The organism is Saccharicrinis aurantiacus (assembly GCF_001660705.2).
GTDB classification, from domain to species: domain Bacteria; phylum Bacteroidota; class Bacteroidia; order Bacteroidales; family Marinilabiliaceae; genus Saccharicrinis; species Saccharicrinis aurantiacus.
This window is the reverse complement of sequence record NZ_LYBV02000036.1, coordinates 1-57671: the sequence shown is the minus strand read 5'-3', so window position 1 is coordinate 57671 and position 57671 is coordinate 1. Positions and strand designations below refer to the sequence as shown.

The window sequence follows — 57671 nt, the reverse complement described above, 5'->3', positions numbered from 1 at the left end:
CCATATTTGTGTACAAGATGAATGACTCACCCTCAAGTGTCATCTCAACACCACTTTTAAAATCAACACTCATCGCCTTTTCTGCTGGTGCAGCAAAGCCATTTTCATCAACCACACCCACAAAAGTGCCGTCAGCATTAGATTTATAAGTGTATTTATCCATAGTCAGAGACGAAAGAAAATCTGATTTTAAATTGATTGGATAAGTTACATAATGAGAGTTCACTATGGCAACAGTATATTTACCATCCTTCTCACCCATAATAGCGCGAACGCCTTTTTTATTCGGCAATTCAATATCGTAAATAGTTGATCCTGCAGGGAAATATCTACACAATAAAGATGAAGTATAAAAGTACGGACGAATCTCTTCGTCTTCAGGAGTACCACAAAGCTCCTCACCTAAGATATTCCAAAATCCCCAGCGCTTTAACTCCTTTGTTTGCCAATCCGGATTATCACCACTTGGGCTGTTGTACATAGCATCATCCATGCCCCAAACCAATGCTCCTGAGAAACCGGCACGCATAGACTGAATGATTCCATCAGCCATATCAATACCATAAAAGGCTTTATAAATCATCATGTTTGAATCTTCGCCAGCATATGGATCAGCAGCAATAGCAGCTTCATTTTCTGCTTTTAAATCGGCATCCACCTCAGTGTACTTAAACCCAATCTCGCCTAGTACTATTTGTTTATCAGCAGGAGTAGCATCGCGATAGGCTTGTAACATTGTTGTATAATCGCCATTACGAACAATTAATTGTTTTGGATAAACATGGATATCGTACAAACCAATATCCTCTCCTAAATCCTGAGCTGCTTTTGTTATCCAAGTTGCTTCGCTTGAACTATCGAAAATAGCCACATCTGGCCCCATTAATTTAACGGAAGAAAGCTCATAATTTTTCATCTCTGCTAGGTACAAATCTTGTACATTTTTCCATATATCGTAACTACCTTCTGTTGAAGACCAATAACCATTTGGTTCATTAATGATATTAACTGTTTTAATACATGTAAATCCTTTTTCGTTAACCAAGTGATTTAGAAACTTAACAGAATTGGCAATCCAATCCGTATCGATATTTGTAATATCACCATCAGACTCATGTCCCCATTCTCCGTAAGCAACTTCAATGCTTCTGCTTTGCGAGTAATCAAGCATTTTAATCAAAGACTCTGTCTTTGTGGTTTCGTCGTACTCACCATTATTATCATACGACCAACTTGCTCCAGTTAAAATACGCAAGAAAGGAGGTCGCATATAATCAATACGCGTAAATAATTTATTCCAATCGGCATCACTTAATGTAGTTTGGCCATCAAACCAATCTCGTACGTTATCGTACCCACCCCATTGTGCTCCATTACCTACAAAGTCAGTTGAAATCACTTTACTGGTAATGGTTATATCTCTATTTTTTACAATACTATCTGGTGTCCCTTCGTCATTCTGACAAGCCGAAACCGACAGTAACAAAGAAAATATCCCGCTTATTAAAAGTCCTGCTCTCATTGTTTTATATTTTATAACTCCACTTGCAAAGCATATTTGCAAGTGGAATATTTGTTATCTATACTTATTACTTATCGAGATTAATATCGAATTGATAAGACCAACACATATAATTGTCATAGTTATTATAATTCCATGTAGGCTCATTATCTTTATATGGAATTTCAAACTGAAGTGTAACACCTGTATCTGTTGGTACTAACTTTGCAGTAGATGTTATTTCATCCTTTGAAACACCAATAGACATTGTAAGGGTATTTAAATCTAACTCCCAGTAAGACTCCCCAGTAGGAAGTAAATGCCTAAGTTTATAGTTCATATCTACCGTGTCATCATCAGGCATATCATAATCAGCATATTGGCCATCAGCACCCGCATTATTTGTAATTTTACCAAAAGGCTTGCCATCACTTAAGCCCTCTTCAACAATCACCACCTCGTTGTCATATTCCTTAGAAGCATTAACAAAGTCCACGCTAATATCCTTAGTATATTTATCACCCCATTCTTGTTCAACATAAATAATCTGAGAAGGAAGCGACCAAGTGCCTGCTAAATCAGGAGCTACCATTAATTTGATAGTCCAAACCGACTCTTCACCCGCTTCTGAAGTAACGGTAACACTGCTTGTATTTTCTGATGAAAAATCGAGTGTGCTACCCACAACAACATCCGCAGAAGCACCATACGATACTTCAAGCGCTGTAATTTCTATTGCAGAGATATCTGAACCATTATCTGGGATAACCACTACAAGCTGCTTATTTTCTTCATCTACACTAGATTCACCTAGCTGATCCTTCACCATTAAGTTAAGTATAGAGTTACCCGTTTGGGGCTCATAATCCTTAGTAAGTTTGTACCACATTGGGTTAGACATGTGAGCTAATTCTTCATATACCCAATCCGTATCGTCCCAATCTACAAGCTCTGGCAAATAATCTAAAGCACCTTTTAATGCTAGTTCGCCAGTCTCTTTAAACAACTCTAAGTCTAACTCATATTCCTTATCCTTATCATCGGTAATTACAACTTTATTACGAGCAAAATCGCGTAACCAAGTTCCTTTACCCATCGGAACTCTTCTAAACCTTTCATTGAAATCCCATTCTTTACTTTCGTCAGAAAAGTCGCCATATAAGTTATCGTTACCAGCGTTATTTTCATAACTCCCAAAAGGATTCCCTTTTTCATCGGCTCCTTCAACAACAAAACTTATTTTATTATCCAACTCAGGAGATACTGCAGGTAAGTAATCAGCAATCATTACTGTTTTTTCCCACCCCCAATCTTCAGAACTCCACATATCGCAGTACATCCCTATTTCGCCAATATACCAGTCGCCTTCTAAATCAGATACAAATGGTTTCATTGAAATATTCCACTCAAGCTCAGTTCCTGAACCCGAAACTACAGTAAGCATTGATGTTGTATCTGTATTGGCAAAATTTAATATTGAACCAACTTCGTTAGGTGTTGAAGCACCATACGATAATTCAATATCTTTTATCTCTACCTTTGATAAATCTTCGATATTCTCAAACTTTGCATATAAAATTAAGTCCGCATCATCTCCATTTCTATTAATAACCGCAGTACCAATTTGCCCATCTACCAAGAGAGAAATAACATTACGTTCTTTATTCCAATCTCCTTCCTTAATCTCTTTCAAGGGATCTACTGTACATGCAGACATCAAGACTGCAAATACGAGCATACATATATAAATTGTTTTTTTCATGACTCAATAATTAATTGATGTTAGGATTTAAATCGATTTCGCGCTGCGGAATAGGATAAAAAGACAATGCTTCAGGTGTTAGACCAGCAGCCTCAACCACTTTTTCTTGTACCATATTATTTCTTCTTAAATCCCACAAACGATCTCCTTCAAAAGCAAGCTCTCTGCGACGCTCTTCAATAACTAACTTACGGAATTCCTCTTTTGATGGCATAGCATCTAACTCATCTACACCTGCTCTTTTGCGTATCTGGTTATATTGTTTCAACGCTTCACCTCCACTAGCAACAGCCTCAGCGTAAATCAACTGCACATCAGAATAACGAATCAAATAAGGCTTAACACTTGTTTTTTCTCCTTCGAAATCAGCATCTAGATATTTTAAAGTAAACTCATAAGCCACCGTTCCGTCACTTACATTACCAACCAACGTTGTATCCTTCTCGTCGTAAGCTTCTGTGGTCATTAAGTCAACCCTACGTCTATCATCAGAACCGTAACTATTTAATAAATTAGAAGTCGTTTGAAAAACACTCCATCCATCTAAGGTTTTTTCAAATGTATTATCACTATGCTTTACGAAAAATTTTGCACCTCCTAAACTCGGAATAAAATAGCGTGATATTTTTGAGAAATCTCCCTCGTTAGTACCCGTACGATCCATTGACAAAATAAATATATGCTCTGGTCCATCTGGACTATTTATGCTATAAATATTTCTCGGAACAGTATCGTGTCCGTAAACATTTTGTCCGGTTAGAACCAATGCTGAATATTCAGCTGCTTTTGCATACAGTTCATCGGCGCTAGCTTGAAGAACATCATACTTTGGCACACCACTGCTTTTGGCTGATGCGGCATACAAATAAACTTTTGCCAATAATGCTTGAGCCGCCACCTTGTCAGCTAAACCTACAACCCTATTTACATTCAGTAATTCAATGGACTTTGTTAGGTCATCTATCAAGAAAGTATAGACTTCTTGCATATCCTGCGGCAAACCTGTAGTAGTTTGCTCTAATGTATTTATAAAATTTTTCTGTAATGGAGCCAAACCAAAAGTTCGCACTATATTAAAGTGATTCCACGCACGTAAAAAGTACGCCTGTCCAACAATATCATCTACTTCTGATTGCTCAAAACCGCGATCAACTACATTGGCTATTACTGCATTTGCTCTATTAATACCGATATAGGCACTACGATAATATTCTAATAACAAAGTATTTTGTGAAGTAACCTCCCAATTTACCAAAGCCTGAGCATCAGCACCCTCATCAGGTTTTACATTACAATTATCAGTTGGCAACTCACCAAAATAATAATTTAAGGGAGCATAACTTGTTAATGTTAAAGCATCGTAGGCATAATATAAAGATGACCTTGCATCATCTATCGATTTATAAAAGTTATCTGCGGAGTAAAATGATTTAGGCTCTACATCTAAGCCCTCGCAAGAACTTAAGCCCAATACAACAGCAAATCCTAATACTATTTTATTTATTGTTTTCATAATTATCTGTTTTAATATTAGAATGTAAACTCAACACCCATTGTCCACTTTCTCAACCTTGGATATCCTCCCCAATAGATCCCATCACTTCCTACTTCAGGATCGTAACCTTCGAAATTTGTAATGGTAAATAAGTTAGTAGCATTCATAAAAACACGTCCCCTCTTTATCCATGATACTCCAAACTCTTTGATATTGTATCCTAAAGAAAGGTTTTGAAGACGAAGGAAATTTGCATTTTGGATATACCAATCAGACATATATATATTTCTACCTTCTCTTAAACTAGGGTAATCATTCGTCTGGTTATCTTGAGTCCAGCGCAGTGGCATATTATTAGGCTCGCTAAATGCTTTTGTATTTAATACATCCTGACCAAAGCTACTATTGAAGAACATTGACAGGTCGAAGTTTTTATAACTCACCTGTAAATTTAAACTGGCAATTAAATCAGGATTTGGATCACCAATTACTGTACGATCATTTTCGTCGATTACACCATCTTCATTAATATCAACATATTTAAACTCCCCGGCCTGAGCCAACTTACCATCTAAGCCTGCAGCTAAACCATCGGCTTCACTCTGTACAATGCCATCAACTTTATGTCCGTAAAATACTCCAACAGCCTCACCAATTCCTAAAATACTTGGAATTGCTCTATAAGCTTCTATTGTATTTCCATAGAACTCATATTCCATACCCGTATTTGGATCCGTGCTTAAGCCCGAAGTAGAAGCATTTCCTAAACTCATAACCTCATTTTTATTATGAGATAACATAAGTCCTCCAGATATTCTCCAGTCGTTTCTATTCATGATATCACCATCAATAGTTAACTCAACTCCTTGGTTTTTAATTTCGCCATCGTTAATCCACATCTTATCATATGATGATGATGGTGATAACCAACGCTCACGAAGCAAGTCTGTTGTATACTTATAGTAATAGTCGGCCGTTATGCGCAAGCGACGATTAAAAAAGGCTAAATCAGCACCCACATTAACCTGTTGTGTAGTTTCCCATTTAAGGTCGGCATTAGGGATACCTCCCCAAGTCTTTTTACCTGTCTGATCATCCCAATCTACAACATAACCAGGACCAATTGCAGATTGCCAGCTGCCGTTTACATGATACTGATCTTGTCCGTAACGACTATTGATTAAGTAAGGATCAACCCCTTGATTACCCGAGATACCATAACTACCTCTTAATTTAAGCTCATCAAATACACCGAGGTTTTTGATAAAATCCTCATTATGCATTTTCCAACCCAAAGCACCTGATGGGAACATAGCCCAACGATTATTGGCACCAAATTTAGATGAACCATCGGCACGCATAGTGAAAGTAGCCAAATACTTATTATTATATACGTAGTTTAATCTGCCCAACCACGAATGCATTACAGTTTCTGAAATTCCATTCTCAACTCTCTGCTGTTCAGGAGTACCAACTCCGATGTTGCCCGTTCCTAAAGACTCATTTAAAAAACCTTTTGCATAAAGGTTTGAAAATCGAGTTTCGGTATATTGATACGAAAAACCACCCATTGCACTTAAGCTATGAACCTCATTAAAGGTTTTATTATAAGTTAAAAAGGTTTCTGATACAATTTCACTATTCTCCCAATTTTTAATTTCTGCAGCACCGTTATTATTAGTACCATCAGAAGTATAAATTTTAGGATTATAAACATCGCTGATACTACGTCCGAATTTATAATTTATTTGAGATTTAAACTTTAACGATGGTAAGATTTGAGCATCAACAAAAGCAGAACTAATTAAATCGAGAAAGTCATTTGTATTGATTCTATTTTCGGTTAAAGCAACCGGATGATCAAAATCCTGAGCACCAATCATAAAATAACCTTGTTCAGGATCATCGTTATTATAAACCGGGAAAATTGGATTTCGCCAATAGGCCAAACCACCATTATTATTACGGCTACCATTTGAAAAAATAACGTTAGTACCTACAGTAATATTCTCATATAGTTTCTGAACAACATTTAAGTTCAAATTCAACTTACTATAGTCATCCTCAACATAAACTCCTTCATCTGTAAAGTAAGTAGTACTAAAGCTAAACTGCGTTTTATCAGTCTGTGTACGAATAGCCACATTTGTGTTGTTAGAGACAGGATTACGAAATACCACATCATCCCAGCGCGTATTATACTGCCAAGAGCCATCGCTTAATTCTTTTACTGATGGATAATAAATACCATTTGCATCATTCGCACCAATATAAAAAGGCACTAAACCTCCATTTAGCCTAGCCTCATTACTAAGGCCTGCCATCAATACAGGATCCCTCCATAGATTTAACTCTGATGTAAAATCAGAAATAGTGTTTTGTTGAGACACTGAAACCTCCGTTGTGTTCTTAGAGCCTTTCTTAGTAGTGATCATTATTACACCATTAGCACCTCTAGAACCATAAATAGCTGATGCTGATGCATCCTTTAATATCTCCATAGACTCAATATCCTGAGGTGATATTTGCTTAATATCCCCTGCATAACCTATTGGAAAGCCATCTACAACAACTAAAGGATCGTTACCTCCATTTAATGAACTACCCCCACGAATTCGAATAGAAGCACCAGCGCCTGGATCATCAGAAGACATATTCACCTGCACACCTGCACTTTGCCCTTGCAATAGTCCATCAATAGAGTTGGCCGGCTTTGCAGGAAGATTATCCATCTTCACAGAAGCAACTGAACCTGTTAAATCACTCTTCTTTACAGAGCCATAACCAACAACTACTACCTCATCCAAACCCAACATTTCATCTTGTAATACAATATCAATTGTTGATTGATTACCTACTACAACTTCCTGTTGTTGCATTCCAATAATTGAGAACACAACTGTAGATTCAACAGAACTAACATTTAATAAGTAATTACCATCAATGTCAGTAATAGTTCCATTGGTTGAACCTTTCTCGTAAACATTTGCACCAGGAAGTGCAAAACCACTTGCATCACTCACTACTCCTTTTATTGTTCGTTGCTGGGCTGAAGCCAACAAGGAGAACGAACAAAGAGCAAGTGACAATACAATCACCTTAACTTTTTTAAACATTCTTTTCATAAATACCGCTTTTAATAGCTGAGCTTTAGTTTTTTTAATCTTTTTTAAGACATTACAAATGTATCCAAGCTAATGAGGCTTTTATACACAAATTAAGCTATTTTATGGTATTTTGATGAATAGTAAGTCGTATAGAATTAAAAATACCGACACCAGTAAGCTATAAACATCTACCAATCAGCAGTAAGTACACTTTTTAACAACAATGGTTTTATGAATAATTTTATTACATTTGTAGCATAACTAATACTTAATGCTGATGTACCAACGTATAATTAGAGAAATTGCACCTTTATCAACAGATGATTTTTTTGTAATAATGAATCATCCAACTGCAAAATTTGATTTTCCAGTTCACTTTCATCCCGAGTATGAACTAAACTTAGTGCTTAATGCTAATGGTAAAAGAATTATTGGAGATTCCATAATGGACTTTTCATCGGCCGACCTAGTTCTTATTGGTCCTAATACTCCACATGCTTGGACAAGTGAGGATAAGAATGCACAAGTTATTACGATACAATTTAATGCTGAATTCCCGAGCGAACATTTTTTATCAAGAAAGTTAGCGCTACCCATAAAGGAGTTATTAGAAAATTCGAAGATGGGTGTTTTGTTCTCGGAACAAACTACAAAGGAGGCTACAGAAAGGATATTAAAACTATCGAACCAACAAGGTTTTGACTCTGTATTAGAAATGCTTTCATTGTTATATGACTTAGCCATATCTCGTAATAAAACGAATTTATCAAGTCCTTCTTATATAAGACAATTTGATACTTCAAAAAGTAGAAGAATAAAATTAGTTACTAAGTACTTGCACGAAAACATTCACAACTCTATAAAAATAGGCGATGTTGCAGATCTAGTAAACATGTCTCCTTCAGCCTTTAGTCACTTCTTTAAAAAGCGAACGCAACGTTCTTTTACCGACTTTTTAACTGAAATGAGAATTGGAATGGCTGCGCGTTTATTAATAGATTCGGAAAAAAATATTTCGGAGATTTGCTACGATTGCGGATTTAGTAATGTTTCGAACTTTAACCGCGCTTTTAAAACTCAAAAAGGTTGTACACCGAGTGAATTTAGAGCTCAACAGAAATTAGTTTCTATTTATTAAGAGATAGAAAACCTATAAAATAAGAAAGGGAGAAATTACAATATGAGTAATTTCTCCCTTTCTTATTTTTAGATGAGTATTATAATTTACTCATCTGATCTTTTATTAACTGGAGTGTGGATAAATCGGTATTATAAACACCATACCAACCCTGTAGCTCATGAGGAGGATCAGCTACAAAAGCATCCCCTTCGTTCCAGTACTCACCTGGTCTTGGCGGACGTGCCTCACCTGAATATCCCCAAAAGTTTATCCCTTTTATCGAACCTTTTTTATTGATATTTGAAACCATATTATTAAAAACATAGCTATAATACTTATCTCTATCAGTAACTGGGGCATCTATATCATAAGAAAACTCATCTCGAGCTAAACCATACTCTTCTAGCACAATAGGCTTATTTAACTTTGCCGAAACTGAGACATGATCATTCCAATAATCATCAAATTGATTTATCATCTTAGCATAAGCACCTTCCCCTTCACCTGGAGTAAACCAATTCCAGTTCTGAACCCAAATGTGCATAGTTATATAATCAATATCAGCGTAAGCATTATCACGCTCCGCTATCAGACCTTCTTTTACCGATGGTGTATTACCCTCTGAACCTAATGATACCAAATGGTCAGGAGCTAAAAACTTTAACTTTGCAGCTGTAGATTTAATCCAACGCTGAAATGGCTCCTCATTATCGTATCCTCGCGGCTCATTAGCTAACTGCCAAGCCATAATAGTAACATCTTCATTGTAAGATTTACCATTAATCGTATTAGTTCTGCCTAGTACTTTATCGACGTGATTATTATACCATTTAAGCGAATTCTCAGAATTAAAGAACTCCTTAGTATATTCTCCATAATCCCACCAACCAAACTCATCCATTTGTGGATAAGGAATTTCACCTGCACCATCCCACTTCAGATATTGAGAGAAACCCCCACTCCAAGTCCAGAAATTACTTAAAACCATAACAGCCTTCATATCTCGCTTGGCCATTTCGCTTAGTAAGAAATCCAAGCCTTCGAACAAAGCCTCATCATAAACCCCAGGACTAGTCTGTAAAGCCGGCTGCATACAAAATTTAGAAGTCGCATCGGCTTCACAACCTGCCATTACACGTAAATTGGTAATACCATAACTTTTAAGTTGATCTAATTCTCGCTTTAACTGCTCACGGTTCCCATACTTCTCTGAACCTAGATGCATACCCTGCCAGTAGTTGGCTCCTGCATAAACATAGGGCTTACCATTTAAATAAAACTGATCACCTTTTACGGTAACAAAATTTGTATTTTCAATATTTTGAGTACACGAACTCAACATAATTTGTACTGAAACAAGCAGCAAAACAATATAACGCATATTTATTTATTTCTAGTTAATTGCAATTTTAGCATTGAGTACAAATATTATAAATAAAGTTTTTTGTTGTTAATAGAATAAAACTAATAAATGATAACATCTTGAATTCATAGGATCTTGCCGGATAAAGACAAAAAGGGAGTAACTAAATATTCTTTGAATATTTATAAATAGTACATTAAAAGTGGGGCAGATTTTATTTGAATTTAGAGATAGCTATTTCGAAACAAGTCTCGGGGAATTAATCCCCGAGTGATGAAAAAATTTAAACGTCAGCTTCTTTCATTGATAATTGAATTCGCTTGCGCGATTTATCTACTTCTGTCACTTTAACCTTCACATGCTGATGCAGATGAACTACATCATTAGGGTCACTGATAAAACGATCAGCCATTTGCGAAATATGAACCAGTCCATCCTGTTTTACACCGATATCAACAAAAGCACCAAACTTTGTAATATTAGTGACAATACCAGGCAAGGTCATCCCTTCATATAAATCGTCAATTGAGAAAATACCTTTTTCAAACTCAAAAACCTTAATAATCTGACGCGGATCACGCCCTGGTTTTTCTAGCTCATCAATAATATCCTTCAGGGTTGGCAATCCTATTGTATCACTTATATAATCATTTAATTTAATGCTCTTTCGTTTTTCTGTATCACTTATTAATTCAGTCACAGCACAATTGTTATCCTTGGCCATTTGTTGCACTGTTGCATATGATTCTGGGTGAACAGCCGAATTATCCAATGGATTTTTAGCATCTGTAATTCTCAAAAAACCTGCAGCCTGCTCAAAGGCTTTTGCACCCAAACGAGGCACTTTTTTAAGTTGAGCACGAGATGTAAAAGCTCCATTTTCTTTTCTGAATTCCACAATATTTTTAGCCAATTGAGGACCTAATCCCGATACATAGGTAAGCAAATGCATACTTGATGTATTTAAATCTACCCCAACTTTATTAACGCACGATTCAACCACACCATCTAATGATGATTTTAAAGCATTCTGATCCACATCGTGTTGATACTGGCCTACACCAATCGATTTTGGATCTATCTTCACCAACTCGGCCAATGGATCCATTAACCTGCGTCCTATTGATACAGCACCGCGAACTGTTACATCGTACTGCGGAAACTCATCTCTAGCCACTTTACTTGCTGAATAGACTGAGGCGCCATCTTCACTTACCACAAATACTTGTATATCCCTATTGTATTTCAAATTACGAATAAAGCTTTCCGTTTCGCGCGAAGCGGTTCCATTTCCAATGGCTACTGCCTCAATTTTATAGGCATCCACCATTGAAGATATTTTTTTGGCTGCTACTTTAGTATCGCGCTGTGGCGGATGTGGATAAATATTTTCGTTATGCTGTAAATTTCCTTGCGCATCAAGACAAACTACCTTACAGCCTGATTTAAAACCTGGGTCGATAGCCAACACTCGTTTTTGCCCCAAAGGTGACGACAATAATAATTGACGCAAGTTTTTCGCAAACACATCAATGGCCTCTTCATCTGCTTTTTGCTTTGACAAATTAGAAAACTCTGTTTCTATTGAAGGAAATAACAATCGCTTACAAGCATCAGTTATTGCTAATTGAACTTGATTAGAAGCTTCGGTGTTTCCTTTCACATAAAAACGATCCAAACGCTCTTGAATTCTTTCTGCATCTGGGGTGATATTAACTTTTAATATACCCTCCTTCTCTCCGCGTCTAATAGCCAATAAGCGATGCGACGGACACTTTTTTAAGGCTTCACTAAATTCAAAGTAATCACTATACTTTGCACCTTCAACATCTTTTCCCTTAACCAATTTTGAACTTACAACCGCATCTCGTCCATAACCCGATCGAACTATATGACGAACCGTTCCATTTTCACTGATCCATTCAGCAATAATATCACGTGCACCTTGTAATGCTTCATCAATATCAGAAACATCACCTTTTACAAATTGCGCGGCCTTAGATTCCACATCGCGCTCATATTGTTTCATCAATATTTTAGCCAAGGGTTCTAAACCTTTTTCTTTGGCTTTTACAGCACGTGTTTTTCGCTTCGGTTTATAGGGTAGATAAATATCTTCAAGCTCTGTAGATGAGAATGTATTTTCGATTTGAGCTTTTAAATCTGCACTTAAATTCCCTTGCTCTTCAATGGTTTTTAAAATGGTTTCTTTACGTTTCTGTAGTTCTTGTAACTTCTCAAATCGCTCCTTTACATCTGCCACCTTCATTTCATCCATACTACCTGTCATCTCCTTACGATAACGACTAATAAACGGAACTGTGGCACCTTCTCCTAAAAGATTAACAACCTGTGAAACATGCTTCTCTTGTAGCTTTAATTCGTTTGCTATTATGGCAACAATTTGTGTAATCATATATTTTATTGATTGTACTGAATTTACTTATGAAACGCAATTATACCAATAATACATTAAATATTGCAGAGGAAGATTTATAAATAGTTTATGAAAAAAAAATGTGAATAATGATACTGTAAAACTGTTTGCATTACAAAAATCACACAGCTTTATAAAAAAGCAAAGGCTAATGCCCACCGACACTAGCCTTTATACTATCAACTAACACACACATTATTTATAAAGACACAACACTTTATAAACAAATAGAATTCTAAATTTGATAAACAAATATATGCATCACTTTTGATATTCCTTATGTTAATTGACTAACGACACTTATTCATTGAGAAAACCACTTATTTCTGTGATTCACCATAAAAATGAACCGACAAAACTTCACTTATTGATTCATGAAACCTTGTTTTTCAAGTACTGATAACAAAACTTTACTAAAGGCCTCATTATCTGATTTTTTATACCTTATATCTGTAAATACCTGAGCCAAGTGTTCTTTACTATTTTCTAATACAAATTGCTTATTCTCGGGCAACTCCTCTTTTTCTTTATAATAAGCAGCAATCTGTTCATCAGTATAATCCTTATATTTTTCATAATGAACAAGCGATTCAAGTGGCAGACGATCCGTTAACTTCGGATCCTCATCCGGGTAACCGAGAGTAATTGTGGTGATAGGAACAACTCCTTTAGGTAAATCTAAAGTATCAATAATTTTATCAGCTGTATATATTGTTGTACCAAAGTAACATATTCCCAGCCCTTTACTTTCTGCTGCAATACAAACATTCTGTGCAACCAACAAAGCGTCAATCGCACCAGTTACAAATGATAGAAAATTATTGTAACCCGGTTCTGCATTATTTAATTTGCACCATTTATTGAATCGATTATAGTCGGCACAAAAAGTTAATAAAACAGGAGCATTCTTTACTGCTGGCTGATTAAAATGTAATGGAGCAATTGCCTTGCGCATTTCAGTATCTTGACTTACAATGATACTATATACTTGCATATTTCCGGTTGTAGATGCTCTTATTCCTGCATTTAAAATCGCATCAAGAACCTCAGCCTCAACTGCCTTATCCTTATATTTTCGAATACTTTTATGATTTAGTATTGTTTCTAACATAATCCTTTATTTTAAAACAAATATAAGAACAAAAAAGGCCTTTCTAAATAAATAGAAAGACCTTCTTCAATCATCATCAACAAAATATAAATTCTTATAACAAACCTACTTTTTTCATTTCCGCTACTAATAATTCTTTATTATTAGCATCCATTTCACAAAGTGGTTGTCTGTACGTTTCTTTCAATAATCCCATTTCTGCGAGTGCTGCTTTTACAGGAATTGGATTCGACTCGATAAACAATAAATCCATTAAGTTTTGATATTTATAGAATATCTTATTGGCTTCTTTTACATTTCCTTCCATTGATAATTGCATCAATTGTGCAAACTCATTTGGAATAATATTAGCAACTACAGAAATACAACCATCTGCACCAGCATAATTAGCTGAGGTTGATAAAAAATCATCACCGCTATAAACAATAAAATCTTCAGCTGTATTTGCAATTATCTGAGTAAAGTAACTTAAGTCGCCAGCAGCCTCTTTAATTCCTACAATGTTATCAAAATCGTTCGCTAATTTAGCCACTGTATCGGGCGATAAGCCAGCTCCAGTTCTTGACGGCACATTATAAAGTACAATAGGTAGATCAACATTAGTTGCAACCGCTTGGAAGTGATTATAAATTCCTTTTTGAGTTGGCTTATTATAATAAGGCACTACAACTAAAGCAGCATCAGCACCTAAATCTTTAGCTTTTTGCGTTTTTTCAACAGCAGTATCTGTTGAGTTACTGCCTGTACCCGCTATAATAGGAATACGACCATTTATTAATTCAACAGCTCGCTTTATCAATGCTTCATCTTCTGCATCTGTTAAGGTAGGAGTTTCACTAGTTGTTCCACACACCACAATACCGTCGGTTCCATTTTTTAAATGAAACTCAACTAATTTATCATATGCATCCCAATCAATACTTCCATCCGCTAAAAACGGGGTTACAATCGCAACAATTGAGCCTTTTAAACTAAAATTCATATTCTCGAAACTTTATATAATCTGCAGTTATTCAAATCTTGTTTGCAAATATAGTATTTCCTCGATCAATACTAAAAATATGTAGTTAAATAAAACTAGTTTATAACACTTTGTTAAATTTTAAACAATTCGTAAATTTGAAGTCTTTAGAAGTATAACTGAAAACAAAACAAGTTAGATGATTACTATATCGCAAGCTGTTGAATCAATCATAAAAGTAAAGCCTTTTATTGCTGAAGCATTATCCGAAGGTTTAATAAATGTATCAGCCCTTGCCCGAAAAATAAAGCCTGATATAGAAAAAGTTATCCACAAAGAGTGCAATCAAGGTGCTATAGTGATGGCATTAAACAGATTATCTCCCAATTTGGCAAATTCATTTTCATCTGACTTAAAAAAAATGATAAATATGTTGGGCGACATTATTGTCCGTTCCGACCTTACTGATTACACTTATACCAACTCAAATACACTTGTTAAAGGGCATATGAAAGTATTTGAAACTGTAGCTTCACATTCTGATATATTCTATACAATGGTTCGGGGAGTGCATGAATCAAATCTAGTAATCAGTAGTTTATACTCCAATTTAGTTGAAGAACATTTTAAAGGGGAAGAACTTAAAGAAAAGAAGGTAAATCTGTCCGCAATAACATTAAAGTTACACGAGAGTAACAGTCAGGTCCCTGGATTCTATTATAATATATTAAAAGCAGTTGCCTGGGAGGGCATCAATATTATTGAGGTAATTTCTACTTCAAACGAATTTACTATTTTAGTAAATGATGAAGATGTAGATAGAGCATTCTCTGAGCTAAAACAATTAAGAAGAAAGCTTTAACTCACAACAACCAAATACAATTAACAATGGATAAAACAAAAATATTATTTGTATGCCTAGGCAATATCTGCCGTTCGCCAAGCGCTGAAGCCGTGATGAAAGCTAAACTAGCGGAACATAAATTATCAGATAAGTATTATATTGATTCAGCAGGAATTACAGGGTATCACGAAGGTGATTCTGCCGATTCACGAATGATGCAGCATGCAAAAAAGAGGGCATACCAATTAACTAGCATTAGCCGACCAGTAAAAGCAAAAGATGATTTTGCTAATTTCGATTTTATTATTGGAATGGATGATAGTAATATGACTGATTTATTTAATCTCGCACAAACAGATGCTGATATCTCGAAATTAAGTAAAATGACGGATTACAGTATTAAATTTTCAGAGACAAATGTACCTGATCCATATTATGGAGGTTCGCAAGGGTTTGAATTGGTACTTGATTTATTAGAGGATGCATGTGAAGGCCTTATTTCTCAGCTAGAAGAACATAAAAAAAAGGGTAGTTAAACTACCCTTAATATTATTAAATTATCCCTCTTGTTTCTGCCAGTATAATAATTAGCTCAATAATTTCATCATCCGTCATTTCTTTACAATTAAACGAAGCATCATAAAACTGAACATCTGGCACACCTCTCTCAAAATATTCTCTGAACTTCATGCGGCGCTCATCCATTGCCAAAGCTTCTCTTTCGGCCTCCCCAAGAGATATCCCTAAAGTATGACTCAAAATTTCAGCTCTCCACTGCAGTGGTGCAACCAATTTAATATGTATCGATTGCTTAAAGTTTTTAGTGATGGCTTCGGCTGCTCTTCCTACTATTACAACATTTCCTTCTTCTGCAGCATTATGAATAAAATTAGCAATTGTATTCTTTATTTTGGTTTCGCCCGGGTAATAATCTTCAGAAAAGAATAGAGCCAAATTGTCGAAGAAACCTTGTTTTTTATAATCAGACAAGTGCTTTGTTAATTCACTCGATAGTTTTAATTCTTTTGCCGATTGCTCTATGATTTCTTTACTAAGCCATTTCCAATTAGCAGTGCGATTTTCACGAGTTAATTTATCATTGATAACGCGATAAAGCTGTTCACCAATCCTTTTACCAGGGCAGCCATATTCTCTTGAAATAGTAATGACTGGACCTTGTGAAAAATCAACAGATGAAGTAGGTTTAGTTTTCCCTTCTCTTTCTTTCATATATTTTAAAAACACATTATCCATAACTAAATCATTTAAATGGTTAAACTACAAACGTTAGGTCAAATCATCATAATACTTGTCCTAAATAAATAAAATATAATATGTATAAGATAAAAAGAAAATTGAAGTAGTCCAAAAAGAAAAAGGAGAAACTACCGTTTCTCCTTCATATATATTATTGCTGTTGCATTCGCTCTTGCCGCTCAACAGTATGCACCCCTTTTATCCTCATAATATTGTATATCAAATTATTCAAATCCTCAACATTATGGATGTACAAAAAAATATTCCCTTCAAATATACCATCGTGACTTTCAAAATTAATGGATCGCATATTTACGTTCTGATCATCGGAAATTACCTTTGTAATCTTACTTACAATACCCATCTGATCAATACCTGTTAATTTAATAATGGCGAGAAATGATAGTAGCTTATGGGTTGACCATTCCGCTGAAACCAATTTATTTCCTTGGCTAGACATTAACTTTAAGGCAACCGGACATTTTCTATTATGCAGTATTACTTTTTGGTCCTCATCTACATACCCAACAACATCATCACCCGGAATTGGATTACAGCATGAGGCGATTATATAATCATTCTTATCTGTATCATCAGTTAATATTACAGATTTGCGCTTGTCTATTTTAGGTTTCGGAGTTTCCTTCTTTTTTCCGGCTCCAAAAGATAAAGTCCAATATTTTATCCACTTATTCGTGGTTTTTTTACGAAGAACTTTATCTAAATCTTTTAAAGAAATTTTATCTGATGCAATTTTAAAATAAAGCTCGTCTTTTTTCTCAATTTTATAATAGTGCAGAATCTTATCTAAAATACGTTTGTGTATGGTAAGTTTCTTTTTTGATAGTTCGCTTTGAAGCAACTGCTCTCCTTTACTAACAAGCTCCTTACGTTCTTTCTTAAAAACCGATTTAATACTGGTTTTTGCTTTGGCAGTAGTCACGGTAGATAACCATTCATACTTAGGCGTTTGCTTTTCTGAAGTGATAATCTCAACCTGATCGCCACTTTTCAAAACGTGACTGACAGGTACTAATTTGTAATTAACCTTAGCACCAATACATTTGTGTCCTAAATGCGTGTGAATATCAAAAGCAAAATCTAAAACGGTTGCTCCTTTAGGTAATACTTTCACATCACCTTTAGGTGTGAATATTGAAATTTCAGAAGAAAACAGGTTCAACTTAAAATCATCCATAAACTCAAGCGAATCTTGAGATGGATTTTCAAGCAAGTCTCTGATTCTCTGCAACCAATTTTCAAGTTCAGACTCTTTCTCACTTAAACCTTTATATTTATAATGAGCTGCAAAACCACGTTCAGCAATATCGTGCATTCGCTCACTTCTAACCTGAATTTCAACCCACTTTCCGCGAGGACCCATAACCGTAGCATGCAAAGCTTCGTAGCCATTTGCTTTTGGCGTACTAACCCAATCCCTTAATCGATCAGGTTTTGGTTTATAAATATCCGTTATAAGAGAATATATATTCCAGCATTGTGCCTTTTCTGGCAACAGTTCATTACTTCTGAAAACAATCCGAATGGCCAATAAATCGTATATCTCATCAATAGTAACATTCTGCTTCTGCATCTTTGTCCATATGGAAAATACTGATTTTGGTCGAGATTTTATTTCATAATTAATTCCCGCATCATCGAGAATACTTTTAATTGGATCAATAAATTTTTCAAGAATATCTTTATTCTGAAGTTCCTTCGATTCAATTTTGCTAGTTATATCATTATAAATAGAAGGGTGCTCGTACTTGAGACTTAAATCTTCAAGCTCAGTTTTGATGGCATGTAAACCCAAACGATGTGCTAATGGGGCAAACATAAATAATGTTTCACCCGCAATTTTAAGTCGCTTATGCTCGGGCATTGACCCAAGAGTTCGCATGTTATGAAGTCTATCTGCGAGTTTAATTAATATAACTCGGATATCTTCAATCATAGTTAGAAGCAACTTTCGAAAATTCTCAGCTTGAGCTGATTTATTTTTATCGAAAACACCATCTAATTTGGTAAGGCCATCAACAATAGAAGCTACTTTTTCGCCAAAAATATGGCTTAAGTCCTCATAGGTATAATCTGTATCTTCAATTACATCGTGCAATAAAGCTGCTGAAACTCCAGTTGCTCCAAGGCCAATCTCCTCAGAGGCAATTCGAGCAACTTCAATTGGATGAAGAATATACGGCTCACCAGACTTACGTCGAACTCCACCATGAGCTTCATTCGCCAAATCGAAAGCCTTTTTCACCATTTTATACCCATCCTTAGTTTGACACTTAGGACAGTTTTCTATTAAGGATTCAAATTCTTTACGAATTAGCTCTTTTTCATCTTTTTCAGATATACTTTCACTCATCAAATAATATGCTCTTAAAATTTAACAAAAGATAATGAATATCCTTTATAGCCTATTAAATAAAGGCTTGTAACGAATAGCAATTATAAACAAAAATAACTACTTACCTGCTATAACGGTATAAAAGTCTTGTGGATTTAGATATTTTTGAGCCAAAGTTTGTATTTCTTTAGCTGTGATGTTTTTAACCAATTCGGTAAACTTATGATAAAAACTAATATCTGATTTAAATCCCATTAAACCACGATAAGCATCTGAAACTGCAAATGGCCCATCAAGGTTACGTTGTAATTCGCCTAACATATAGTTCTTTACACGAGATAACTCCTCATCAGAAACTAAATTATTCTGCATCTTGCCCATTTCGGCAAATATTTCAGAAACAGCTAAATCACGTTTCTCGGCAACAACTTCTGTAGAAACACCAAAAATACCAGCTTCAATAAATGAAATTGTATAAGAAGAGATACCGTAAGTTAAACCTTTCTCTTCGCGGAGGTTTGTCATTAATCGAGACCCGAAATATCCTCCAAAAACGGTATTTAAAACCTGAAGTGGCAAATAATCTTCATGATCTTTAGTAACCGAGTTTCTCACTATTTTTATGGCACTTTGCTTTGCGTCAGCTTTCTCAACTAAGAAAAAACGCCTTGCTTCTCCCTTTACCTCGGGCAATTTTGGCTCTTCGGGAGCTGCAACACTCCAATCATCACCCCCAAAATATTGATTTAAGAATGACTCCAATTTATCGCCACCTCTACCTGATACAATTACTTCGCATAAGTTTGAAGCATACTGCTTTTTATAAAAATCCTTTAAATCCTCTACTCCTATCTCATCAAAATGATGAACTTTGGCAACTCTTCCATAAGGGTGGGCATTTGTAAATAAGATTTCTTGAGATTTACGGTGCGCTAGAGTTTTTACTTTCTCAGAATCAACAAGAAAATCTTGCTTCTTCTTTGCTAAATATATATCAAATTCATGCTGACTAAATACAGGTCGTTTTACAACCTCTTCTAGAACAGGCAATAGTTTATCTAAGTGTTTGGTTAAGGTATATAAAGTTACTTGAGAATGGTGGTAATTTGTTGACTGCGCAAGAAAAGCACCGTAATAATCTACTTTCTCTGCAATTTCAAAGGAAGTCATATTCTCAGTACCTTCAAGCATTAAGTTACTTGTAAATGAAGCTAATAATGGTTTATGAGATTGTACAACGCCTGCTGGAAAGATTAAATCAATTTTACAAACTTCCTGAGTTCCTCCTTCGATATACTGGACTGGAATACCATTTTGTAATTTAAATTCTTTTGCTGCCAAAATATTTAGTTTCTCTGGCTGCTTATATGTTGGTGCTTCTGCTCTATTAATCATAAATAAAAAATATTACTTACAGGTTTGATGATAATTACTAACTATTTTTCTTTGATTTTGATAGATAATGTAATTTTGAGCAATTGCTCTCAACCAAAACCTTTTTACAACAATCCTGTATTTGTTGTGCAGTAACTTTTCTGTATTTATCAACCTCAGCATTGGCATCTTCTGCTTCTCCTAATAATTCGAACTGTGCTAAATTCATAGCTTTGTTCAAGAAATTAATTTCAGAAAATGTGATGGTAGACTCTACCTTATTTTTAACTTTGTCCAACTCATAATCTGAAACCAACTCTTCTTTTATCATTTCAATTTCTTTCCAAATAGCCTTTTCTGCATCATCGATATTAACATCATCTGATACATGGCCTGAGAAAGTAAATATGCCAGGTTCAACATCGCCAGAAATATAAGCGTGTACATCGGTAAAAAGCTTTTGCTCTTTTATAAGATGTTGATTTAAACGAGAGCTAGTTCCGTTAGATAATACATCGGATAACAGATCCATAGCATAATAATCATCATCACGACGTGCGCACATGTGAAATGACATTTGAAGCATATCTGTTGGCACATCTCTTTCAACCTTAATAGATCTTAATTCTGTTTGAATAGGTTCTTCAGGTAAAGAGCGTGTGGCAACATCACGAGAAGGAATATCGCCAAACCACTTTTTTGCTAATTCATATACTTCATCAGGATCTACATTTCCAGAAACAGATAGAATGGCATTATTTGGTGCATAATGCTTATAAAAGAAACTCTTTACATCTTCTAAAGTTGCCTCTTCAATATGTTTTATATCGGCACCAATAGTCGGCCATTTATAAGGATGCGTTTTGTACATCAAAGGACGCATCAATAAAGGAACATCACCATAAGGCTGATTTAAATAACGCTGTTTGTACTCTTCAATAACAACCTTTTTTTGAACATCTAGTGAATCTTGAGAGAAATCTAACTCTAACATTCTATCAGATTCTAACCAAAACCCTGTTTCAATATTAGAAGCTGGTAAAGTAAGATAGTAATTCGTCATATCATTACTTGTCCAAGCATTATTGTCACCCCCTACATTTTGTAATGGTTCATCATACGATGGAATATTTTTACTACCTCCAAACATTAAATGCTCAAACAAATGCGCGAAACCTGTTTTAAGTTCACTCTCATCTTTAGCTCCAACATTGTACAACACATTAACCGCAGCTAAAGGTGTTGTTTTATCAGGATGAACGATTATTCTTAAACCATTATCGAGCGTATATTTCTTAATTTCTATCATTCTACTTATCTATATTTATGCGCCGACTTGGCTATAAAGCAATATCTGTTAATAGGTTCCCTTATTACTTAAACAAGTAACTACCTCATTGTATTCTTTAATCACATCAGTGATAATTTCTGATACTGATGGAATATCATTAATTAGCGAAGATACCTGTCCGATTTCTAATTCTCCTTCGTCAAGATCTCCCTCAAACATACCTTTTTTAGCACGTCCTCTTCCTAACATTTCTTTTAATTCTTCAGGAGTAGCTCCACGTTTTTGAGCAGCATCTACCTCATCTGAAAATTTATTATGAATTAATCGAACTGGTGCCAATTGCTTCAGGGTTAATACAGTTCCTCCTTCGTTAGCTTCAAGAACTTTGTTTAAAAAGTTTGGATGTGCTGAAGACTCTTTACTAACCGCAAAGCGAGAACCTATTTGAATTCCATCTGCACCCAAGGCTGTAGCAGCTGCCATTCCTCTTCCGGTTCCAATACCTCCGGCAGCTATCAATGGCAAATTTGTTACTTTTCTAATTTGAGGAATTAGAACCATTGTGGTTGTTTCTTCTCTACTGTTATGACCTCCCGCTTCAAAACCTTCAGCAACGATAGCATCAACTCCGCTATCTTCGCATTTTTTTGCAAAACGGCTATTGGCAATAACATGAACAACTGTAATACCAGCTGCTTTTAATTTTGATGTAAACTTTGCAGGATTTCCGGCACTAGTAAATACAATTTTAACCCCTTCTTCAATAATAATATCAATAAGCTCTTCAACATTTGGATATAAAAGAGGAACATTAACACCCCAAGGCTTATCAGTTGCAGTTTTCATTTTAGAAATATGCTCTTTCAACACTTCTGGATACATTGATCCAGCACCTAACAAACCTAATCCACCATTATTACTAACAGCAGATGCTAATTTCCAGCCACTAACCCAAACCATTCCACCTTGAATAATTGGATACTTAATATTAAATAGTTCTGTTATTTTATTACTCATGATTTATTCTTTTATCCAAATTTGAAAGCTAGCAAAGATACCCTTATTAATTTATAATTAATACAAATAAGAAAAGGAATCCGCTATATATTAAACCAAAAAAAAGCCACCCTTGGGTAGCTTTTCATTATATCTTTGATGTAATATTATTTCATCTTAGTTACTTGAACGGCATTAAGACCTTTTAAACCTTGCTCTAGTTCAAAAGTTACTTTATCGTTCTCTCTAACTTCATCAATAAGACCATTAACATGAAAGAAGTACTTTTCCTGAGTTCCACTTTCGCGAATAAAACCAAATCCTTTTGCATCGTTATAGAAATCAACTTTACCATTTCTAACCGAAGGCATAACTTCTTTACCACCTTTAGGTATAGAAATTTCGATTGTTGATGCATCAATTTTTGTTTTTGCTGCTGGATCCGGAGGAGTATCTGTAAGGTTTCCGTTTTCATCAACGTAAGCAATCATATCATCCAAAGTAGCACCTTTAGTTGCATTTTCTTTACGTTCTTCTTTTCTTTTAAGCTTATCTTGCTTCTTTTTTAACCTCTTTTTTTCGCGCTCTTTTTTGTTAAATGTCTCTTGTGATTTACTCATCTACTATTTATAGTTAATATTTAATACAATTCTGTTGTCTGTTGGCATCTATATTTGCTATGGTAAAGAATAGAACTACAAAAGCAAATACATCATGTCAGGAGAAAAAAACACAATTGACACAACTCGCTCTATTGCGTTTCTTTTGATCGGCACAAAGGTAATACAATTATTTGACTTTAGTTAATGATTTTGTTTACTAACATTGTACAAGTTATAAGTCCTCACAAAAAGTGGATAAATATTCCGTTAAAACTCAGCAATAATACCGATAGTAGGCAATACTGTACCTGATTCTGTATTTAAAGGAACCAAACTATATTGTTGTTCATTAGCAGGTGCCTCAGGATTTACGATAATTGGATTACCACCACCATCTAATTCTCTGATATATTTAGTAGGTTCTTTTGCCTTAAAATTATAGAGATTTTGAATATCAAGATAAAAACCTAGAGACCATTTTGAAAACGTGTAGGTTTTATCAATACGTAAATCTAATTGGTGAAAAGCTTCCAAACGCTCTTCGTTAAATTGACCATAATCGAGATATTCTCTTCCCTGAACATCCCATGCCTCTTTAAGCGAAGACTTCTCAACATCAACAGGCGTATAAGGCAAGCCACCAAGGTAACGCCACTTTAATCCTATATCCCAATTACGTTTTAATGATTTATTAACTGTTGCCGTAAATAAATGCTTGCTATCCCAAGAACTTGGCACAAACTCACCATTTATATTTGTAAACTCACTACGCACAAAAGTATATGCTGCAATAAAGCTATAGCCCTTAGCAGATGTTTGACGCGCCATTATCTCAAAACCATAAGCACGGCCATCGCTAGTTGGTGTAACTTCTTCATCACCTATAACTCCAAAATCTCCACCTTTACTAGCAATAGAAACCGAATCATTAACGCTAAACGGATAGTTACCATAATCTTTATAAAAACCTTCAAGAGTGATTTTTGTAAAATTATTAGGTTGATAAGCGAAACCTGCTACAATATGATCGGCATTAATATATTTTAAGCCATTTTGTTTATTCAGCAAGTCACCCTGCTCATTTCTGTAACCCATTGTTGTATATGCTGGCAATTGGTAATAACGCCCTACATTAAAGTTAAAGTATAAAGGTTGTGAAAGTTTAACAGATGCACTAAAACGAGGACTAATTTGGTCAAGCAAATTATTCATATCTGATGAATAATTATTAGCATCCATACGTAAACCTAATGATAACTTAACTCTATCGTTCCAAACTGGCAAACCAACCGAACCAAACATCGCGTATTTAAAAAAAGATAATTCTGAAGAATAGTAATCTTGAACAGGTGCTTCATTTTCGTAAAGTAAACGATAAGTGTCATTAGTATAGTTAGCCGATTCTAAGCCAACACCAGCATTTATGGTTAATTTATTTATGGCTGTATTAATTTCTGTTCTGAATTTATTTTCAATTTCAGAAGATGCATAATCGTAAGTTAAGTTCTCAGGCACTTCAATATTATCCTGATATTTATAGGATGAATTATCTAAATGATTTCGACTTGCCACCACAGTTAAATAACTCTTACCAAAATAGTGCTTATAGTTCACTCCGAAAGTATAATTCCACTGCTCATTAACTGGCAAATAAGCTAAGGTATATTGATTTTCAGGAGTATCACCTGCATTTTTATTTAACCTAAACTGATCAATTGCTCCAAAGCCCAAAAACGTAATTTCATTTTTCTGATTGATCTTTGTTTTTGTTTTAAACTGAAAATCAGTAAACGTTGGTAAAAATGGTAAATCTAATGCAGAAAATAAGAATTGTAAATAGGAGCGACGCGCAGATACAAACATTGAAGTTTTTTCAGAAACAGGAGCCGATGCTGATAAAGCAACTTCACTAGCACCTAACACAGCCTTAAAGTCAGTTCCTTCTTTACTACCATCCATTTGCTTAAATTCCATTACAGAACTTAATGCATTACCTCTGGCCGAAGGGAAAGCACTGGAATAAAAATCTACTTCTCGGATAAAATCAACATTCAAGATTCCAACCGGTCCACCAGATGCACCTTGAGTAGAAAAGTGATTTATAGTAGGAATTTCAATCCCGTCGATGAAAAATTTATTTTCTGAAGGTCCACCACCACGTACAATTATATCATTACGAAAAGAAGCTGAACTTGCTACACCTGGGAAACTTTGTATTACTTTAGAGATATCTCTATTTGCACCTGCACTTTTTTCTATCTGATCAATTCCGATACGACGCAAACTAACCGGACTTTCAATTTTATCGGCAAAAGGGGATGCTCGTACAGTTACTTCTTCTAAGGATTCTGAACTTGGTTCAAGATCTATTTCAACAAAATTTGAACGCACCTTGGATATCCTAAAACTCTCTGTTATTTTTGGTTTATATCCTAAAGATGAAATCTGAATTTGAATAAATTCATCCTCTATGCCTTCTAAGGTAAACCTTCCTAAAGAGTCTGTTGAAGTACCTATTGTAGTATTTCTTATAATCATATTTGCAAACTCAACTGGTTTATTCGAGTATGCATCTTTAATAATACCACTTATTTTTCCTGATTGCGAAAAGCCAAGAGTGCTTATAGCAAATAAAAGTATTATACTAATAGTTAATTTAGCTTGTTTAATGTTTAGTTTCATTTGTTTAATGTTTAGTTTCGATTAATAAACAAACATACGACAAAAAGGTTTTAGGAAACTCAATTTTCTATAAATCTATTTTACACATTATCCCCTTGTAAGAATAAAGGAAAACTCACTTCCTTTGTTTATCTCACTAGTTATACCCAATGCCGTATTATGCTGTTTTAAGAAATCGTGACAGATTAAAAGACCTGTACCGGAACCTATTTCACCATTTGTTCCTTTTTGAGTACTACCATAAATAGAATATTGCAAATCTTTAATCTGGCTCAGTTCTATACCAACACCTGAATCACAAACCTTAATAACTACTTTATCATTCAATATTACTGCATCTAAAGTAACTACTCCTCCTTTATGGCTGTATTTAATGGCATTACTTATTAGATTACGCAATACAGCAATAATGAGCTCTTTATTGCAAGAAACTAATAAATCCTTATCAATATTAGATTCTAATGTAATTGACTTTTGTGCGGCTTGAGTTTTAAATAAATCGATACTTTTTTCATAAATATCAATCAACAATTCTGGAGATTTACTTATTTCAGTGTTGTTCATTTGGGTTTTGCTCCACTGCAATAAGTTATCCAAGAAATCGTAGGTATTCCTAGTTTCTTGATAAAAAAGCTGCAAAACATTTGAATCTATCTCAATCTTTTTTTCCTCAGCTTCTCGTAACTTCACCTCAAAATAACCTAACATACTATTAAACGGTGTTCTTAAATCGTGAGATATAATAGCAAAGAAACGGTCTTTAACAGAATTAACAGCTCTTAATCTATCGTTTTGAAGATCAACTTTCCCTTTCTCATTTTCGAGTTCTTGCAGAGCTAGAAACAACTTTACAGATCTATTCTCTAATACATGTGCCGTTATACAAAAGAATAAAACGGCAGTTGCCAAATAAAAAACTGTTTTGGCAAATAAATTAGCATCCGTTATGTGCAGATCGTGCACCCAAAACGCAACCATACAAAAAGCAACACTATTTACAATTAATGAAACTGTAATAAAACGCTTGTCGCCTAATGAAACGCCCATTGATACTAATGTAATTAAAAATCCACCATAATAAGTTGCAGCATCTGGGCTATCTGAAGGTAAAAAAGAATACATTAACGGAATAGATATATTCATCACAAACAGAGCTATTCCGCTTATTATTTTATTATAAGCGTTAAAACTGCTATAGAAGGTTGAAATGAATGCAAATACCAATAAAGGAAACCCAAATAACAACCTAATTCTTAATACTGTTTCATATGAATTTCCAGTACCAAAGTAATCCATTAAACCAAATAAGGGATACCCAAGCATGAACATAAGGAAATAAAGCCTTATGTAGGGTAAGTTACTTTTGTATTGCCAAAGGTTAAATTGCTTACTCTGCTCTTTAGTGAGGTTTTTATTTGTGTGCATAGTTAGTTTTTAGCTGTACTCACATATGTGTATCAACACATATTATTTCTGCCAAAAATAATAATAAAAACATATTTAGCACCAAGTAAGTTATAATCAAAAAACGACATAAAAAAAAGCACCTCTAAAAGGTGCTTTTGTAAATAACTATTTTGTTTTAATTCGATAATTAACATCGGCTTTTCCTTTGCTTATGGATGTTAACTTACCTTTCAATAATCGTTTCTTCAATGGAGATAGATGATCAACAAATAATTTACCCTCAAGGTGATCATACTCATGTTGAACCACTCTTGCTGCAAAACCTTCGAGAACCTCTTCCTTTAATTCGAAATTGATATCCTCGTATTCAATTTTTACTTTCGATGGTCGTTTTACTTCTTCCCTAATACCCGGAAGACTCAAGCAACCTTCTGATTCTGAAACAATTTCATCCTCATAAAAGTCCGTTATAATTGGATTAATATAAGTTCTTTTGAAACCAGCCAATTCAGGAAACTCCTCTCCCATTGGGTCTGCATCAATCACCATTAATCGGATAGGCTTACCTATCTGAGGGGCAGCTAAACCTATACCATCCGTATGGTACATTGTTTGCCACATATTATCAATTAAATCACTTAAACCTTCGTAGTCTTCATCTATTTCTTCGGCTACCTTGCGTAACACAGGATGACCATATACATAAATTGGATAAATCATATTCTAAAATTTCCTTTTTGTTCTAAATAAGATTGCAAAATTATTGTGGCACTTATTTTATCTACCATCGCCTTATCTCTACGGGCTTTCTTCTTTAATCCTCCATCAATCATTGCTTGAAATGCCATCTTTGAAGTTCCCCACTCGTCTACCCATTCAACATCTAAAGTCGGAAATTTGTTTTTTAGTCTATTATAAAAAGGCTTAATGTACTTCATCGATTCAGAATCGGTCCCATCATTTTGCCTCGCATACCCTAAAACAATCTTATCAACTTGTTCAGTGGCCATATACTTTTCAAGAAATTCAACTAATGTATGGGATGGAACAGTATCTAACCCATTGGCAATTATTTGCATTGGATCTGTAACTGCTACTCCAGTTTTCTTCTTCCCGTAATCTAAAGCTAATATTCTTCCCACATATATAATTTTAAGAGCGCAAAAGTAATAGTTTTAAAGGTATTCTATGTACTTAGATTCAATAAAATAAGTTTTACTTATCTTTTAATATAGGAAACCACTTGCCATAAGACGCACAACGCCATAACCACTCCACGGGTCCAAATTTAAAATACTTAAACCAAATTGTACTAAATGCAATTTGAATAACTAAAATAATCCATGCTACATAATAGATAGTTTCTAGAGTAAGCTTTCCAAAATACCCAAAGGCAATTACTGGATAAAATACTAATATTCCCATTACAGTATGCCCTACATATGAGGTTAACGACATACGTCCGTAATTTTTCAACCACTCCACTACTTTACTATTTGTAAATCGCTCAACAAATTTGGCTAATATACATATGTATGATAAACTTAAGCCTATCTGACCAAACTCGTGTAATACCCTATAAAGAACATTATTCCAGTCTCTAGAAAAACTAGCCACACTTCCTTTCATATTGATAGTAATAGTTGTAAATACAATACCTATTATTAAAAACGTAAGAAGGTTCTTGGTTTTAAGCGCTCCTTTTGTAAAGAATTCTTTATGATATAAGTATGAACCAAAAAAGAATAATCCTAAAACTTTAAATGGTCGCCCAGATGGAATAAAATCGTACCAACGCCAAAAAACATTATGCCAGTTTGTACTAAACGTTTTGAAGAACTCTCCTGATTGGAAACCTGCTACCACGGCTTCTGGCGACATATCTGAATAGGTTTTTAACGCAGCTTTTTCAATTACAGGAAGATCTTGTGCAAATGAATACATATAAATAATATCCAATACTATTGGAAAGAAATATAAGCCGGCTCCTACTGCTAAAAACTTTTGAACAGGAATTCTTCTTAAGCCAATTAATATCATTCCCATAAGTGCATAGAGCATTAATATATCACCTGACCAGAAGAATGTATGAATAGAACCAATTAACAAGAGTAGCAATTGGCGTTTAAAATAAAAGCCTGCAAATGAGGGATTGTCTAAATTTCGGCTTAATTGCATATAAAATCCTACCCCAAAAAGAATAGAAAATATGGTGTAAAACTTAGTGTCAACCAAGAATGTAAGTATTTTATATAGAATTGAATCTACTTGGACATTGCCAAGTTCAATTATACTTTCAAATGGTAGAAACTTAATGCCACTCCAACTAAGAATATTGGCAAATAAAATACCCGTTAGGGCAAAGCCCCTTAATACATCTAAAAAGACAACTCTATCTTTGGCCGATGTCGGTTTTGAGGTAGTGCTCATACTTAAATTTATTTTTTTGAATTTATGACTGGATTTTTAATTTAGGTAACAAGCCAAATTTACAAAGGTTTACATGAAAAAAGAGGTCATTTAACAAAAATAACCTCTTTTTAAATATTTAAAGCGAATTAATCCTCACTTAAGATATGGGCTTGCGCTGCAGCAACCCTAGCAATTGGCACTCTGTATGGCGAACATGAAACATAATCCATACCTACAGAATTACAAAAACCTACTGAAGATGGCTCTCCTCCGTGTTCCCCGCAGATACCCACTTTTAAGCCTGGCTTAGCTGATCTTCCTTTTTTTGTACCCATTTCAACCAACTGACCTACGCCTGTTTGATCGAGTACTTGGAATGGATCATTTTTAAGAATTCCTTTTTCGATATAAATAGGGAGAAATTTATTGGCATCATCACGTGAATAACCAAAAGTCATTTGAGTTAAATCGTTTGTTCCAAATGAGAAAAACTCAGCAAATTCAGCAACTTTATCAGCCGTTAATGCAGCTCTAGGAATCTCAATCATAGTGCCCACCATATACTCAATGGTATCCCCAGTTTCTTCAAAAACGGTTTTAGCTGTTTTATTGATAATATCAGATTGCATTTTAAACTCTTCAACCGTTCCGATTAATGGCACCATTATTTCTGGCTTCGTAATTACACCTCGCTTCTTCAGAGCTATTGCTGCTTCTACAATTGCGCGGGCTTGCATTTCTGTAATTTCAGGATAAGTATTACCCAATCTACAGCCCCTATGACCTAACATAGGGTTGAACTCCGATAAATCTGACACTTTAGTTTTAACTTCTGCTAAGCTAATCCCCATTTCTTTAGCCATTTCTTGTTGTGCAGCTTCGGTATGAGGTACAAACTCATGCAATGGCGGATCTAGCAGACGAATAGTAACTCCAAAACCTTGCATTGCTTCTAATATTCCTTCAAAATCAGATTTTTGGTATGGTAATAACTTAGCCAAAGCGTTTCTCCGCCCTTCTTCATCCGACGAAAGAATCATCTCACGAACAGTTTTAATGCGTTCTCCTTCAAAAAACATATGTTCCGTTCTACATAAACCAATACCCTCGGCTCCAAAACCTCGAGCCACTTTAGCATCCTTAGGTGTATCTGCGTTAGTTCGTACAGACATACGCGTATATTTAGAGGCGAAATCCATAATTGAAGCAAAATCACCATCTAAATCAGGCATTCGTGTTTTTACTTGTCCGGCATATACTTTCCCTGATGATCCGTTTAGAGAAATCCAGTCTCCTTCCCTATAAATATCAGAACCAATTCGTAATGTTCGCTCTTTATAATCAATTTTTAATGCTCCTGCACCAGATACACAACACTTACCCATCCCTCGAGCAACAACTGCGGCGTGTGAGGTCATCCCGCCTCGAGCGGTAAGAATTCCTTTGGCAATAAGCATCCCTTCTAAATCCTCCGGAGAAGTCTCAATACGCACTAATATTGTATTCTCATATTTATTGGCTTCATCAGCGAAAAATATAATTTGTCCGGATGCTGCACCTGGCGAAGCTGGCAAACCTTTAGCTAATTCGTTGGCGCTACCAATTGCTTTCATATCAAATACCGGATGTAATAGCTCATCTAATTTATTGGCTTCAACACGCATCAATGCTAACTTATCATCAATAATTCCTTCTCTGTATAAGTCCATGGCTATTTTCACCATTGCAGCACCTGTACGTTTGCCGTTTCTGGTTTGAAGTAACCAAAGCTTTTTATCCTGAACAGTAAATTCTAGATCTTGCATATCTTTATAATGCATTTCTAGCTTTTTCTGAACGGCATTCAATTCTTCAAAAACTTCGGGCATTGCCTCTTCCAAAGATGGATACATCATTACTCTATCCTCTTCTAAAATATCTTGCAACCTAGCCCACCTAATAGAACCTTCTTTAGTAATTTGCTGCGGCGTTCGTATACCCGCAACAACATCTTCGCCTTGAGCATTGATTAAATACTCACCATTAAACATATTCTCCCCTGTTCCTGCATCTCTGGTAAAGGCCACCCCTGTAGCAGAGTCATCGCCCATATTACCATAAACCATGGCTTGCACATTTACAGCAGTACCCCATTCATCAGGTATCCCTTCCATGCGCCTATATAGAATTGCTCTGTCATTATTCCAACTATCAAAAACTGCTAATATTGCTCCCCACAATTGCTCCCATGCACTCTCTGGGAAACCTTGTCCTGTTTGTTCTTTAACGGCTTCCTTAAAGAGAACTACCAATTCTTTTAAATCGTTAACATCTAAATCTGTATCTAAATCTACACCCTTTTCTAATTTAACGTCTTCCATTATTTTTTCAAATGGATCTATTTCTTCCTTCGAAACTGGTTTCATTCCCAACACCACATCTCCATACATCTGCACAAACCTGCGATACGAATCCCAAGCAAACCGTTCGTTACCCGATTTCTTTGCAATTCCGGCAACTGAATCTTCATTTAAACCAAGGTTTAGTACAGTATCCATCATCCCTGGCATAGATGCCCTTGCTCCTGAACGTACTGAAACCAAAAGTGGATTGTTTTTATCGCCAAAATTAGTTTGCGTCAGCTTTTCTATTTTTGTAATTGATTCTTCAATCTCAGACTTTAATAACTCTAGGACTTTATCTCTGCCCAGGTCATTGTATTCAGAACAAACATCAGTTGTTATTGTAAACCCAGGAGGAACCGGAACACCTATTAAATTCATTTCAGCAAGATTAGCACCTTTACCTCCCAAGAGGTTTTTCATATCTGCTTTTCCTTCTGCTTCTCCATTTCCGAATGTGTAGACTCTTTTTACTGCCATAATCAAGGGATTTAAAATGTTAGAAAAATGAATATTGGGAATTACTTCTCGCTTAACTAAAGTACCCTATAGGGAATCGTTTTGAATGCCTAACAAGAATACTTATGCTAATAAAGTAAGCTATTTTTTAGGAAAAATAAAACAGCTATAACAACTGATTACCATACAAATATGAGCAATGTCATAAAAAACTCAGTATACTGATAATTTATATTTATACTTAATAAAAATAAAAAAAGCCGACTGGAATAATCCAATCGGCATAGTATATAATTTTTATTTGTATATTATAGTGGGAATTGTTTGACTAGCTCTTTTGTCTTCATTAAGTAGTCAACATATTGAGCGCGTTTGTAGGCAAAAGGTTCTTTTAATTTCCCTTTAGATAATTTCCCTTTAAAATCTTCGATAGACTCATAGCCTTTACTTTTCATCCAAATTTGCAAATCGTCGAGCATAGTTCCAATTTGCACTAATCCGTTTTTATAAACTGTACTTACTACTTGTGCCACATCGGCACCAGCCAAAAGCATTGTTATTAAATCATCAGCACTATGAATACCATTATTGGCGGCCAAAGAACTATTAACTTCGCCCGAGAGTAAACCAATATAACGCAACGCTAACCTATTATCGTTAGCTGAACTTAAATTATAAGGCATTTTCAACTCTTCTTTATCGATATCAATATCAGGCTGAAATAAGCGATTAAATAAAACCAATCCATCTATTTTTTCAGCATCTATTTTTTTAATGAAGTTTAATACGTTTGAATAATATGGACTTAACTTAACACTTACAGGAATTGACAAAGCTGCTTTTACTTTCTTTAAAATAGCCAACTTCTCATTTTCAATTTCTTCAGAGGATTTATCCGAATCAGATATTGTATTGTAGAAATTAAGTTCTATTCCGTCAACGCCTGTTTGTTCGATGTATTTAGCGTATTCAACCCAACTAACATCATAGGTACAATTTAAACTTGCAAAAACAGGAATACTTACCGCTTCTTTTATACTTTTTAGTTTAGCTAAATGCGCTTTAGGTCCGCTATGTTGAATATTAGGAAATAAAGAAGTCATTTCGGCATTACGCTCATCATACTCATGCAAATCCTCTTCGAGCTCGGCCGCTTCTAAATGAATTTGCTCTTCGAAAAGCGATTTATATACTAAAGCAGCAGCACCAGCAGCTTCTAATTTCTTAGCCATTTCGGCATCCTTAATTAAATTACTTGCTCCTACAATAATGGGATTTTTGAGTTCAACCCCCATGTACGTTGTTTTTAAATTCATAGTAGACTGCGATTTATAAGTTTATAATGTAACTATCTAATTAACAGTAGGGGTGTATTTTTGTTTAGTTTTTTGATGGAAAACTATTGCTTAAAAATGGTGATAGATCGTTATTAGATATTGAAATAGATTCAAAATAATTAACATAGAACAAAACTATACTGAGCGCCCCAGATAGAAGTGGCAGCCCTTATTTTAGAGGCGTAATGATGCTTAGTAAACGGATGCGACAATAGGAGCACACGTATTACTTAGCATTAGTAGCCTATAAATTAAGGACTAGAACGAATAGCTGGAAATTGGCGCCCAAATATTAACAAACAAAAAAAGGCGCCCAAATTGGACGCCTTTATATTATAAATATGAAGTTTAATTACTTAACTACTTCGTAGCTTACGTCAGATAAACGCTTGTACGTGCTATAACGCCATTTTGCATTTCCTTCGGCAGCTGCAAATAACTCTTCAGCTTCATCAGGATACGCTTTTAATAAGGCTGTATAACGTACTTCACCTTTAAGGAATGCTTGGAATTTATCCCATTGTGGCTCTTTTGAGTCGTATACAAATGGATTCTTTCCTTCATCCTCTAACATTGGGTTGTAACGGAATAAGTGCCAGTATCCACACTCAACAGCTTTTTTACTTTCTGCTTGAGTACCACCCATACCACCTTTTAATCCGTGGTTAATACATGGTGAGTAAGCAATAATTAATGATGGTCCTGGATAAGCCTCAGCCTCTTTAAGAGCCTTGAAGTATTGCGCTTGGTTTGCTCCCATTGCTACTTGAGCAACATAAACATAACCATAAGTTGTAGCCATTAAACCAAGATCTTTCTTACGAATTCTCTTACCTGAAGCGGCAAACTTAGCAATTGCTCCTAGTGGAGTAGCTTTTGAAGCCTGACCACCTGTGTTAGAATAAACCTCGGTATCCATTACTAGGATGTTCACATCTTGACCTGAAGCCAATACGTGGTCAACACCACCAAAACCGATATCGTAAGCCCATCCGTCACCACCAAAGATCCAAGTTGATTTCTTAACTAAGTAATCTTTAAGTGCGATAATATCTTTAGCAACTGGAGCAGTTTCAGACTCAAGTGCAGCCATTACAGCTTTAGAAACAGCAGTAGTTTCAGCACCATTTTCTTTGTTAGCAATCCAGTTTTCGAATGCTACTTTAGTGTCAGCATTAACAGCATCAAGGTTTTCGTTCATTAAGCGCTCAATACGTTCGCGTAATTTGTTAACACCTGTTGCCATACCTAAACCGTACTCTGCATTATCTTCGAATAAAGAGTTAGCCCAAGCTGGACCTTTACCTTCAGAGTTTTTACAGTATGGAGTTGCCGGAGCAGATCCACCATAGATAGAAGAACAACCTGTTGCATTCGCAATCATCATTCTATCACCGTACAATTGAGTAATTAATTTGATATATGGAGTTTCTCCACAACCAGCACAAGCTCCAGAGAACTCGAATAATGGTTGAGCAAACTGAGAAGCTTTCACATTCATGTCTTTTTTCATGATTGAATCCTTCACAGCTACTTTTTCAGCCATATAATCCCAACGAGTAATTTCTTCGCGTTGCGTATCAAGAGGTTTCATCTCTAAAGATTTAACTTTAGATGGACAAACATCAGCACAGTTACCACAACCAGTACAATCTAGTGCAGAAACTTGAATTCTGTATTGTAAACCGTCGAAACCTTTACCGTTTGCTTTTTTAGTAGCAGTACCTTCTGGTGCTCCAGCTAATTCAGACTCGTCTAATAAGAAAGGACGAATAGCAGCGTGAGGACACACATAAGAACATTGGTTACACTGAATACAGTTATCTACTTGCCACTCTGGTACGTTTACTGCGATACCACGTTTCTCGTAAGCAGTTGTACCTGCAGGGAAAGTACCATCTTCAACACCTTTAAATGCCGATACAGGAAGATCGTCACCTTTTTGAGCGTTGATTGGGAATACGATATCTTTAATAAAAGCAGGAACTTCTTTCTCTTCTGCAACAACAGCAGCATCAAGTTTAGCCCATTCAGCAGGAACCTCAACTTGCGTTACGGCACCACCTTGCTCAACAGCTTTAAAGTTCATATTAACGATATCTTCACCTTTTTTACCAAAAGATTTTACAATCGCTTCTTTCATTTTCTCAACAGCAAAATCGTAAGGAATAACCTCAGCAATTTTAAAGAATGCAGATTGCATAATAGTATTGGTACGGTTACCTAAACCAATTTGCTCTGCAATGTTAGTTGCGTTGATAATGTAGAATTTGATATCGTTAGCAGCTAAATATTGCTTAACGTTGTTTGGTAAACGGTTTTGTGTTTCCTCAGCACTCCAAGTAGAGTTTAAAAGGAAAGTACCACCCTTTTTAAGACCTTTAAGCATATCGTACTGCGTTAAATAAGCAGGAACGTGACAAGCAACAAAGTCAGGAGTGTTTACCAAGTAAGGTGCGCGAATTGGCGTTTCACCAAAACGAAGGTGAGAAATAGTAATACCACCCGATTTTTTAGAATCGTATGCAAAGTAAGCTTGTGCATATTGATCGGTATTATCACCAATAATTTTAATTGAGTTTTTGTTGGCACCAACAGTACCATCAGAACCTAAACCATAAAATTTACCTTCGAAAGTTCCTTCTTGAGCGAAAGAAATTTCTTCTTTTAATGGAAGAGATTTGAATGTTACATCATCAACTATACCTAAAGTAAACTGATTTTTTGGCTCAGCTGACATTAAGTTTTCGAATACTGTAATAATATGAGTTGGAGTAGTATCTTTTGAAGATAAACCATAACGACCACCAATAATTTTTGGAGCGTTAGCTTTACCGTTAAATACTTCAACAATATCTAAGTATAATGGATCACCATTAGCTCCTGGCTCTTTAGTTCTATCAAGAACACAAAGGTTTTTGCATGAAGCAGGAAGTGCTTTCATGAAATACTCTGCAGAGAAAGGACGATATAAGTGAACTGAAATTAAACCTACTTTTTTACCTTGAGCATTTAAATAGTCAACAGACTCTTTAATTGTATCGGTAATAGATCCCATTGCGATAACAACATCAGTTGCATCCTCAGCACCATAATAAGTAAATGGAGCATACTTACGACCTGTGATTTTTGAAATCTCATCCATGTACTTAGCTACCATATCAGGAATAGCATCGTAGAATGAGTTAGCAGCCTCACGCGACTGGAAGTAAATATCTGGGTTTTGAGCTGTACCTCTAGTTACAGGACGCTCTGGATTTAATGAGTTGTTTCTGAAAGCAGTTAAGGCTTCTTGGTTTAATAAACCTTTGATCTCATCTTGCTCCATTAACTCAATTTTCTGAATTTCGTGAGAAGTACGGAATCCATCAAAATAGTGCATAAATGGAATACGAGACTCAAGAGATGCTAAGTGAGCAATACCCGCTAAATCCATAACCTCTTGTACACTACCTGTTGCTAACATAGCAAAACCAGTTTGACGAGCTGACATTACATCACTATGATCGCCAAAAATAGATAATGCTTGAGCGGCTAATGAACGTGCACTAACGTGAAATACACCTGGTAAAAGTTCACCAGACATTTTATACATGTTAGGGATCATTAATAAAAGTCCCTGTGATGCCGTAAATGTTGAAGTTAATGCACCTGCCTGAAGTGAACCATGCATTGCACCAGCAGCACCAGCTTCTGATTGCATTTCTTCTACTTTAACAGTTTCTCCAAAAATATTTTTTCTACCAGCAGCTGCCCACTCATCAATGTACTCTGCCATTGTTGATGAAGGCGTAATAGGATAAACTGCAGCAACTTCGCTGAACATGTAAGCGATGTGTGAAGCGGCGTAATTACCATCACAGGTAATGAACTTCTTTTCTTTAGCCATTTTGTTTAATATTTTAGTTTTACTACTATTAATAATTGTTCTAAATAATTGAATATCAGCATTTAAATTTACACATTAATACTGATAATGTCTACTCTATTAATATAAAAACCCAAAGAGCCACAAAGGAATAACTCCCCTTGAACCTGTTTCGATCATATCTTTAGCTATAATAAAATTCTTATTCTCACTTAGGTTAGTTTGTTGCTTCTCACAGACAAAAAAGTGCTTCTCATTATTCACTAAAAAATCAGCAAAATCAGAAGAAACAATATCAGTACAACATCCTAACTGATTATAGAAAAATGTTTTATGCAATACATTTTTTTCAATATTCCCACGCATCAAAGCATACATTAGGTTTGGATTATGCAAATATACCTTTGCAGGTTTCTTTTGCATATCCTCCTTACCATCATACAATAACTTAATTAAACGAGCTTGTCTGAGGTAATACAAGTAATTCATTACAGTAGCTCTCGATGTACCAACATCACTACTTAGTTTACTCACATTAGGTTGGAATGGTGCCGATTGTGCCACCGTAAATAATAACTTACGTAAGCGCGGTAAATACTTCAACTCAATCTGACGGAGAAAACTGATATCAATTTCAAGAATAAAATTGATACTCTTCATCAAGCTCTCACTATAGTTTGAATTATCAAGATAAAAAGGATAATAACCAAACTTTAGGTAATCATTAAAATATGCTAGCGGGCGAACTTTTGCAACAATCTTTTTAGTGATTTCTTCATGGTTTTCTAACAATTCATCCAATGTATACGATTGAAATGACTGCCCTGTTTTAAGTTCTAGAAACTCACGAAATGAGAAACCCTCTAATTTATAAGAATGCACAATACCACGTAAATGAGGATTCTCCTCTCTTAAACGCATTACAGTTGACCCAGAGAAAATAATTTGAAGATCCTCAAAATGATCGTAACAATAACGAAGTTCCTCCGACCAACCCGGATATTTATAGACTTGGTCTAAGATTAAAGTTTTGCCTCCAGTTTTTCTGAACTCATCAGCAAACTCAATTATTGTATGCTCTGTAAAATATAGATTATTCAGATTCACATATAAACATGATTTACTAAATCCATAATGCGATTTAGCAAAATCGAGAATGAAGTTGGTTTTACCAATTCCTCTAGTTCCCTTAATTCCAATAAGTCGATGGGTCCAATCAACTTCATCCATCAACTTTCTCCTCATGGGAACATGAAGATTCTCTAATAAATAATTGTGTGTCTCTATAAATGAATTCACCTAAATAATTCGCTAGTTTACGCAACAAATATAAAACTGAAAATATATAAATTGCAATCTCGACATTACAATTTACCTAAAAACATGTAATTTATACTTAGTAAAAATAAGGATAAGGTGTAACTTGAATTACGCATTTTTTTCTTTAATTAAAAAAAAGAGCACAAAAAAAAGGCTACTCAAAAAATGAATAGCCTTTCTTATATTGTTTATTTAGGGTTATTATCCTAAATATGATTTTAGTAATTTACTTCTAGACGTATGTCTTAAACGGCGGATTGCTTTTTCTTTAATCTGACGAACACGCTCACGTGTTAATCCAAAACGCTCACCAATTTCTTCAAGAGTCATTTCTTGTGTTTGTATTCCAAAGAATAACTTAACAATATCACTCTCTCTTTCAGTCAATGTTGCTAAAGCACGTTCGATTTCTCTTGCTAAAGATTCATTTATTAATGCTTTATCAGCATTTGGAGAATCTCCATTTACCAATACATCTAATAAACTATTATCTTCTCCTTCAACAAACGGTGCATCAACAGAAATATGACGTCCAGAAACTCTTAAAGTATCTGATACCTTATCTACAGGCAACTCTAGCTTATCTGCTAATTCTTCAGGAGATGGCTTACGCTCATTCTCTTGCTCAAATTTAGAGTATGCCTTATTGATCTTATTAAGAGATCCAACCTGATTCAAGGGTAAACGCACAATTCTTGACTGCTCTGCTAAAGCTTGAAGAATTGATTGACGAATCCACCACACAGCATATGAGATAAATTTAAAACCACGAGTTTCATCAAACTTCTCTGCAGCTTTAATCAATCCTAAGTTACCCTCATTAATCAAATCGGGCAGGCTTAATCCTTGATTTTGGTACTGTTTCGCTACTGAAACCACAAAACGTAAGTTAGCACGAGTTAATTTTTCTAAGGCAATTTGATCACCTTTCTTAATTCGTTGCGCTAACTCAACCTCTTCTTCAACTGTGATTAGATCTTCTCTACCAATTTCTTGCAGATATTTATCTAAAGAGGCGCTTTCGCGATTAGTAATTGATTTTGTTATTTTTAACTGTCTCATATTCGTTCTCCAAATTGTGGCGCAAAATTAAACTTTTTATTACAATAAAGCAATAATAAGTACCGCAAACATTAAAGGACTACTCTTCTTCCAAATTAATGGCATAGTAAGCAACCTGACCACTAGGGTAAATACCTGTTATAAACAAACCTTCATCCGTAGTTGCTATTGCACGTTTAATATCTGATATACTTTTTATTGGAATTCGATTGGCTTTTAATATTATAAACCCATCTTCTATTCCACTCATCTTAAGCTTTCCTTCTCCTAGGCTTGCAATCTTCATACCATAATTAACTCCGAGTCGAGCTTTTTCTTTTTCTGTAAGAGCTACAAATTCACCTCCTAGTAGGTCAGAAACACCTTTGTTTTCTTTGACTATTTCTGTGGAACCATAACTATTACGTAAAATTACATCAAAATGTTTTCTTTTTCCATCCCTTTTTACAATTAATTTTATTTTATCTCCAGGACGGTGTTGACTAACCTTCTCAATTAGTTGCGAATTCGTGTTAACAACTGCTCCATCAACGCTAATAATAACATCGCCTTTTTTAATGCCAGCTGCGTCAGCACCACCATTTACAGTGACAGCATCTACATATACGCCCTCAACTTCGTTAAGCCCAAACTCTTTCGCAATATCAGAAGTAACCCCAACAATTTGAACTCCAATAAATGCACGCTGCACCTCTCCAAATTCTTTTATGTCATTAACTACCTTTTGCACAATAACAGATGGCACTGCAAACGAATATCCTGTGAAAGATCCAGTCTGAGAAGCAATCGCTGTATTAATTCCGATTAACTCTCCGCTAGTATTTACTAAAGCGCCCCCACTATTACCTGGATTAACCGCGGCATCAGTTTGAATGAATGACTCAATGCCCATCGGTTGGTTTCTATTAGCAAGGATATTAATACTACGTGATTTTGCACTAACAATACCAGCTGTAACTGTTGATGTTAAATTAAAAGGATTACCTACAGCTAGTACCCACTCTCCTACTTTGATATCATCGGAATTTCCAAAATTTAAATAAGTTAATCCCGTTTGCTCAATTTTTAAAACGGCAATATCTGTAGTAGGATCGGTGCCAACTAATTTTGCGATGAAAGATTTTCTATCATTTAAAATAACTTCAATCTCATCAGCACCATCAATTACATGGTTATTCGTAACTATGTAACCATCCTCACTTAAAATTACTCCTGAACCAGAACCCATAACAGGTCCCCTATTGGGCATTCCGCCTCTGGGTCCGAAAAAGAAATCATAAAAAGGATTTCCATAGTTAGAATCTGAAGAATTTGAATTCTGCTTTGTCATAACATGAACAACAGCCTCTACTGACTTTTCTGCAGCTAAGGTAAAATCTAAACCTCCGCCAGCTTGTGGCCCCGACATATTAATACCTGCAAAACGAGCTGCTGGCATTACTTGTTGCTGTACTTCTACAATATGTTTCTCAGGCTTATAAAATGATACAAATGTATAAACCCCTATTATACCGCCCATTACTGCAGCTAGAAATACGAAAAAAAACTTTTTTACATTCATAACTTATTGTTTTAGTGTGCTATTAGCAAGCTAATTATTAAATATTCTTTTAATGTCAATACTTTTCTCTGACACCAAAATTGGCAAAATATATGCCTTTATAATAAGTATAGAATAACCTTAACTTAATTTTAACTGATTTTTATCTAACTTTGTTCAATAATTCTATGATTAAAACTCCGAAATTAAATAAGTCTTGTCAATAGAATTGATTCAAACTATTTCCCTAATTAACAATATCATATAGTACAAAACAGTAATAACAGAATAGGATAATAAGCACATGAATATATCTTTTTACAAATATCAGGGTACCGGTAACGACTTTGTAATTATAGACAATAGAGATGGTCATTTTGACAGTAAAAATGTTAAACTCGTTAACTTTTTATGCGATCGAAGGTTTGGAATTGGTGCTGACGGCTTAATGCTTCTTGAAAGTAATGCTGATGCCAACATTGACTTTACTATGCGCTATTATAATAGTGATGGAAACGAAGCTTCAATGTGCGGTAATGGAGGGAGATGTATTGCAGCATTTGCTGTTCATCAGGATGCAGTAGGTAACAAAGATAAATTCTACTTTGATGCTGTTGATGGCTTACATGAAGCTAGCTATAATAATGGAATTGTAAGTTTAAAAATGACCAATGTTGATCACATAACAGAGGCTGAGAATCATTACTTTTTAGACACAGGCTCTCCTCACTATATAAGCCATCAAAACAAGGTTGATGAAACTGATATTGTAAATTATGGTAGGGAGATACGATACTCAGAAGCTTTTAAACCCGGTGGCACTAATGTAAACATTGTGCAAGAAATTGCAGCTGATCACATTAGGGTAAGAACCTACGAAAGGGGTGTTGAAGATGAAACTTTATCTTGTGGCACCGGTGTGGTTGCTTCCGCAATTGCTACTTACATGAAAAACAAAGAATGTATGGATTTTAATATTGATGTTAAAGGAGGTAGACTAAACGTAAGTTTTACCACAGAGAATGACAAAAACTTTTCGGAGATTTGGTTAACAGGTGCAGCTACCTTTGTTTTTAAAGGTGAAATTGAAGCCAATATATAATACTAATAAGCCTTACCTGAAAATCAGGTAAGGCTATATTATTTAAAAAACCTTCTGAAGCAAAGCTGTTTTATTAACTACATCTTCTGTTATAGCATATACTGAGATGGTGGCCCCTGATATGGCATCTATATTTTTATCTACCTTTAGGTCAACTTCTCCATTATATCCTACAAATTGTTTAAGCCATCCCTTCGCAGTCACCTCTTGTCCATGAGTTGCGGCATAATTAAACACCTTCACTTGCTTAACGCTTATATCTTGATCAAACAAAATAAAATAGTCGAAATACTCCGAACTTTCATCGGATAAATTACCAGATGATATTGAACATCCACCAGCTCTACAACTATTTACACGCCCTATATAAATAAATTTATAAGGTGAATTTAACTCTTGTGAAATGCTATAAAATTTACCAGAGACAGTATTATCTTTTAATATTGAATCAGCTACACTTAACTCCTTAACATTATCAATATTGTTCACCCCTGATTTTTGAAGTGTTTTAATTAAGCTTTTATGTCGGTAATTTATATCACTCTGACAGTATGCCGAAATTCCTAAATTTAGAATTACTAATAGAATAAATAGTTTCTTCAGATTCATTTAAATTGTATAATTAAAACATTACACCTACACCTAAGTTTAAGGTTTTTGAATATTCATCATCTACTCCTGATTTAACAAACTGAACATCAGCTTTAGCTACTGCTCCTTTTGTTAATGTAAGTGTTAAACCAGTTGTGATAGCATTTTTCTCATAAGCTAAATTCTTTTCTAAGGTACCATCAACTGAATTTTGTGTATCGAAAAATTCATATCTAACAAAAGGCACTAACTGCTTACTTGTTTTTGCTGATCTTAATACGTCGTATCCGATCTCGGCATAATATCCGATCATAGAACTACCTACATCATTCAGTTCGCCATCAACTCCTGTAAAGGCATTATATTCTTTTGTATTTGATAACGATGAATAATACAACTGACCTCTTAACTGTAGGCCACCGAATTTATATCTAGCATCAGCACCTAACATTGAGATACCCACCACAGATGAGTCTGCCATTGCTACAGCATTCTCATCATCTTTTTGAATCCCATCATAAAGCGTACTTTGTGTTTTTCCGAAATAAGCAGATAAACCAACATTCAGTCCGCGTATACCGTAATACTCAACTTTACCCGAAAAGTTAGGTGAACTAACATAAGCTTCCGCTCCCTTTTGTCTGCCTTTTCTTAATCCATTTTTACCGCTAACTTTTGCTTCTCCATCATAACCATTGAAGCCATTAACTATATATAATTGATACTTTAAAGATGCTGGAAGGATGTTACCTGTAATACCTGCACCAATTTCGCGCCAAGTTGTTGGCGCAATATACTTATCAACCAAAGGACGTTCAACTCCATTAAAGGTAGTTGGCTCATGATACTCATTAATAATACCCATCGGTATCAACATTAATCCACCTCTTAAATTAATAAAACTATTTAATTTATGCTGCAAGAAAGCTTGCTCTACATACACTTCTTTTACGTGTTCAAACTCAAGCTCACTTACAAATTGTGTTTTCTTACTAAAATTATATCCTAGTAACATTACTACCCTATGCACATCTAATAAACCATTAGAGTGAACACCCGATTGTAAAGGTTGGTTATAGTGGACTTCACCATATCCACCTACAACTAATTTATTATCTTTTAAAAGCAGATTGTCAGCTGAATTAGTATAGAAGCTTGAAATACTATCGGAAACTTGAGCTTGGATTAAATTGCATGCTATTCCTAATAGGAGAAATAATACTGTTTTTTTCATTACGTGATTTATGTTTATAGTTTGATACAAAATTACGCTTAATGCGCACTAGCCCCAATCCCCATTATTGGGTAATTATTTAGAGAAATTCCTTATAAAATCCCCACAAATAGGGATTGCGTAATCAATTACTTAAATAGACAGATGTATATTATTTAATCTGCAGAACTAGTTTTATTAAAGTATCTTTGCAGCATGACATCAATATATAAAAACAAAGAAGCTATACTTAATAAGCTAGGAATTGAAGCCTTAAACGATATGCAAAACGATGCAAGTAAGGCAATACAATCGAGTGAAGAAGTTGTTTTATTATCGCCAACAGGAACTGGTAAAACTCTTGCATTTTTGCTTCCTATCATTGAACAGCTTGACCCAGAAAATAAGGACATTCAAGTTTTAGTTCTTGTTCATTCAAGAGAGTTAGCAATACAAATTGAACAAGTAACACGTGAAATTGGTAGTGGATATAAAACTAATGCTGTATACGGAGGTAGAGCAGGAAATAAAGATAGGGCTGAACTAAAACATGCTCCTAGTATATTAATAGGAACGCCAGGTAGAGTTGCAGACCACATCAGAAGCGGTGTAGTAGATGCTGAAACTATTAACTTCCTTGTTTTAGATGAATTTGACAAATGTTTAGAGGTTGGATTCGAAAAAGAAATGAGTGAGATTTTAGGAGCTCTTCCTTCATTAAAAAGAAAAGTTCTGACCTCTGCAACGCAGAAAGTTAAAATCCCAGAGTTTGTAGGTCTTACTAAGCCCAAAACACTAAACCTACTTAAAGCAAGCGCCAATAAATTAGTTATTAAGGTAGTTACCGCATCCTCTAATGATAAATTAGAATCGTTGGGTCATTTACTATCCACTTTAAATGAAAAAACTGGAATTATATTCTGTAATTTTAAGGATACCATACATGTAGTTCGTGACTTTTTAGAGGTTAAAAACGTTGACCATGCAGTTTTTTATGGAGGACAAGAGCAAGTTGACAGAGAGCGTTCGTTGGTTAAATTCAGAAATGGCACAAATAATATATTACTAGCAAGTGATTTAGCTGCCAGAGGTATTGATGTACCTAACCTTGATTTTATAATCCACTTTCAATTGCCAGGAAGACCTGATGAATTTATTCATAGAAATGGCCGTACTGCAAGGATGAATAGTGACGGAACTGCTTATATATTAAAAACAGCAACAGAAGAATTACCCTCTTTTGTAAAAGATGCTGAAGCTATTAGCATTAAACCACAGTTTAAAATTAATGGCAGTTATTGGCGCACCTTATATATTAGTGGTGGCAGAAAAGATAAAATATCAAAGGGAGATATTGCAGGATTGTTTTTCAAACAAGGAAATCTGGAGAAAAATGAATTAGGCACAATAGAAGTTAAACAAGATTATTCCTTTGTTGCTGTCCCCCGCAAAAAAACACATCAACTGATTGCTGACTTAAACAACTCGAGAGTTAAAAAGAAAAAGGTAAGAATAAGTTTATTACAATAATTATATTCTTAAAAAAATAAAAAATGGCTCATGAGATAAATCTCGTGAGCCATTTTTATTTTATCTATTTCCTTATCGAATAATAACCTTTTCGCTAAAAATATCACCCCCAATATTTAAACGAACAACATATACTCCTTGACCACTAGGTATTAAACAATTATGTTTAGTATTCTGAATATCATCAGCTACCACAAGAGAACCTTTCATATCAAATATTTCAAAATAAATATTACCATTTGCTTTAGCCACAAGCTCACTAGGTATTGAAAAATAACATTTCTCATTAGCTGTATATATATTAGGCAACAAATCATTATTCTCGTCTATTTTAATATCTGTACTAATTGACTGTTTAAAATACAACTCAAAGCGATCTTCTGAGGCATTTACTGTAGGAGTAAATTTATATTTATTATTAGTTGACAAATCAATTTCTTCCCCTAGCTCTTTGTCAATTAAAATAACATCGAATCCTTCAGCTACTTGAGAAACACTTGTAAATGAAAATTCAAATTCACTCATACCCTCATTTTCTACTGAATAAGCCAATGGAATTCGTTGTTGATCCTCAAATTTATCATAAACAGAGACCACTGTTTTACTTGTACCCTTTAAAGAATATAAGTTTATCGCATTATCAGTACCGAACTTTTTAGGCGCATCAATATTAGTATAAAAACTTGTACCCATTGAGTGAATTGCAATAGCCATTTCATCCTTAGCATACTCTGACTCTAGACCAACTTTAATATAATTTGGTTCGCTTCCTCCCTTAAGAGAATAAGTACTATGTATACGTGCACTAGAGTTTATTACAAAATCGGATGAAATACCTGATTTCACCCATACACTTTGTCCTGGTGCTATGATATTACTTCCACCATTTAAGGAAGCCCCCGTTACTGTATGATAGGTGGCAAACCCTCTAACGTCTGTACCGATATCTGTTCTAACATAAATAGTTGGTGAAGCATCTCCAAAATCAACTGCTCCAAGTACAGAAACATCTATATAGGATGGATAAGGATTAGCTATCAAATGATAACTATCTTCACTCAAGGTCTTATTATATGATGATGAATTGTTTAATTGACCAGAGTATTCTAGCACTGAGTTTGGATCTTTAATTATTAAACTTAGCCCTTCCAAAACATCTGTAAACGAATAGCTAGTTTTTGAAATATCAACCCATGCATCAGAATATCTGTATAAGAAATAATCATTTGATCCGACATACAAAGTAGAATTATAATCTGACATTTCAACATCACTAATAGAGTGCGCTATATACCAATATTGTCGATCTTCTAGTCCCCATTTAACTGTAGAGTTACCAGATATTGTACCCATTGTAATTACCGATGCAGGTTTAACATCTGTATTTTCAATTATAAAACTATTATTTGTTACCATATCTCCTGATACACTAAACTGCGCCCCTGGCTTAACTGTTAAGGTTCCGGATACAATAGTAACATCATTAGATAAGGCTAACCCTCCATCAATAACCGCATCATAAGAGCTTCCTGCATTAATGGTTACATCAGTTGTAGAATTAGGTACAATACCATCCGTCCAGTTATCAGCATTGAACCAGTCATTATCTACATCTCCTTGCCATGTATGAGGAGGTAATAATGGGAAGGCTATATTTACTTCGGATACCGATTCACAATCTCCGTTTGAAATCGTCCATCGTAGCACATAGCTAGAACCATTAGTTCCATTAAATACTGTATTATTAATAGTTGGATCATCAAAAGATCCTCCAGTACCACTAACTATAACCCAAGCTCCAGTACCAACTGTTGGATCATTCGCAGCCATCGTTGCTGCAGACAAACCTTGTAGCGACTGATCTGGACCTGCATTTGAAACAGTAGGTGAATCATAAACACTCACCGGAGTTGCATCAACAACTCCAACACTACTTCCTCCATCATAGGTGTAAGCTGTAAGTTCATACTCTCCTGCAACTGGCGTAGGCAATGAATATGGCAAACTACTAATTGTTACTGCAGCCTGAGAAACCCCATCAATAGTATAGGAAATTAGATAATCAAATGGTGCTGGGACTGTTGTTGTAATCTCTATTGGAATACCAGCATTTCCGCACACTGCTCCACTTGGATTCAATCGAGCTTTTGGCTTATTTGTATTTACAGTTGCTGTTGTAAAACTTGTTCCTGCATCTGAAACACTCTGCCTATCATCACTAACAACAGTTCCTGAGGTATCACTTCCTGAAGCACCAGAAGCAACTTCTTGCCAATTGGATCCATCGTAATTTACTACACGCAAATCATCTAAGCCATGCTCTGTCATTATAGGAGTAATATCACTACTTGCATCCCATGATAATTCAACTTTAGCTTCGCCACCTCCAGGTGTGCTAACTGTCCAATATTCATGCGAATTTACTGCCGTAAGTGGAAAAGAAAAATTACTATAATTAGAATTAGGGCGATGATAAGTTACAGTCCAATATCTTGTTCCTGTTCTAGTAGAGGATATCTTTAGTTTATCTCCCAACATTCCTTCGTCTCCTACAGGAAATACAAAACCATCACTTTGATTTAACATCTTTGTTAATGGTCCATTAACAAACGATGAAACCGACCCTCCTGTTGGAAGAATGCAATTAGGTGATGTATTATTAATAACAAGAGCATTAGCTGAGCTTGTATTAATATTTCCATTTGTTAATAGCAGGTTTCCTAATATTTCTATATCACTACCAAGCGTTAAACCTGCACTATTATTTATTTCTAAATTATTTAAAGAATTACTTGATCCTGAAAAACCGCTAATAGATTGTTCAACTGATCCTATAAATGAAATAGTAGCGTTACTTCCTGTACCACTATTAAAACTACCACTATTTTTCTCAAAACTTCCCTTGATATATAATGTCTTATTGTAAACACTATTATCTACAATAGGTCCATCAATTAAAAACTGATCACATATAGTTAAATCCTTGTTTGGAAGCACTCGTGTACCAGAACCTGAAAAGATTAAATTAGTTGCATTTGAATATAAGTCTGCAACAATTGTATAATCTCCTGTACCTCCATATTCAAGAGTTGAACTATTACCACAACCTAAGAATCCATCATAGGCCCCTTCTGGAATTTGACCATCCTCGAGATATAGGATACCTTCACCCGATACTTCTCCCAAATTATGTCCGTAATTTGTATTTAAGATTTTAAGCTTACCTACTGAACTAATATTAATTTTATAGGCTTGCGCGTAATTTTCATTTAACTCAACCTCATTTTCAACTTTAATCAAAAACCCGTTAGGTGCGCCTGACAGCACATAAGAATCTCCACTAGTTTGCACCCATACGCTTGGATCAGACCAACTACCATCTTTCTGACTAGTATATTCTGGGACATTATTAGGGAATGCACTATCTAACCCTGCTGTATACTCGCCAGAAATGTTATCCTCCATTAATGTAAAAGAAACTACATTATTAATATCATCAACTGAGTTAGTCTTGGACCAACTAGTACCTGGCACTAGTAAACGAGCCGCATAATAACTAGTCTCTGCCCCATTCACATCTAATTCATCATAATAAAATTCTAATTTTCCATTATACGATGTTAATCCAGTACTCTCTACTGCCCAATAATAGTTCAATAGGTTTGTTGGATCAATATTTGCTGGATGTTCGGTATTTATAGGATGCACCTTTATTGAAGCACTATTACCATTTGTTGTTGTTGTAAGAACTGTTGGCGTATATTTCCCAGAGGTTCCAATTGGAAATGTAAATACAGAAGCTCCACTAGGGATAATTTTCTCAACTCCTTTATTGCTATATACCCCATTAGTGGTAATCATAGTATTGGCATCGAAGGTTCCGCTTACTGAGCTGGATAAACCAAGCGATAGTAAATGGTCTTTAATATCCAAAACCCCTCTAGTTAGAACTAAGTCTCCTTGAATAGATAAGTCATTCAACAGCGTAGCTCCTGAAGCATTATCTAGTTCTAACTTATCAAAGGTTCCTGTTCCTGATAAAGATTGAACTGAGCTGCCATTTAATACAAGACCATTTCCGGAAGAAGTATATGTAGACTTATTAACCACATTACCCTGAACATTTATTGTATTACCATTAACAGCAAGAGTTCCTGATTCTATAGTAAGATCCTTACTTACGTTTATATCATCATCCATACTCAAAGATGTTACAGGATTTACTATTAAATTATAAAAACCTATAGAAGCACTTCCACTTATTATTTGACTAGAACCATTAAAGCTTGTTGTATTTTCATGAAATAGATATGAACCTGAATTTATAAAATCTCCGTTTATAGTAACAGGTATGTTCAAAGATGAGTTTGCATCAAATACACTATTGGTATTACTAAGTTTTAGGTCTCCATTTAAAACCAATGGACTTATTAACAACTGAGTTGTTGCAACATTTCCAGTACCTTCTACGGTAAGATTATATAAAGCAATATCAGCATCTAATAAGTAATCCTGAGCTCCATTACCATTATTATTGAATACTATCTCGCCACCAGTAACTGTTGAGTTTTCAGGTCGTAAATATACGTCACCATAAGTAGTTCCTGCACCCCTTACAATTTCAATTGTTCCGGCTGACATTTCAAAAGAACTCCCGGCATTTAATATTTCAAATTTAGCATTAGTTGCCAAGGCATTTCTACCATTAACAGTTAAACTACCACCTGTTTGTTTGTAATTTAATATTCCAGATGTTGATGCAGAGTTACGTCGCACTTGACCATTTACAAATAAAGATCCGGATTGAATCTCTATCTCAGATAAGCCACTTCCTGAATACTCAACATCATTATTGTTGTTGTTATTAGAATTACCAATATTAAGAGTTCCTGCCATAAGTGTAAGCTTACCATCTAGATAAACATCATAATCATCACTACTACCAGTACAAATACTTACAACATCATTAGAATTAACCGTTAAACCAGATGTAGAAGGAATAGAAAAGCTAGTATTAGTATTTATCGATACATTGGCATTTCGCTCATATATAAATGTACCATTCACTAACTGCAACCATTCATCCGACTCATAATCTACAGTCCCATCGATATCCATAGTAAGAGTAGTTGCATTAGAATCACCCTTGTCTACTTTTATTGATTCAATATTTATATAAGTAGTATAACTAGTACCTGAAGATTGTGTTATTTTAGAATTGCCATCACCATTAAAAATTAATGGTAATTTATCAAAATCACTTCCCCTATATGAATCACTTCCACTACCTGAAGAACGGGCATCGTTAATTAAGTCTCCCCCAATAGTAATACTCTGGTTTGTTGCATTACTGTATACCGAAATTCCTGCATCCTCGGCAATTACTAAATCGCCTTCTATTATAAAATTTTGTGCTAAATCATTATTTCCATAATAAATTAAAGCGCCCCCTTGTAAATCGAAGTTACCCTTTATTGTAATATCCTTTGCTTGCCTACTTCTATTATCAAAACCAGAAGGGTAATCACTATTCCAAGTAGGACAATACCATGATTCTGAACTTTGACCTTTAGCTATTAAATCTCCTATTATAACCACATCATTATTCGGAAATATAATATTTGAACCTCCCAAAGGAGAAATCATTAGGTTACCATACTCCATCACGCCATCTGGCAACCAGTAAGTAGTACCTGATGTGGAATTATTTGTATATAATTCAGTAGTACCAAGGTTAGCATTAAAATCAGAAAAATCGCCATTGGGGAACTCAAATATACTTTCATCACTATCGCTTACTGAGATTCTTATCTTTCCATTTCCTGATGAATGAGACATTACCATACCAAAATCACTACCTGGGTTATAGGTAGCGTCAAGAACTCCACCAGCTTCAATTTGCAAACTAGCGCAACTTTGAGCGTCTCTATTTGCTGATGTACTATATCTTTCTAAACTTACCGTATGCCCATTTCCAATAATTACAACATCCCCAGAAGAAGGAATTGAACTAGCAGAGGCTCCTGTATGACTACTATTTGACCATGTATTAGATTGATTCCAATCTCCTGATTGTTTACTGTAATATTTTTGAGGAGTTGCAAATGCAGAGCTTAAACCTGCCGTATAATCTCCATCTATAAAATCAGCGGAACCTGTCCAATCATTAATGGTGTTAGAGCTATTATCAACGTCAGCTGTACTCCCGATACTCCAATCGTACGAAGCTACATCGTACCTAGCTGAAACATAATTATTTTCTGTTCCTTGAACATCATTTTGATCGTAAACAAACTGATGTTCTACCTTGCCTGAAATATCTGAAAATCCACTAGATTTAACTCTCCAAAAATAATCTAAAGAAGAGTTGCTTAAATCTACTGTTGAGTGTTGATAGTTTACTGGAATTATCGTTACTGATCCGTACGAAGTTGGCGTTGAAGAAAAACCAATACTAGCTGGTGTATAACTATCAACTCCGATTGGAAATAATTTTGCTGTATTTGAGCTATAAGTAAAAGTAACACCACCATCGCCGACATTACCAGATGTTTTAATATATCCATCTGTGCTTTCTCCTGTCACTTGGGCTACATCTGAAAAAGTTAGATTATTAACACCTATATCAAATAACTCTCCTTGCACAAATTGAAGTGTTCCTGTAACTGTTAAATCGGACTTTAATGTGGTAGTATTTGCTGTATTTAATTTTAAGTAATATACCTCACCTAAACCATTTCCGTCTATTACCTGAGGAGAGCTTCCGACAATACTAATTCCGCCACTCCCATTTCCTAATTGATTTCCACCTATATATACATTGGATTGAGCTTTAACATTTTTCGTATCACAATTTAAATCTCCACTTTTAATAATTAACGAATCATTAACGTTAAAAACACCTTGAGTACCTTGTAATAATAACTCATCTGCAGACTTATCAATAACTAATTTATTTAATTGAAATTCATTTGCTAAATCTACTGTAAAAGTTTGACTAGCGTCTCCATCAAAAATAGTTCTATTACTTCCTGTAGTATATGTAGTACCCGATGCTATAGAAAAATCACCCCCAAGAGCTACGTCATAATTATTAGCATTCAATACACCGGAAAGAATATTGATATCATTTATTACACTAATATGCCCACTAACCTCAGGAGTACTAGAAGATAAAGTAACCTCTGATGTGCTTCCTGAATCCCTATTTATTAATAGACTTCCTAATTGTGCCGCCGTTCTAATTCTAAAATTACTACTATTTGATTTTGCAAGAATTTGAAGTTCTCCTCCTGTGACATTTATATTTTTCTCTTCGGAAAATACATCAATCGCATAACCATTGCTACCCCCATCATAAACCTTCATTGTACCACCGGATACATTATATACGTTTAAAGGATTATCAACACTTAAGATAGCTTTATCAGAATCTAAGCCTTGAGTAGAATAGCTTGTTATTATTGAAGCTGTTACTAAATCGATAACGGCCGAAACAGAAGAAGATTGACGTTGAAAACGCCCTCTAAAATTTACTTCACCGCCATTCTGAGTATAAGATGCTAATCCTGCTGAAGCACTACCTGAACGAAATTGTTTGATATCAACTGTACCGCCATTAATAATAAACTCTGCAGAAGCAATATCCCAGGTTATTATACCTCCTGATTCTCTAGCAGATAAGTATCCATCATTAATTTGAAGTTTACCATATATCGAAAATGACTCAGCGTTACTTCCCTTACTAACTCCATTCACGGTTCCTGAACCTGCAGCGATAGCATATGCTGCATTTACCTCAGCATAATCATCTGCAGTAGTTAATACAACTACATCGGGGCCATCGAGCACCAATGCTGCATTTACAGGAATATAAAAATCACTATTAGGAGCTCCAGATTCGGTAGGTCCTCCACCTTCTGTTAACGAAGGAATGACCGTTAACCCTTGTAAAACCATAGTCCCTGAGCGTAACCAAAGAGCTTTTCGCAGATTAGGATTATCTCCCCCTGTTTCACCGCCATGGTCATTTCTTCCGTACAGCCTGAAGTTACTGTATGACGATGAATATACGCTTAACTTATAAGTCTGATCACTACCTTTATCAAGAACAATATTATAAAAATCGGTGGTGCTATTACAGGTTAAAACATTATCGGATGTACCCATAAAATAAACTGTAGCTGCCCCTGTGCTAGTAAACGCATTGTATTCTGGATACGATTGGTTTGTAAACCTAATTGTTCCATTATTGATTAAATCACCATTTAATACAATACGATGTGTGTTTTTATCATAGTAATCAATAAAAGGAGCTGTACCCCCAACAACATCCGAACTAATAGTATTCCCTGTACCCACAGTCATACTAGCTCCTGCGTCAACCTGCAGGTTGCCAATCACCTCTAGACTTCTGAGTGCCGAACTATTATCATTTATTTGATATATTCCTCCTTTTATATGTAAATCTCCATTTATGTGTAAATCGGATAACTGAGTAGCCGTTGCAGATGTATTTATAATTAGCTTGTTATATTCTGCTTGTGTAATTGGCAGGTCAAAATCTGTGGCATTTTGATACTCGACGATACCTCCTACTTCACTAACAAAATAATTATTTGTAACAATAGGGAATTTATCTGTAGAAAGTTGGTAAGTACCCTCCCCACTCAATTCAGTCAATTGGTTTGTAAAACTATACGCACCTGCATTTAAAAACCCGCCGGCAAGAATAACTACTTTTAAATTAGCATCGTTAACATCACTCGTAAGTGTAACGTTTCTACCATCTACTATCACTACCTTAGCATCATCCCCAGGAACATCTGTTGCCGTTTGGGTTGTACCACCGGGATCATGTGTCCATGTGGATATTGTATTCCAATCGCCTGATCTATACGAATAATATGTTTTTACTGATACTGTTTCAACTGCAGTCCAAGTACCATTTAAATCTGTAACATCTGAAACACTCATAGGGTTAGAGCCTGCTACACTAGCTCCTGCTAAATCTTGCCAAACACCTCCTGAATACCATTGGGCGATATAACTTGCTTGGTTACCTCCTGTTCCTACTTCACTATTATCGTAACTGAATAAAATATCAGCAGATGTAATCGTTAAGCCCGATTCGTCTATTAGCCAATATTTATTTAAATCTTTTGAATCACGGGCTGGTGGACCTGGTGCAATTCCGCTTACAGCTCCAACTGATATTGATCCCGTACCACTTGCATTAATATTTGAAATTTCAAATGGCGAGTATACTGAGCCAGTACCTAATGGATAAACCATCTGGAAATCTGCAGAAGAACTTCCTTTTTTAATTAAGCGACCAGAACCATCACTAACAATCATATTTGAAGAAGAAAACGTACCACTTATACTAGCACCATCTTCAATAATTAAATCATGCTCTCCAAGAATTAACTTAGCACCATTTAAGTTTAATACGCCATTAATTGTAACGTCTCCTTCTATAACCTTATCTCCACCTCCTGATAACTCAAGGTTGTTATAAGTAAAGGCTCCTATTTTTTGAGATGAACCTCCATTAAAATAAACATTACCACTACCAGCATTAAAAGCTCCTGGGATAAAATCGCCGCCCACAGTAAGGTTGTGAGCCTTGCTATTTTTGGTCATATCTACCATCCCAGAACCTGTTATAGAATTTGTGATTACTAAAGATCTAACATTATTATTGTTGCCTATATATAGATTCCCCACTAAACTTAAGTTTTCTATAGCATAGGAGTCCCCTCTATCATTATTAAGTGTAATATCATTTCCATTTAGAATACTAACAACACCTGCATTTCCATTTTTTCCAGGATCATCATTTGTATTATTCCAACCCGATCCATCATATACCTGCCAGGTATTTCTCGCTGTCCAATTTTTTGTGTCACGAGATTGGTAATCTCCTGATGCAGGAGGTAAAGAACCTGTAATTTTCACATCATCAATATTCCAACCTGAATAATACCAAGAACCGTCTGTACTACCTAACGAGAACCGAACTCTTACATTAGAATTATCGTCTGCATCAGCAGGCAAAGTAATTATTTGATTAGACCAACTATTCTCTTCTATTGTTCCACTTGAACTATTGTCCCATATTTCGCCCCATACAATTCCGTTGTAATATTCAATATACCCTTCATCATAAGATGACTGCTCAAGATTGAGCCATCTTTGAAAATCTAAAGTTATATTAACATAACCAGAACAATCAATAATAGGTGATGATGCTTTATACTCCTTGTCACTTAAATTATTTGCATAACCACCATCTAAATCGGTTGATAATACATTAATACCACTATATGCAGATGTGGGGTTTGGAAACCCTTCGGCATGATCTGTATCATCGTCACCACCTCCTAAGGGGATGCCAATTTCAAACTCTCCAGTTAGAGACCAACCTTTATCAGTTTCAAAATCATCAGACCATAAGGTTACTTGGGCACTTAGCGTACTAGTAATTAATACTAGAAGTACTTGTACAAATAGTAAGTGTTTTATTTTCATAATTAGTTCTTAATTGGCACAAAATTATGCACCTTAAAAAAGTAGAATAGCTTAAATTATGAATCGTTTTACGAGATATATTAAAAAGGTTTCGTTATTATTCAATTATATTAAGTAAATATAATTCACTGTAGAAATTAACAAACAGCAACAAGCCCGAAATTAAATCTAAAATGACTTTCAACACACATACAAAATATAAACGGAGTATTTAGATACCCATTGCTGCATACGGTAATACAATATTAATGTCATATTGAAAAAACTCAACTCAGTTAATAGAGTTTATGAGACTTCTATATAATAAACTCCTTCAAAAAGGCCAATGAACAATATATTTTATCCAATTCAACAACTAAAAACATGGCTTAAGATTTAATAGACTTCAAAAATATAGTAGAAATAAATAACTCTAAAATTCTGACCTTTCTATAGATATGTTATACCACGAAATAAATTGCATATTTTATTGCTTTCAAAATTTGCAACTTTATAAAAATACACTACTTTTGCATCCGCATTAACGAAAAAGAGTCGTGATGCATTAAGGAGATTCAGTAGCTCAGCTGGTAGAGCACATCCCTTTTAAGGATGGGGTCCTGGGTTCGAACCCCAGCTGAATCACTTAGATTACAAAACAAAAATACAGCTCGACAT

The 57671-nt window shown here is 35.1% G+C and carries 33 protein-coding genes and 1 tRNA gene (1 of these 34 running past the window's edge); 6 read left to right on the top strand and 28 right to left on the bottom strand.

Going from position 1 to position 57671, the window contains the following annotated elements:
* From A8B35_RS19120 to A8B35_RS19105, 4 genes are all read right to left on the bottom strand, one after another.
* Window positions 1–1522, bottom strand: partial view of a hypothetical protein gene (locus A8B35_RS19120; RefSeq protein ID WP_068475003.1) — the 5' portion only. 5 nt of this gene lie to the left of the window's left edge; only the first 1522 of its 1527 coding nucleotides appear in the window; its start codon is at window positions 1520–1522; its stop codon lies off the left edge, out of view.
* A 67-nt stretch (window positions 1523–1589) separates the two neighbouring features.
* Window positions 1590–3263 (bottom strand): hypothetical protein, encoded by a 1674-nt coding sequence (locus A8B35_RS19115; protein WP_068475000.1) that lies wholly within the window; start codon window positions 3261–3263, stop codon window positions 1590–1592.
* 10 nt (window positions 3264–3273) lie between these two features.
* Window positions 3274–4776: a RagB/SusD family nutrient uptake outer membrane protein gene (locus A8B35_RS19110; RefSeq protein WP_068474997.1), complete on the bottom strand. Its 1503-nt coding sequence runs from the start codon at window positions 4774–4776 to the stop codon at window positions 3274–3276.
* Between the two features lie 17 nt (window positions 4777–4793).
* The gene (locus A8B35_RS19105) at window positions 4794–7883 is read right to left on the bottom strand and encodes a SusC/RagA family TonB-linked outer membrane protein (protein WP_068474994.1); all 3090 of its coding nucleotides are present in this window, start codon (window positions 7881–7883) and stop codon (window positions 4794–4796) included.
* Between the two features lie 259 nt (window positions 7884–8142).
* On the opposite strand from A8B35_RS19105, the gene A8B35_RS19100 reads away from it, so the two are divergent.
* On the top strand, window positions 8143–9003 hold the full coding sequence (locus A8B35_RS19100) for an AraC family transcriptional regulator (protein WP_222844187.1): 861 nt from the start codon (window positions 8143–8145) through the stop codon (window positions 9001–9003).
* 79 nt (window positions 9004–9082) lie between these two features.
* Here A8B35_RS19100 and A8B35_RS19095 read toward each other — a convergent pair whose 3' ends face one another.
* The 4 genes from A8B35_RS19095 to dapA all read right to left on the bottom strand — a co-directional run bounded on the left by A8B35_RS19095 (window position 9083) and on the right by dapA (window position 14878).
* Complete coding sequence (locus A8B35_RS19095) at window positions 9083–10366, bottom strand: glycoside hydrolase 5 family protein (protein WP_068474988.1); 1284 nt, start codon at window positions 10364–10366, stop codon at window positions 9083–9085.
* A 265-nt stretch (window positions 10367–10631) separates the two neighbouring features.
* Entirely contained in the window at window positions 10632–12764 is a 2133-nt protein-coding gene (locus A8B35_RS19090) for a Tex family protein (RefSeq protein ID WP_068474986.1), read from the bottom strand.
* Between the two features lie 385 nt (window positions 12765–13149).
* Window positions 13150–13896, bottom strand: coding sequence for an NADPH-dependent oxidoreductase (locus A8B35_RS19085; RefSeq protein ID WP_068474982.1), 747 nt, complete (start codon window positions 13894–13896; stop codon window positions 13150–13152).
* A gap of 94 nt (window positions 13897–13990) precedes the next feature.
* On the bottom strand, window positions 13991–14878 hold the full coding sequence (dapA, locus tag A8B35_RS19080) for a 4-hydroxy-tetrahydrodipicolinate synthase (protein ID WP_068474979.1): 888 nt from the start codon (window positions 14876–14878) through the stop codon (window positions 13991–13993).
* Window positions 14879–15056: 178 nt separating this feature from the next.
* Between dapA and A8B35_RS19075 the strand changes: the two genes are divergently transcribed.
* Window positions 15057–15719 (top strand): aspartate kinase, encoded by a 663-nt coding sequence (locus A8B35_RS19075; protein WP_068474976.1) that lies wholly within the window; start codon window positions 15057–15059, stop codon window positions 15717–15719.
* A 26-nt stretch (window positions 15720–15745) separates the two neighbouring features.
* Window positions 15746–16237: a low molecular weight protein-tyrosine-phosphatase gene (locus A8B35_RS19070; RefSeq protein ID WP_068474974.1), complete on the top strand. Its 492-nt coding sequence runs from the start codon at window positions 15746–15748 to the stop codon at window positions 16235–16237.
* A 16-nt stretch (window positions 16238–16253) separates the two neighbouring features.
* Here A8B35_RS19070 and A8B35_RS19065 read toward each other — a convergent pair whose 3' ends face one another.
* From A8B35_RS19065 to A8B35_RS18985, 17 genes are all read right to left on the bottom strand, one after another.
* Window positions 16254–16931 (bottom strand): cytidylate kinase-like family protein, encoded by a 678-nt coding sequence (locus tag A8B35_RS19065; protein WP_245820818.1) that lies wholly within the window; start codon window positions 16929–16931, stop codon window positions 16254–16256.
* 178 nt (window positions 16932–17109) lie between these two features.
* Complete coding sequence (locus A8B35_RS19060) at window positions 17110–19332, bottom strand: RelA/SpoT family protein (protein ID WP_068474968.1); 2223 nt, start codon at window positions 19330–19332, stop codon at window positions 17110–17112.
* 99 nt (window positions 19333–19431) lie between these two features.
* Window positions 19432–20709 carry a M16 family metallopeptidase gene (locus A8B35_RS19055; protein WP_068474965.1) on the bottom strand — a complete coding sequence of 426 codons (1278 nt, stop codon included), beginning with the start codon at window positions 20707–20709 and terminating at the stop codon, window positions 19432–19434.
* 37 nt (window positions 20710–20746) lie between these two features.
* Window positions 20747–21997, bottom strand: a complete 1251-nt coding sequence (locus tag A8B35_RS19050; protein WP_068474962.1) for a M16 family metallopeptidase — start codon at window positions 21995–21997, stop codon at window positions 20747–20749.
* Window positions 21998–22045: 48 nt separating this feature from the next.
* On the bottom strand, window positions 22046–22996 hold the full coding sequence (locus A8B35_RS19045) for an NAD(P)H-dependent flavin oxidoreductase (protein WP_068474959.1): 951 nt from the start codon (window positions 22994–22996) through the stop codon (window positions 22046–22048).
* 146 nt (window positions 22997–23142) lie between these two features.
* Window positions 23143–23595 carry a cold-shock protein gene (locus A8B35_RS19040; RefSeq protein ID WP_068474956.1) on the bottom strand — a complete coding sequence of 151 codons (453 nt, stop codon included), beginning with the start codon at window positions 23593–23595 and terminating at the stop codon, window positions 23143–23145.
* Window positions 23596–23844: 249 nt separating this feature from the next.
* Complete coding sequence (locus A8B35_RS19035) at window positions 23845–26259, bottom strand: TonB-dependent receptor (protein WP_068474953.1); 2415 nt, start codon at window positions 26257–26259, stop codon at window positions 23845–23847.
* Window positions 26260–26346: 87 nt separating this feature from the next.
* A complete protein-coding gene (locus tag A8B35_RS19030; RefSeq protein ID WP_075603776.1) occupies window positions 26347–27684 on the bottom strand; it encodes a sensor histidine kinase in 1338 nt (445 codons plus the stop codon).
* Window positions 27685–27831: 147 nt separating this feature from the next.
* Window positions 27832–28386, bottom strand: a complete 555-nt coding sequence (def, locus tag A8B35_RS19025; protein ID WP_068474947.1) for a peptide deformylase — start codon at window positions 28384–28386, stop codon at window positions 27832–27834.
* On the bottom strand, window positions 28383–28808 hold the full coding sequence (ruvX, locus tag A8B35_RS19020; protein WP_068474944.1) for a Holliday junction resolvase RuvX: 426 nt from the start codon (window positions 28806–28808) through the stop codon (window positions 28383–28385). The genes def and ruvX overlap by 4 nt, the downstream gene beginning before the upstream one ends.
* Window positions 28809–28881: 73 nt before the next feature.
* Entirely contained in the window at window positions 28882–30096 is a 1215-nt protein-coding gene (locus tag A8B35_RS19015; RefSeq protein WP_068474942.1) for a DUF418 domain-containing protein, read from the bottom strand.
* Between the two features lie 128 nt (window positions 30097–30224).
* Window positions 30225–32939, bottom strand: a complete 2715-nt coding sequence (gene ppdK, locus A8B35_RS19010) for a pyruvate, phosphate dikinase (protein WP_068474939.1) — start codon at window positions 32937–32939, stop codon at window positions 30225–30227.
* 287 nt (window positions 32940–33226) lie between these two features.
* The gene (locus tag A8B35_RS19005; RefSeq protein WP_068474936.1) at window positions 33227–34234 is read right to left on the bottom strand and encodes a dihydroorotate dehydrogenase-like protein; all 1008 of its coding nucleotides are present in this window, start codon (window positions 34232–34234) and stop codon (window positions 33227–33229) included.
* Between the two features lie 373 nt (window positions 34235–34607).
* Window positions 34608–38144: a pyruvate:ferredoxin (flavodoxin) oxidoreductase gene (gene nifJ / locus A8B35_RS19000; protein WP_068474933.1), complete on the bottom strand. Its 3537-nt coding sequence runs from the start codon at window positions 38142–38144 to the stop codon at window positions 34608–34610.
* Window positions 38145–38243: 99 nt separating this feature from the next.
* On the bottom strand, window positions 38244–39422 hold the full coding sequence (locus A8B35_RS18995) for an ATP-binding protein (protein WP_068474930.1): 1179 nt from the start codon (window positions 39420–39422) through the stop codon (window positions 38244–38246).
* Between the two features lie 222 nt (window positions 39423–39644).
* Window positions 39645–40505, bottom strand: a complete 861-nt coding sequence (locus A8B35_RS18990) for a sigma-70 family RNA polymerase sigma factor (protein WP_068474927.1) — start codon at window positions 40503–40505, stop codon at window positions 39645–39647.
* 79 nt (window positions 40506–40584) lie between these two features.
* Window positions 40585–42066, bottom strand: coding sequence for a Do family serine endopeptidase (locus A8B35_RS18985; protein ID WP_068474925.1), 1482 nt, complete (start codon window positions 42064–42066; stop codon window positions 40585–40587).
* 283 nt (window positions 42067–42349) lie between these two features.
* On the opposite strand from A8B35_RS18985, the gene dapF reads away from it, so the two are divergent.
* Complete coding sequence (dapF, locus tag A8B35_RS18980; protein WP_068474920.1) at window positions 42350–43147, top strand: diaminopimelate epimerase; 798 nt, start codon at window positions 42350–42352, stop codon at window positions 43145–43147.
* 42 nt (window positions 43148–43189) lie between these two features.
* Here the strand turns inward: dapF and A8B35_RS18975 are convergent, their stop codons facing one another.
* Together A8B35_RS18975 and A8B35_RS18970 are read right to left on the bottom strand one after the other, a co-directional pair.
* Complete coding sequence (locus A8B35_RS18975) at window positions 43190–43756, bottom strand: FMN-binding protein (RefSeq protein WP_068474918.1); 567 nt, start codon at window positions 43754–43756, stop codon at window positions 43190–43192.
* Window positions 43757–43769: 13 nt separating this feature from the next.
* A complete protein-coding gene (locus A8B35_RS18970) occupies window positions 43770–44972 on the bottom strand; it encodes a hypothetical protein (RefSeq protein ID WP_068474915.1) in 1203 nt (400 codons plus the stop codon).
* 195 nt (window positions 44973–45167) lie between these two features.
* Here A8B35_RS18970 and A8B35_RS18965 point away from each other — a divergent pair, with 195 nt between their 5' ends.
* Window positions 45168–46481: a DEAD/DEAH box helicase gene (locus A8B35_RS18965; RefSeq protein WP_068474913.1), complete on the top strand. Its 1314-nt coding sequence runs from the start codon at window positions 45168–45170 to the stop codon at window positions 46479–46481.
* A gap of 72 nt (window positions 46482–46553) precedes the next feature.
* Here A8B35_RS18965 and A8B35_RS18960 read toward each other — a convergent pair whose 3' ends face one another.
* A complete protein-coding gene (locus A8B35_RS18960) occupies window positions 46554–57014 on the bottom strand; it encodes a T9SS type A sorting domain-containing protein (RefSeq protein WP_068474910.1) in 10461 nt (3486 codons plus the stop codon).
* Between the two features lie 551 nt (window positions 57015–57565).
* Between A8B35_RS18960 and A8B35_RS18955 the strand changes: the two genes are divergently transcribed.
* Window positions 57566–57638, top strand: a tRNA-Lys gene (locus A8B35_RS18955).
* Window positions 57639–57671 lie beyond the last annotated feature (33 nt).

What these genes read in the sequence shown, in the direction of transcription:
- A8B35_RS19115 (WP_068475000.1), bottom strand. Translation starts at nt 3,263, where the DNA reads ATGAAAAAAACAATTTATATATGTATGCTCGTATTTGCAGTCTTGATG.
- A8B35_RS19110 (WP_068474997.1), bottom strand. Translation starts at nt 4,776, where the DNA reads ATGAAAACAATAAATAAAATAGTATTAGGATTTGCTGTTGTATTGGGC.
- A8B35_RS19105 (WP_068474994.1), bottom strand. Translation starts at nt 7,883, where the DNA reads ATGAAAAGAATGTTTAAAAAAGTTAAGGTGATTGTATTGTCACTTGCT.
- A8B35_RS19100 (WP_222844187.1), top strand. Translation starts at nt 8,143, where the DNA reads ATGTACCAACGTATAATTAGAGAAATTGCACCTTTATCAACAGATGAT.
- A8B35_RS19095 (WP_068474988.1), bottom strand. Translation starts at nt 10,366, where the DNA reads ATGCGTTATATTGTTTTGCTGCTTGTTTCAGTACAAATTATGTTGAGT.
- A8B35_RS19090 (WP_068474986.1), bottom strand. Translation starts at nt 12,764, where the DNA reads ATGATTACACAAATTGTTGCCATAATAGCAAACGAATTAAAGCTACAA.
- A8B35_RS19085 (WP_068474982.1), bottom strand. Translation starts at nt 13,896, where the DNA reads ATGTTAGAAACAATACTAAATCATAAAAGTATTCGAAAATATAAGGAT.
- dapA (WP_068474979.1), bottom strand. Translation starts at nt 14,878, where the DNA reads ATGAATTTTAGTTTAAAAGGCTCAATTGTTGCGATTGTAACCCCGTTT.
- A8B35_RS19075 (WP_068474976.1), top strand. Translation starts at nt 15,057, where the DNA reads ATGATTACTATATCGCAAGCTGTTGAATCAATCATAAAAGTAAAGCCT.
- A8B35_RS19070 (WP_068474974.1), top strand. Translation starts at nt 15,746, where the DNA reads ATGGATAAAACAAAAATATTATTTGTATGCCTAGGCAATATCTGCCGT.
- A8B35_RS19065 (WP_245820818.1), bottom strand. Translation starts at nt 16,931, where the DNA reads ATGAAAGAAAGAGAAGGGAAAACTAAACCTACTTCATCTGTTGATTTT.
- A8B35_RS19060 (WP_068474968.1), bottom strand. Translation starts at nt 19,332, where the DNA reads ATGAGTGAAAGTATATCTGAAAAAGATGAAAAAGAGCTAATTCGTAAA.
- A8B35_RS19055 (WP_068474965.1), bottom strand. Translation starts at nt 20,709, where the DNA reads ATGATTAATAGAGCAGAAGCACCAACATATAAGCAGCCAGAGAAACTA.
- A8B35_RS19050 (WP_068474962.1), bottom strand. Translation starts at nt 21,997, where the DNA reads ATGATAGAAATTAAGAAATATACGCTCGATAATGGTTTAAGAATAATC.
- A8B35_RS19045 (WP_068474959.1), bottom strand. Translation starts at nt 22,996, where the DNA reads ATGAGTAATAAAATAACAGAACTATTTAATATTAAGTATCCAATTATT.
- A8B35_RS19040 (WP_068474956.1), bottom strand. Translation starts at nt 23,595, where the DNA reads ATGAGTAAATCACAAGAGACATTTAACAAAAAAGAGCGCGAAAAAAAG.
- A8B35_RS19035 (WP_068474953.1), bottom strand. Translation starts at nt 26,259, where the DNA reads ATGAAACTAAACATTAAACAAGCTAAATTAACTATTAGTATAATACTT.
- A8B35_RS19030 (WP_075603776.1), bottom strand. Translation starts at nt 27,684, where the DNA reads ATGCACACAAATAAAAACCTCACTAAAGAGCAGAGTAAGCAATTTAAC.
- def (WP_068474947.1), bottom strand. Translation starts at nt 28,386, where the DNA reads ATGATTTATCCAATTTATGTATATGGTCATCCTGTGTTACGCAAGGTA.
- A8B35_RS19015 (WP_068474942.1), bottom strand. Translation starts at nt 30,096, where the DNA reads ATGAGCACTACCTCAAAACCGACATCGGCCAAAGATAGAGTTGTCTTT.
- ppdK (WP_068474939.1), bottom strand. Translation starts at nt 32,939, where the DNA reads ATGGCAGTAAAAAGAGTCTACACATTCGGAAATGGAGAAGCAGAAGGA.
- A8B35_RS19005 (WP_068474936.1), bottom strand. Translation starts at nt 34,234, where the DNA reads ATGAATTTAAAAACAACGTACATGGGGGTTGAACTCAAAAATCCCATT.
- nifJ (WP_068474933.1), bottom strand. Translation starts at nt 38,144, where the DNA reads ATGGCTAAAGAAAAGAAGTTCATTACCTGTGATGGTAATTACGCCGCT.
- A8B35_RS18990 (WP_068474927.1), bottom strand. Translation starts at nt 40,505, where the DNA reads ATGAGACAGTTAAAAATAACAAAATCAATTACTAATCGCGAAAGCGCC.
- A8B35_RS18985 (WP_068474925.1), bottom strand. Translation starts at nt 42,066, where the DNA reads ATGAATGTAAAAAAGTTTTTTTTCGTATTTCTAGCTGCAGTAATGGGC.
- dapF (WP_068474920.1), top strand. Translation starts at nt 42,350, where the DNA reads ATGAATATATCTTTTTACAAATATCAGGGTACCGGTAACGACTTTGTA.
- A8B35_RS18975 (WP_068474918.1), bottom strand. Translation starts at nt 43,756, where the DNA reads ATGAATCTGAAGAAACTATTTATTCTATTAGTAATTCTAAATTTAGGA.
- A8B35_RS18970 (WP_068474915.1), bottom strand. Translation starts at nt 44,972, where the DNA reads ATGAAAAAAACAGTATTATTTCTCCTATTAGGAATAGCATGCAATTTA.
- A8B35_RS18965 (WP_068474913.1), top strand. Translation starts at nt 45,168, where the DNA reads ATGACATCAATATATAAAAACAAAGAAGCTATACTTAATAAGCTAGGA.
- A8B35_RS18960 (WP_068474910.1), bottom strand. Translation starts at nt 57,014, where the DNA reads ATGAAAATAAAACACTTACTATTTGTACAAGTACTTCTAGTATTAATT.